Consider the following 54,131-nt stretch of genomic DNA (forward strand, 5'->3'; position numbering starts at 1 on the left):
ACAGCGCGGTGAGCTGCGCTTCGCGGCGGCGGTGCTGACTGAGCGTCCGGCGGATGCGCAGGGCCACCTCGGTGGCCTCGGCGAGCGCGGCCAGCTCGCTCGCGGGCGCACCCGCCTCCTTGGCCTCGGCGGCGGTACGGGCGAACTCCTCCGCGGGCGCCCCCTGGGCCAGCAGGTCCAGGAGGCGCCGCGGACCGGGCCGGGTGTTCGGATTGCCGGTGGCTGTCACGGTGGGGAGCATACGGCGGTCCGCTCAGCCGCCGAGCGGAACGGAGTCCTGCCGTCCGCGGGCCTGCCGCGGTACGCCGGCTACCGGACCGTCCTGGGCCAGGTCGCGCCCGCGGGTCTCCCTGGCCACCAGGACGGTCAGGGCGGTGACGACCGCGGCGAGGCAGAGGTAGACCGACACCGGGACGGAGGAGCCGTAGTCCTTGAGGAGTTCGACGGCGATGATCGGCGCGAGCGCACCGCCGATGATGGAGGCCAGCTGGGAACCCATCGAGGCGCCCGAGTAGCGGACCTTGGTGTCGAACATCTCGGAGATGAAGGCCGCCTGGGGGCCGTACATCGCGCCGTGCAGCAGCAGCCCGACCGTGACCGAGAGGGCGATGACGGGGAAGGACTTCGTGTCGAGCAGGGCGAAGAAGGCGAAGGCCCAGCCGGCCATCCCGACCGCGCCGATCAGGGTGACCGGGCGGCGGCCGATGCGGTCCGAGAGGGCGCCCCACAGCGGGATGGCGATGAAGTGGACGGCCGAGCCGATCAGTACGGCGTTCAGGGCGTCGCTCTTGGGGAGCCCCAGGTGGGAGGTGACGTAGACGAGGAGGAAGGCGGTGAGGATGTAGTACGAGATGTTCTCGCCGAGCCGGGTGCCGATCGCGGTCAGGACCTGGCGCCAGCCGTCGCGGAAGACCTGGACGACGGGCGGCTTCTCCGTGACACCCGCCTCGGCCTCCGCTTCCGCCTTGCGCCGGGCTTCGAGGAAGACCGGGGACTCGGAGACGGAGAGGCGGATCCACAGGCCGATCACGACGAGCACGCCGGAGAGCAGGAAGGGGATCCGCCAGCCCCAGGCGAGGAACGTCGCGTCGGACTGCACGGCGGCGAGCAGCGCCAGCACACCGGTGGCGAGCAGGTTCCCGCCGGGCGCGCCGGCCTGCGGCCAGGCGGCCCAGAACCCGCGGTGCTTGTCGCCGCCGTGCTCCGAGACGAGCAGGACGGCCCCGCCCCACTCGCCGCCGAGCGCGAAGCCCTGGACCAGGCGCAGGACGGTCAGCAGGATCGGAGCGCCGGCGCCGATGGCGGCGTGCGTGGGCAGCAGGCCCATGGCGAAGGTCGCGCCGCCCATCATCAGCAGGCTCAGGACCAGCAGCTTCTTGCGGCCGATCTTGTCGCCGTAGTGGCCGAAGACGATCCCGCCCAGCGGCCGGGCGGCGAAGCCGACGGCGTAGGTCAGGAAGGCGAGCAGGGTGCCGACGAGGGGGTCGCTGGACGGGAAGAACAGCTTGTTGAACACCAGGGCGGCGGCGGAGCCGTAGAGGAAGAAGTCGTACCACTCGATGGTGGTCCCGACGAGGCTCGCGGCGACGATCCGTCTGATGCCTGACGGGGCCTTCGGGGCGGTTGCGGGGGAGACCATGTGCACCACTTCCAGGGTGTCTGCGGGGACGTCAGGTGTGGCCACAACGTAGAAGTCCGCAGGGTAACGGCATATGTGGGCTGTCATCACAATCAACCCCACCGAGATGTGCCCAACCACCACACGACCCGAACCGATCCCCGATCAGCACGACGTCCAGGAGAGTTCCGAGTTACTGGACGTTCGGTAAGAAGCCGGTACGTGCGCGTAGTTGGCCAATCGATCGTGATCTTCACTCTTGACTCGCCCGGCATGACGGGTGAAGATGGGATCATGAATCAGTCGGTGCGACTTGTGACGCGGGATTACGTTGACTTCGGTCACGTAAACACCGCGATCTGTTGCGCTTCCTGACAAGGGTGACATCTCCCCTTCGTGGTAAATCTCAGGGCTGATCGGCCTGATCGGTGGCTCTGCAAAAGTTCTGCTCGGCACATTTCCGGGGCCCTGCCGTCTGCGCATGCTCTGTGGCTGCCCGAGCCAATCAGCTTTCTCGACGGTTCCTTCACGGGGGTTGGACGTTGATCGAGAACCATCGGAATGATGCCCTGACGTCAGTTCTCGCCGCTTGGAGTGAAGTACTCGAAATCTCGCAATCCGACGGACGTGTGAACTTCTTCGAAGCCGGCGGAGACTCCCTGTCGGCAGCCCAGGCGGTGGGCTTGTTGGCCAAGCTCGGCTATGCGACCTCGCTGGCAGATCTTTTCGAACACCCGATCGCGGAGGAGTTTGCGGCAGAATTGTCAAGGGTAGCCGAACCTGGCGTTGGCGCGGGTGGGCCTGAGGGTGGCGAACTCTCGCAACCCGTGGCGGAGCTTACCGGGTCGCCGCCGTCCTTCTCTCAGCTCGAACGGCTCGAACTGGAGGAGGAATCCGCCCGTTCCGGGCTTCCCGTTCCACGTGATGTGATGATCCGCGTCTACAGGGTGGGACAGCCTCTCGACTTCGGCCTGCTTCGGCGCAGTGTAAAGACGGTGTTGCAGCGCCATCCGGTATTGCGCACGTTCTTTCGCAAGGTCGACGGAGATTGGAAACGATTGCTCCATGGGTCCGAGATCATTCCGGTCCAGAGATCGTTTGCCGCGGCACATCGTCTGGACGCGGCGATCGCGGCAACGCTGCGACACGAGTTCGATCTGTGCGCGGCCCCGCTCTTTCGAGTCACCTATATCGAAACAGATGACGGACACGGCGCGATCGTCTTTCTGCTCCACCACATCCTGGCCGATGCCTGGTCGCTGGGCCTGGTGATGCGCGATGTATCGGCCGGCTATCGGACGCACACCCCCGAGTCCCATGCTCGGGCCACGAAGGGACCCGTCTTCGACGATGTGGTCGCAGCCGAAGAGAGCTCTCTGACCCCCGGGGTCCTGGCCGAAAGGCTCTCCTACTGGCGCACCGTGCTCGGCGAGGCAGGGCCGAGGCCGGGCGTCTCCTTGCGGGGCCTGCCGCCCCGTCCACCTCGGCAGACCTACCTCGCGCGCTCAGAGGTGGTGGAGATCTCCGCCGCGCGGTCCGCTCGCCTCGGCCACGCCGCCCGGGACCTGCAGACGACACCGACGATGCTCATGGCAGCAGCTCTGCAACTCGTACTGCTCCACCGAGGATTGCCCGGGTCGCTTCCGCCCCGCCTTTTCATCACCTACCTCAATCGGGAGAAGGAGGAATGGTCCGACGTCGTCGGTCCGCTTTTCGACGCCCTGCCTTTCGCGCCGGATCTGAGCAGTGCGACCAGCCGTGCGAAGGTCGCCCGCGCGGTCACCAGGTCGTGGTCCGCGACACTTGCCCACAAGGTTCCCTACGCATTACTGGCCAGGGAACTCCAGCCGGACTCCCATGCCGCTGTGCCCATGCGCCCCTTCGTGATACTGAACATGCTGGAAGGCGTTCCCCCGGAACCCGATCTCGAACTTCCGGGCGTCGACACCGCCCGAGTTCCGTTGTCGCACGACATCGCCTTCCCGGGGCTCACTTTCACGACGGAGAGAGCGGAAGGGGGTGGCAGGACACTCGGGCTTCGGTACGAGGCGGACTGGCTCGAGCCCTCCCACGCCCGGGAGTTGCTCCAGGAATGGCTGGACTGGACAGGATGGCTCAGCGGCGAATCCTCGAAGCCGGTTCAGGCGGGTGACGGCTGAATGCCAGCGCCACAAAGAGCCTTCATCCGTTACAGCGTTGCGCAATCCGTCTCGGTCACCGGTACGTGGATACAGGCAGTCGGGTCTTCCTGGGTCATCTTCCAATTGTCGGAATCCGGAACCGTCCTGGGCGTCGCCGTGGCCATGCAGTTCCTTCCGCTGCTCCTCGCCGGGCCCTACGGCGGTGTTCTCGTCGACCGTTACGATCTGCGCCGGCTGCTGCTCGTCACGCAATTGGCTCTGGGACTGCTGTCGCTGGTCATGGGCGTCCTCGTTCTGGCGGACGAGCTCACGCTGTGGATGATGCTGATGATCGTGCCGTGCCTGGGCCTCATCGATATCGTCGACCTGCCCGGTCGCGACGCGTTCGTCGCCCGGATAGTGCCGGGTGATCGTCTGGTGAGAGCGGCGGCAGTCGGACCGGTACTGGCGGATATTGCGCGGGCGGTGGGACCGTTGCTCGCGGGTCTTCTCATCACCACGGTCGGACCGGGATGGTGCTTTTTCGGGAACGCGCTGTCCTACGTTCCCCTGATCATTCTCCTCGTTCGTCTCAAGGGCGTCGCATCAAAGAGACGGCCGAATACCGGAGGGGAACCATCGGGCGTGCGTGACGCACTCCGACTGGTCCTGGGGGACCGCACCTTGCTGCTCCCACTCGTCATGGTCTTTCTGGTCGGCATGCTGGCGTACAAGTTCATGGTCTCGTTGCCGCTGCTCGCGGCTCGGACGTTCGACGGCTCCGCGATGACGCTCAGCCTCTTCCTCGGGGCCCTGGCCGTGGGATCGGTGACCGCGGGTCTGTGCAGCAGATGGCTGCCGGGCAGGTCGGTGTCCGTGATGGCACTCTCGGCCGTCGCACTGGGACTCACGCTCGGCATCGTGGCATCGGCCGGCTCCGCGACGGTGGCCGTCATGGGGCTGATCGGCGTAGGTGCTTCCAGCGCGGTGTTTCTGGCACTCGGCAACGCCACCCTGCAGAGCGGCGTCGAACCCGCCTTCCGCGGCCGGATCATGGCGTTCTGGTCGATGGGGCTGCTGGGCACGACGCCGGTCGGCGGACCGATCGTCGGATGGGTCGGCGAACACCTGGGTCCGCGGCACGCCGTGCTGCTCGGGGCGGCCGCCGCGACGGTCGCCGGGCTGATGGGTTGGCTGGCCGTGCGCCGGGGAGCGCCCCGTGAACGGGCGCCCGGCGTGGACGCACGGGCCGCGGACGCGGCCTTGTCAGGAATGGGGGAGTCATGAGTGGAACCGCGGGGACACGCCCCGATCAACTGCTGTCGGCGTTGTACGCCGGCACCGCGGACCTGCGCGTCGGTGATCGACGGCTGGCCGGTGACGACTTGGCCGGCGCCGTCGGCGCGGTCGCCGCCGCAGTGGCGGGGGCACGGACCGTGCTCGTGACCACCAGGCATCCCTTGGAGACCCTGGTCGCGGTTGCGGGCGTGGTGACCGCCGGAGGCACCGCGGTGCCGCTCAGCCCTTCGGCCGCGCCGGCCGAGCGGGAACACGTGATCAGGGACAGTGACCCGGACCTCGTACTGGACAGGGTCGAGCTCTCCGCGCGCGGCTCGTTGCCCGAGGACCGCACCGGTGGGACGGACTCGAGTCCGGCGCTGCTGCTGTACACGTCCGGTTCCACAGGGCGGCCGAAGGGTGTGCCCATCTCCAGACGGTCGATACGAGCGAATCTCGACGCCCTGGCCCAGGTGTGGGATTGGGACGCCGACGACGTTCTGGTGCACGGTCTGCCGCTGTCCCACGTGCACGGATTGGTGTTCGGAGGGCTGGGACCACTGCGGATCGGTTCGCGGCTGGAGTACACGGCGCCCACGCTCCGGCCGGTGGACGGGGGGACGATGTATTTCGGCGTGCCGACGATGTGGGCTTCACTCGGCGACGGCGCGATGCGCGCGCTCTCCGGTGCCCGGCTACTGGCATCCGGAGCCGCACCGCTGCCGCAGGAGGTGTTCGCCCGCCTCGAGGCCCTGTCGGGCCACCGGGTCGTGGATCGTTACGCGATGACGGAGACTCTGGTGAACACCGCCCCGAGGGTGGCCGGACCACGTGTCCACGGATCATTGGGGCAGCCGCTCCCCGGTGTCGACATCCAATTGCGGGACGTCGGCATCGATGAAGGCACCGGTGAGGTGCATGTGCGCGGGCCCAACGTCTTCTCCGGATACCTCGGCCACGGCTCCGCCTTGGACGCGGACGGGTGGTTCGCCACCGGAGACCTGGGGCGCTGGGACGAGGACGGTTCCTTGCGACTCGTCGGCCGGCGGGCGACGGACCTCATCAAGACGGCCGGATATCGGGTCGGCGCCGGTGAAGTGGAAGAGGCATTGCTCAGTTATCCGGATGTCACCGATGCTGCCGTAATCGGGGTTCCGGATGATATTCTCGGTGAGCGAGTCGTGGCCTGGGTCGTAGTTTCCGGGCTGTTTTCCAAGGCATCGCTCCTGGAACACGCGACGCAGTTTCTCGCCCCCTACAAAAGGCCGCGGGACATTCACATCGTCGATTCTCTTCCGCGTAATCACCTGGGGAAGATCCAGAAGGCGCTCCTGCGACCTTAGGAATTTTCGAAGGCAGCTGCATCTGCGCCGAGCCGTACGTGCTCGGGCGGATCCATTCATTTCCCATGCTCTCCCACGGTGGCACAGCCACGACCAGACAGGAGAAGACGGCTCCATGAGCGTTTTTCTGTACCACTTTCACGGCCTCGGAGATTTCGACCTCTCCGACCTGGAGCCGAAGGATCTGATACCGCTGCAGGAACTGGCGGAGAGCCAGGACCTCGAGATCCTCCCCACCGTCTACCTCCGCCGCGAGAAGCTGGGCGACCTGGTACGCCTGGTGTCGGCGTACGGCGAGCTCCGCGACGCCGGGGCGGTCCCCAACATCGCCGGATTCGCCGTGGAAGGACCCCTGCTCGGGCCGCAGGGAGGCATCCCCCGAGCCGGCCGCTGGGTTCCGAGCTTCGCCGAGTGGACCGAGCTCGCCGGGCTCGGCCCCGCCGGGCTGCGTTACATCGTCATGGCTCCCGACGAGATGGATCTGCAGGACGAGATAGAGCCGGGAGCCACCTTCGCGGACCTCATCACCACGCTGTACGGAAATGGTGTCCGACTGGCGCTGGGACACTTCCACCGTGATGACCCGGAGCGCAGTGCGCGGCGTACGGAAGAGGTCATCGCATTCCTGCACGAGCGCTACGAGTCGTCGCGCTACCTCATCCTCACCGATCACCTCTACAACGACATGCCGCGTAATTTCACCCATGCCTGGCGAACGCCGGAGCAGCGTGCCCGCCACGACGAGGAACTCTCGGAACTGCTTTCCGCGGACTGGAGCCGGGAGAACCTCTCCGATCTCCTGGGACCCGTACCGGCGGTCGTCCTGCGAGCGGCCCTCGACGATCTCCTCATTCCGTGCATCAATTTCGACGGCCAACACGTCGACCTCGAGATATCGGGACGCACGGCCGAGCTGCTCGGCGACGAAAGGCTCATCGCGCTGACCGACCACACCGAGGTGGCCGTCATGGCGGGCGAGCCGCTGACGCGGAGCGAGCACACCGGACTGTGGCTCCGTGACGACGGTGCGGTGGCCGCCGGCGCGTCCGACCACGAAACGCAGCGGGCGAACATGAGCAAACTGGGCCTGTCCGAGGCGCACATCGAGAGGCTCTTCCACACGAACCCCAGGGCCGCGATCGACTACAGGCCCGTACCCCGCGCGGCGAGCGCCGAGTGACGGACACCGGCTCGAGGGTCGGCGGAGTGGTGCTGGCGGCCGGGCGAGGAGAACGGCTCCGCCCCGTGACGGACCATCTGCCCAAGCCACTCGTCCCGATCCTCAACCGACCCCTTCTGCACCGTTCGGTGAGCTGGCTGGGCGATGCCGGAGTCCGCGAGGTCCTGGTGAACGTCTCGCATCAAGCCGAGCGGTTCCGGCAGGCGGCGCCGCGCATAGCGCAGGAGACGGGCGTACGGATCCGGCTGGTGCAGGAGCGGCGGCCGAGCGGCCCGGCGGGCGGATTGGCAGCGTGCGTCCCGGAGTTGCGGAACGTGGAGCGCTGTCTGGTGAGGCACGGCGACGTGGTGAGTGACGTGCCGGCGCGGGACGTACTGCGTACCCATGCCCGACTCGGTGCGGATCTCACCGTGGTGGCGACGAGGGTCGGCGACCCCTGGCGTTTCGGGGTGCTCGACGTCGACGGGGAGCACGTGGTCGGTCTTCGGGAGAAGCCCTCCGACGCCGCCCCCGGCTCGCTGGTGAGCTGCGGCATCTACGTGGTCGAAGCCCATGTCCTCGAGGAGCTGCAGTCCGAGGGCCGCGAGGACTACGACTTCAAGGACGTGGTCGCCGAGTTGCTCGGGCGGGGCGCGCGGGTGGCGGTGCATGTGACGACCGGTTCCTGGCGGGACATCGGCGACGTCGACTCGCTGCTGCGGGCCAACCTCGAGGCCTTGGTGGACGACTCCAGGTTGGCCGAAGTGGTGACCGGCGGGCCCGGCGGGCCCGGCCCCGGTACATGGGTTCAGGGTGAGGCCGACATCGATCCCCGGAGCCTGCTCTCCGGCCGGGTGCTGCTGGGCGCCGGTGCGCGGGTGGACGCCGGGGCCAAAGTCTCGGACTCGGTGCTCGGGCCGGGCTGTGTCGTCGGAGCCGGGGCCACCGTGATACGCAGCGTGCTGCTCGCGGGCGCTGCGGTACCGGCCGGCAGCCGTTGTCTGGGCGCGGTGGTGCTGTGAGCGGCCGTACACATCCCCCGGGGCGCTTGCGGATCCTTCTCCTGACATCGGGATTCCCCCCGGTGGTGGGAGGCGCCGAAACGTACGCCTGGACCGTCGCATCGGCGCTGGCGGACCGCGGACACGAGGTGGTGGTCCTGACCGACGGGGCCGACAGGGCCGAGAGGGCCGACAGGGCCGACGGCACGTCGTCGGCTCCCCGGTTCCGCGTACACCGGCTCACCGGCTATCTCGAACTGCTCGCCGATCCGAGCAAACTGCGCTGGGAGCAGCTGTACTTCGGTCTGCTGCCGGAGACGGCCGCCGCTCTGGGCGCGTGGGGCCCGGACATCGTCCTCGCGAACAGTCTGGAGACCACCGTTCTCGGACGCGTCGTGGCCGAGGAGTTCACCGTCCCACTGGTCGGCGCGTACCACGAACACGCGCCGCAACAAGAGCCGTTCGGCACGGGCCGACTCGACATGGTGTACCGGTTCCTGCGACCGGACCTGGTACTGGCAGGCTCCCGCTTCTATCAGGAGCGCGCGGTGACCAGGCTGGGCGGTGACCGGGTCCGGCTGATCCACCACGGGGTCGACACCGGGCTGTTCCACCCGGCGGTCGACGGAGCCGGGGTCCGGGCCCGCTACGGAGTCGGGCCCGGAGACCTGTTCGTCGTCAGTGCCGGCCGCCTCAAGCCGCGCAAGGGGCACCTGGAACTGGTCCGCGCGGTGGCGCGGTTGGACAGGACCGACGTGCGGCTCCTCATCGCGGGCAGCGTGAGCTCGGCCTCGGTGGCGTACGCGGAAGAGCTCCGCCGCGCGGTCGAGGAGTCCGGGCTGGGCGGTCGGGTCACGATCGACCGGTCTCTCGGCCACCGGGACATGCCGGCCGTGCTCGCCGCGGCCGATGTGGTGGCGCAGCCGAGCCATGAGGAGGGTCTGGGACTGTCGGTCCTGGAGGCGATGAGCAGCGGGCGCCCCGTCGTCACCTGTTCCGTCCCAGGAATCAGGGAGATCCTGAGCTCCCCGGACCTGGCCGTGCTCGCTCCGCCGGGAGAGCCCGCCGCACTGGCGAAGGCGCTGTCGAGGTGCCTGGACGACGAGGACCTCAGGGCATCGCTCGCCCGGCGCGGCAGAGAACACGTGCTGCGGCACTTCTCGCAGCAGCGCATGATCGACGCCACCGAGGCGGAGCTCCTGCGGCTGGCGGTCGGGCGATGAGCCGTTCGCAGGCGGCGGTGCCGCAGACCGTTGTGATCGCCGGTGGACTGGGCACCCGGCTGGGGGCCTTGACGGCCGGCAGGCCCAAGATCCTCGTACCCGTTCAGGGTCACCCGTTGCTGGACTGGGTCATGGCATTCCTGCGTGATCAGCACGTGACGTCGGTGCACCTGTGCCTCGGGCATCTCGCGGACCAGGTGCTGGCCCACCTCGCCCGGCGCGACTACGGACCGATGCGGATCACCACGAGCGTGGAGCGGACGCCCGTGGGCACCGCCGGGTGCCTGAGACTGGCCGAGAGGTACCTGGAGGAGGAATTCCTCCTGCTCCTCGGTGACACGTACACACCGCTGGACCTGGCACGCCTGACCCGCGAGTGGCGCGGCAGCGAATCGGCGGCGGCGATGGTGGTGCTGCGGAACCGGGACCGGCTCGTCCCGAGCAACGTCCATGCCGACGCGGGAAGGGTGCTGCGCTACGACAAGTCCGCCGGTCCCGGCGAGCTCGAGTACGTGGACTTCGGAATCGCCCTGCTTCGCAAGCACGTTCTCCGGAGGTTGCCGGCGGAAGGCTTCCTCGACCTGGGGGTGCTCTTCGACTCGCTCATCCAGGGCGGCGAACTGGCCGCCCTGGAGACCACGTCACGGTTCTACGAGATCGGATCGCCCGCCGGCCACGCCGAGTTGAGCCGCCTCGCCGAACGGGGTGAGATCCGCTTCCCCGGTCCTCCCGCCCTCGCGCGACCGTCCCTTCCCGTCGGCGAGCGCAGCCCCGTCGGCGATCGAGGAGAGGAAGAGCATGACCGCACACGCTGAGCGCGAGCCGACCAAGGTCCGGCTGCGCTCGCGGACGATCCACACGACTCCGTGGGCGCAGGTCAGGGAGGACGACATCCGGCTCGGCAGCGGACACACCGATCGTTTCCTCGTCGTCAGCCGGTCGAACTTCGTGGTGATCGTCGGCGAGACGCCCGAGGGCCGCGTGGTCATGGTGGACCAATTCCGGTACGCGGCCGGCCGATGGAGCCTGGAGCTGCCGCAGGGAGGCGTGGAGCCGGGGGAGGACGTGTGCGAGGCCGCGCTGCGCGAGCTCCGCGAGGAGACCGGATGGGAGGCGGACTCGCCCGTCGTCCTGGCGGAGCGCGTCTACGAGGCCGCTGACTGGGCGACCCAGTACGGCAGCTTCGTCTCGGTGCGGTTGACCCGCCCCGGCCCCCCGGAGCGGGAACGCGGGGAGCAGGGCATGACCACGAGACTGGTCGGCCCGCACGAGGTGCCCGCCCTCGTCGGCTCCGGAGCCGTCACCGACGCGGTCACCCTGGCCGGGCTCTGCCTCAGGGACTTCGCCGGATCACTGCACACCGTCAAGGAGGAGCGATGACCGTACTAGTCACCGGCGCGGCCGGATTCGCGGGCGCCCATGTGACCCGCGCGCTCATCGCGCAAGGCCGCCGAGTGATCGCCGTGGACCGGGTGCCGGCGGCCTCCGCCCATCGACTGCGCGACCTCGTCGGACGGCCGGGGCTGGAGTACGCCGAGGGGGAGCTGCACTCGCTCGTCGGTGAGGTGATCAGCGGTGTCGGCGGTGTCGGCGGTGTCAGCGGCACCGGCGGTGCCGGCACTGTCAGCGAGGTGTGGCACTTCGCCGCGAACACCGACATCCCGCTGAGCGCCCAGGACACCGGGATCGACATCGAGGAGTCCGTGCTGCTGACCCGGCAGGTCCTGGAGTCGATGCGGCGCGGTGGCGTCGGAAAGATCGTCTTTCCCTCCACCAGCGCCGTGTACGGCAACGCCGCCCGCACCGCGCTCCGCGAGGACTTCGGACCGCTGGCGCCGGGCTCGCTGTACGGGGCCGGAAAGGTTTCGGCGGAGGCGGTCATCTCCGCCTACTGCCACCTCTTCGGGATCAGGGGCTGGATCTTCCGGCTCGGGAACCTCGTCGGCGGGCAGATGGCCCGCGGCATCGTCCTGGACTTCCTGCGAAAACTGCGCCAGGACGCGAAGGCGCTCCCCGTGCTCGGAGACGGCCGCCAGCGAAAGAGCTACGTCCTGGTCGACGACGCGGTCGAGGCGATGATCAAGATCAGCCGGTCGCCCGGCGACTCGGACACGCCGTGCGAGATCTACAACGTCGCCTCCTCGGGAAGCCTCACCGTACGCGAGGTCGCGGCCGCCGTCGCCGAGGCCCTGGGCGAGCCCGAGCCCCGCCTGGAGATCACGACCTCCGCGCCGTCCTGGCCGGGTGACCAGCCGGTCGTCGAGCTGGACATCAGCAAGGCCCGGGCCTCGGGCTGGTCCCCGCGGTTCACCCCTCACGAGGCGGTCGTCGCCGCCGCTCGGCGGCTGCTCACCGAGCTCGAGGACGAGCGGAACCCGCTATGACCCTCACCATCGACGATCCGTTCGTCGTCGCACGCACACCCCTTCGGCTGCCGCTCGCCGGCGGCGGGACGGACCTGCCGTTCTACGCGGAGACCCACGGTGGCGACCTGCTCTCCGCGGCGATCACCCCGCAGGTCACGGTGGTCGCCAGAGGAGGCCGGGTGGACGGTCGCAGCCGGTTCTCCCACGACAGCACGATCTTCACCGAGCCCGGGGCCGAGGCGGCCGATCCGTACGTACGCGAGGCGCTCCGCATGGTCGGCGGCTCCGGAGAGCTGGAGATCGCCTCGTTCGGGCCCGTCCCGGCGGGCAGCGGTCTGGGCAGCTCGGGGGCGTTCGCCGTATCGCTGCTCGGGGCGCTGCACGCCCTGCGCGGTGCGAGGAGGGATCCGCGCACCCTGGCCGAGGAGGCCTGCCTGCTGGAGATGGAGCGTCTCGGCAGACCGGTGGGCAAACACGACCAGTACGTGTGCGGGCTGGGCGGTGTGAGACGTCTGCTCATCCAGCACTCGGGAGAGGTCCTGGTGCCCGAAGCGGCCGTCAGCGAGGACACGCTCCGCAGGCTCGAGCAGCGGTTGTTGCTGGTCTTCACCGGAACGACCCGGGACAGCACCGCACACCTGGCCGTCGGGCGTGCGGAGCGGGACCTGCACCGGCGGATCGACCGGCTGCACCGCATCAAGGAGATCGGTGGCCGCATCCTCGCCTCCCTCCAGGCCGGAGATCTCGACGGCTTCGCCACCCTGCTCCACGAGCACTGGACGGCCAAGCGCGAGGGCGGGAGCCAGGGGGCGTGGGACGGGTTCTACGCCGACGCGCGCGGCAGGGGCGTGCGGGCGGGCAAGTTGGTGGGCGCCGGCGGAGGCGGCTTCCTGCTGCTGTTCCTGGAACCGGGGCAACGGGCCCCGGTCCTGGAACTGGTGGCGCGGCGAGGACTGCGGACCTTGCCGTTCGCCTTCACGGCGACCGGCACACGCGTGACGGCATTCGACGACCATGGAGAGAGGAGCCGAGGGTGACCACCGAGCGCACACGGCAGAGCGAGTACACGCTGCGTTTCACCGAGGAGCTGGTGCGCGTCGCGCAGCGGCTCGACCTCGCGGCCGTGGACGACGTGGCCCGCGCACTGCGCGCGGTACGCGACGGCGGCGGGAGGGTCTTCTGCGTGGGAGTGGGCGGCGGAGCCGCCAACGCATCCCACGCGGTGTGCGACTTCAGGGGACTGGCGGGTTTGGAGTCCTACGCCCCGACGGACAACTCCGCGGCGCTGACCGCCGCCATCAACGACTACGGCTGGCGGGACTCGATCTCCCGCTGGCTGACCGGCAGCCGCATCGGGCCGTCCGACGCCCTTCTCGTCTTCTCCGTAGGGGGCGGAAGCGAGGAACCCCCGGTCAGCGTGAACCTGGTGGAGGCCGTCCGCACGGCCAAGCGGGCGTCGGCGTTCGTCTGCGGGGTCGTGGGTCCGAACGGCGGTGAGACGCGGCGGCTGGCCGACGTCTGCATCACGGTCCCGGTGTCCGACCCGGACCACGTCACGACGCACACCGAGATCTTCCAGTCGGTGGTGTGGCACCTGCTGGTCACGCACCCGGAACTGAACCGGACCCGCCCCCACTGGGAAGGCCTCCGGTGACCGGGCCGCCGATGACCGGACCACCGCGCCACGGGTGGCCGGAGCCCGGGACGGACCGGCGGGCGGTGTTCCTCGACCGTGACGGCGTACTGAACGACCTGTGGTGGGAACCGGATCTGGGGACGGTCGACTCGCCGCTGCGCCCCGATCAGGTCCGGCTCAAGCCCGGGGCGGCGGAGGCCGTCAAGCTGCTCAACGAGCGCGACGTCGCCTGCGTCGTCGTCTCCAACCAACCGGTGGTGGCCAAGGGCAAGACCTCATGGCCGCTTCTGGACCAGGTGACCCATCAGATCGTGATGGGCCTCGCGCACCAAGGGGCCGTGCTGAACGGCGTCTACTACTGCGTGCACCATCCCGACGCGGTCATCGACGGGCTTCGCGTGGAGTGCCCGAACAGGAAGCCGTCGCCGGGCCTGCTCCGGGAGGCCGCTGGGACATTGGGCCTGGATCTCGGCAGCAGTTGGATGATCGGCGACACATCGACCGATGTCACCGCCGGCCGAAGCGCCGGCTGCCGCACCGCATGGGTCGGTACGCGGCGCTGCGACGCCTGCGCCACCTGGTGCGGCGACGGCGAACCCGACCTCGTGGCCCGGGACCTGTACGAGGCAGTCGAGACCATCCTGAACTGGAGTGATGATGTTCGTCCTGCTCGACAGCGCTGACCGCGCCCAAGTCGACTACTGGCTCGATTGCGGTGTGATCGACGGTGTCACCACCAACCCACTGATCATGGCCCGAGAGGGTGTGACCTACGACCGCAAGACACTGGTGGGACTCGCGGAGGCGATAGCCCCGCGCCCACTGCACCTGGAGGTCACCGCGCCCGGCGGGGACGAACTCCTCGCCCAGGCGCATCTGCTGTCGGGCCTGGCGGCCAATGTCGTCGTGAAGGTACCCGTCATCACTCCTGGGGGAGAGCCCTGCCTGCCGGCCATCAACGCGCTGCGCAGCGCCGGGGTCAGGGTCAACGCCACGGCCTGTCTCTCCATGGGACAGGCGGTACTCGCGGCCAAGGCCGGGGCCGAGTTCGTCAGCATCTTCACCGGACGCGTCGACGACGAGGGCGGTGACGGCGCCGGCGTCGTCGCCTCGACCAGGCGTTGGCTGGACCGCTGGGGCCTGGACACCAAGATCATCTCCGCGAGCCTGCGCGGAACCGCCGATGTGCGGCGCAGCTGGGAGGCGGGAGCCGACTGCGTCACTGTCCCGCCGGCCGTGCTCAGCCGGCTCTGCGACCACAAGTACGGCCGCCACACGGTGGGCGAATTCGTGGACGCGGCGGCCGCCATCGGCGGCGTCCGGAACTGACCGCTCACCCACTCACCAACGAGAAGGAGGCTGCCCGGCATGGCAGAGCTTTCCCAACCCGAGTACATCTGGATGGACGGCGGGGTACGCCCCTGGGCCGAGGCGACCGTCCACGTCTGGAGCGAGGTGGTGCTCCGCGCCGCCAGCGTCTTCGAGGGCCTGCGCGGCTACTGGAACGCCGAGGAGAAACGCCACTACTTCGTGCACCTGGAGCGGCATCTGAGCCGGCTCGGGCAGTCGGCGAAGCTCACCAGCATCCCGTTCCGGATGACGACGGAGGAGTTCACCGCGGCGCTGGGGGAGCTCGTCACCAGGCTCGGATACGCCGAGGACATCTACGTCAGGCCGACGGCGTACCTCCAGAAGGGCCGCTACGTGGCCTCCGGCGACCAACTGGCGGCCGGGTTCTTCATGCCGGTCTTCCCCTCTCCCCGTGAGCCCAGCATCGAGCTCGGGCTGCGGTGCCAGGTGTCGTCCTGGAGGCGCTCCGACGACGAGACCTCCCCGCCCCGGGTCAAGGCCGCCGCCAACTACTACAACCTGCGCCTCGCCCGCATGGAGGCGGACGCGAACGGATTCGACGAGGCGATCCTGCTGAACAAGGCGGGCAAACTCGCCGAGACGGGCGGGGCGTCGATCTTCGTGGTGCGCGAGGGGGAGGTGTCGACGCCCCGGCTGACCGACTCGATCCTCGAGAGCCTCACCAGGAGCAGCGTCATCGAGCTGCTGGCCGAGAAGGGGATCACCGTGCGGCAGCGCGAGGTCGAACGCACCGAACTGTACGTGGCGGACGAGGTGTTCCTGGCGGGAACGCTCAGTGAGATCACTCCCGTGCTGACGGTCGACCGCCACCGGGTGGGTACCGGAGTACCGGGACCGGTCACCAAGGACGTGCAGAGCGCGTACTTCGCCGCCGTCGGCGGTGGCGCGGCCGGAGACAGCCGCGGATGGCTGACACCCGGGCCGGTGATCAGTTGACCGCCCGGGCGGTCCTGCGGGGCGCGCGGCGCGGCACCGGCTTCGGATACCTGCGGCGCGACGAGGACGGGGCGTCGATGACCCGCACGCAGCTGGTGCTCCGCCAGGTGGGGGAGCTGGCCGCGGACCTCGGAACCGGGGCGGGACTGAGTCCACTGAGCCGCCTCCACCTGGCCCGGTGGCTGTTCGCCTATCACCTGGGAATGGCGGTCCGGTTTCCGCTGGGCGAGCGCGTACGTTCCTTCCCGCTCCGAGCGCGCGGGGGAGCGAGGCTGCGCTGCCACCTCCGGTGGCACGCCAGCGATCTGCACGTGCTGCGTGAGGTGTTCGCGCAGCAGGCGTACGCGCTGCCGGCGCGGGCCGTGCCGGCCGAGGTGAGGACGGTCGTGGACCTCGGCAGCAACATCGGACTCTCTTCGCTGTACTTCAGCATGCAGTTTCCGGAGGCCCGGGTGGTGTGTGTGGAGCCGGTGGCCGACAGCGTGGAGATCCTGCGGCTCAATGCCGAACGCAACGGCCTCGACTGGCGGATCGAGGAGGCCGCGATAGCGGCGCGGGAAGGCACGGCCACCCTCTACCCGAACGGCTGGTGGGCGTCGAGTTCGACGACACCGGCGGTGGCGAAGGCCAGGGAGGCACTCGCCCACCGTCCGGAGCACGCCCTGCGGTTGGAACACCGGCAGGTACGGACGCTTCCCGTGTCCGTGCTCCTGGACCGGCACGGCTTGCGGAGCGTCGACGTGATGAAGATCGACGTGGAAGGCGCCGAAGAGGAGATCTTCCTGAACGGCGACGTCGCGTGGCTGGACCGGGTAGGTGTGCTGCTGCTCGATCTGCACGCGAAGTACGTCCCCGCGGACGCGGTGGTCGGGGTCCTGCGCGAGCACGGCTTCCACCGGTTCGCCGAGCGGGGGGCGCACTCGTCGGTGTTCGTGCGGGCACAGCACCGGGAGAGCCCGTGATCGCCTCCTCGACGGCCCCGCCGAGGGCGCTGCTGTTCGACGTGGGGATGACGCTCATTCACGTGGACGGCCACGTCCTCGCCGAGGAGCTCGCCATCCAGGGCGTGACGGGTGTCGGTGGCCCGGATGCGGTGGCCGCGCTCGCACTGGCCGCCGAAGCCCGGCACTTCCCCCTGCCCCGCGCGAGGGACGGGGACGAAAGGGTCGCGCTGCGGTGGGCGCAGTTGCTGGACGCCGGCCCGGAACCGGTGGTCGCCGCGTTCCGAAGCGCGGTGCGCAGACCCGATCTGTACGGTGTCCTCGATCCCGGGGCGCACGAGGCGCTCACCGCGTTGCGGGCCATGGACATCGAACTGGCCGCGGTCGCCAACGCGGAGGGGCGGCTCACCGAGGAGCTCGCCGAGTTCGGACTCGACCAACACTTCTCCGTGATGATCGATTCGGCGGTGATCGGCGTGGAGAAGCCGAGCCCGGAGATCTACCACACGGCCTGCCGCGCACTCCAAGTCGATCCGCAGCAGTGCTGGTTCGTCGGTGACAGCCTGATCAACGACGTGCTCGGTGCGCGCGCCGCCGGGGTGGCGCACGCGATTCTGTACGACCCACTGGAGCTGTTCACCCGTCTTCCGGGGATCAGCCGAACCAGTGCCCTGCGAGACATCCCCCCGGCCGTACGTGCCGCTCGGATCGCGGCAGGAGCACGCGGCACGGAGCGAGGAGCGACGTGACAACCCGAATCATCTTCGTACGACACGGTGAGACCGCCCACAACAAAGGGCTGGTGATCACGGCCGCCGCGCCCGGGGCGCCGCTGAACGCGCGGGGGCGGGAGCAGGCGGCCGAACTGGCCTCGCGGCTGCGGTCCGTGGACGTGGCCGCGATCTACACCAGTCCGTTGCTGCGCGCCCGCCAGACGGCGGAGGAACTGGGCCGCGCCCGAGGGCTGGATCCGGTCGTGCGCATCGAATTCCGGGAGTGTTCGGTGGGGGAGCTGGAAGGGCAGGGAGGTCCCGCCGCGTTCGAACGTTTGGACAGTACCTGGGAGTTCTGGTACCACGCGGACGACCTCGACTACGCCCTCGGGCCGGGTGGCGAAACGGGCCGCGAGGCGCTGGCGCGCTTCACCGAGGGCGTGGAGTCCCTGGCCGACGCGCACCGGGGGCGGACCGTCGTCGTGGTCGCGCACGGCACCGTACTGCAACTGGCGCTGACCCGGCTGTCGGACAACCTGCCCCCGTCGTTCGGCTATCGACGGTGGATCGACAACTGCGGAACGGTCGTCCTGGACATCGAGGACGACCGGACCACCTGTCTCGAGTGGTCCGGTCACCCACCGCAGGTCCCCGCGGGGGACTCGGCGCCGCCGCATCAGAAGGAGAGGTCTTCGTGGGAAATCTCAGAATAGGGCTGGTGACATCAGGGCGCGGCACCATGCTGCGCTACCTGCTCCAAGGATGCGCCGACGGATCGATACCGGGATCCGTCGTGGCGGTGGCCAGCAATATCGACTGCCCGGCTCTGGCGGTCGCCCGCGAGGCGGCCGTTCCCCACATCGTGTACCGAGCCCGCGAGCACTACGCGTCCCGGGCCGAGCGGGATACGGAGACGGGCACCGAACTGCTCAAGGCCGGCGTGGACTTCATCGTCGTCGCCGGATACACCGAACCGTTGGACAAGGGCCTGCTCGACCTCTTCCCGGATCGCGCCATCAGCATGTACCCGGCGCTCCTTCCGGCGTTCGGAGAGCTGGACGAGGCCATCGGTCCGGCCCTCGACCACGGGGTCAAGACCATCGGAATGACGTTCCACTTCCGCGCCCCGGACTCGGTCAGCGCCGGACCCATCATCGCGCAGGAACCCCTGCCGGTCGATGTGGACGACACGGTGGAGACGGTCATGCCGAAGCTCGTGGACATCGAGATCAGGATGCTCTTCGACATCCTCACGGCCTTTGTCGAGGGGCGTATCTCCCGCGTCGGGAACAAGGTTCATTTCCATGACTGAAACGACACACGGCAGTGCCGGTGGAATCGCCGACGGCACCGCCGCGAGAGAGGGACATGCCGAAGTGAGCGAACCGGAGTACGCGGCGGCGGGGGTCCATGACATCGAGCAGCTCGCCGCCGCCGTGCGGCGGGCGTCGTCCAGCGATGCGCCGAGAGTCCTGATCGGCATCGACGGGCCCGGCGCGTCGGGCAAGAGCACCCTGGCAACGCTGCTGGCCACCGCACTGGGCGGCGCCGAGGTGGTCCACGGTGACGACTTCTACCGTCCGTCCGCCACCCGCCCCGACGGCGACGCCGAGGTCGGCGGTCAGTTCGATCTGGAGAGGCTGCTGCACCAGGTGGTGGCACCCGCGGCCGCCGGCAAGGAGGTCACGTACCAGATCTACGACTGGGACCGCGACGAACTGGGTCCGTGGGTATCGGTCCCGGAGGGTTCACCGCTGATCGTGGAGGGCGTCTACACCACGGAACTGCGCCTGCGCGACCACTACACCTACCGGATCTTCTGTCTCGCCGACCGGGACGTGCGGCTGAACCGCGGGCTGGCCCGGGACGGCGAGTCGGCCCGCTCCCAATGGGTGGACGAGTGGATGCCGGCCGAGGACCGCTACGTGGCCCGGCAGCGCCCGGACCTGGTGGCCGACATCGTCCTCATCGGCAACGGGGCGGACGTCGACCACCCCGTCTTCCATCGCCGACGAGGCCGAGATTGATCACGACCGGTGATGTGGAAACGGAGGAGGAGCGGTGGCCGACCATTCCCTAGTCCTCCCGGACCGGCAGGCCAAGCCGAGGACCCGTGGCCTCACGATGGTGATCGACAACGGCATGCCGGCCGGACTTTTCGAGGACGTGCTCGACAGCTATCACGAGTACGTGGACCTGGTGAAATTCGGCTGGGGCACCTCAGTGGTCACCAGGAGCATCAAGCGGAAGACAGCCGCCCTGAACGAGCGCGAAGTCCCCTTCCTACTGGGAGGCACCCTCTTCGAGAAGCACGTCCAGCAGGGGCGATTCAACGAGTTCCGCGCGCTCTGTCACAACCTTGGCTGCCGATACGTAGAGGTGTCCAACGGCACGATCGATCTCGAACCGGCTGCGAAAGCCGAGCTGATCGGGGTGCTGGCCGGAGAGTTCGAGGTCCTCGCGGAAGTCGGCTTCAAGGATCAGCCCAGGTCGGAGCTGCTTTCTCCGAGCCAATGGATAGAGAACATCAACTCCGATCTCCTGGCAGGCGCGAAGTACGTCGTGCTGGAGTCGAGGGAGAGCGGGTCGAGCGGAATCTGTCGGCCGGACGGTGAGCTTCGGTACGGCCTCGTCGAAGACATCCTCCGGTCCGGCGTCGACGTCAACCGGCTGCTGTTCGAGGCCCCAACGAAGAGCATACAAACGTACTTTGTCAAACGTGTGGGCCCCGAAGTGAATCTCGGAAACATCGCGGCCCTGGACGTATTGGCGTTGGAGACACTCAGACTCGGCCTGCGGGCCGACACGCTATTGGACCCCATGGAGACGGGCGATGAGAACATCCCGTGACGCATTCCACCTCGCCATTCCGGCCAGGGACCTTCAGGAGACGGAGCACTTCTACTCGAAGCTCCTCGGTTGCCATGTAGCGCGACGTTATGACGATCGGCTGACGTTCAACTTCTTCGGGGATCAGCTGGTCTGCCACCACTCACCGAACGAGCTCAGGGCTGAAGTCCGCCTCTACCCCCGCCACTTCGGACTGACGTTCAGGGAGAAGGCGGATTACGACGCCCTCCTGCAGCTGGTCGAACTGAGAAATGTGCCCGTGTATCAGAAATCGCAGCTGCGCTTCGAGGGACTGGTCGAGGAGCACTACACCGTCGTCCTGCGGGATCCGACCGACAATCTGCTGGAGTTCAAGCACTATCGCGACCCGCGCATGATCTATTGACCGTGCGTCACCGGTCGCCGGCCCGCCCTCCCAGGGCGGGCCGCAGCGGTCTATGGGCTCAAACCCCGTACCCTGCTTCCAGTTTGACGGGCTGCAACGCGGCAAGGACGGTATCGTTCCGGCCGCACCTTTCAAGTACGCCAAGCACCGGGGTGCCCCTCAGCGGAAGCATGCCCGTGGAGTACCGCCAGTACCGCAACGCCATCGACGAACTCCTCGAAGTGCTGCCCGAACCCATCGAAGACCTCGCCCTGCGCGAACCAGGACTCGCCTTCGCCCGCGAGGCCCTCCTGGAGGGCGACCTCATCGAGGCGGAGCGCCACGTATGCCTCGTCGAGCCGGTGGTGGGCAGCGAACGCTCCCTCGTGCAGCCTCCGGCAACGATGGACAACGCCGTCTCGGTGCTGCGCCTCATGCGCCATGTCCGGGCGGCCAAGGCCGCGCCCTTCGTTCGAGTTGAGAGTTCCTCACCCCTCATGCAGTGCATGCCCCAGTGAGAGCAGACCGTGCGGGGTTGCCTGTCCACTCGTTCCGCCCCCTCGGCGTCGAGCGGTCGCCATCGCTCGGGAGCGGGCAGGCGCCGGTGCGGCGGAGGGGCTTCCCAGGCGCGGCGCGACGGATACGTTCCGTCCGCGGGGTGGGTCATCTGCGCGCTTCCCGAGGTATCTATGTCCCCGATGGGATCATTAGAACCCAATGAGCGGTTTCAGGCGCTCCGGAATCTCGGGTGAAGGGGATTTGATGCCGACAGGGCTGGTGTACAGCGCGCATGCCGCTGGAGAGGCGGGGATGCACAAGACGTCGGTCCTGGTGGCAGGGGAGCGGGAGGCTCTTCTGATCGACGGGCAGTTCACGCTGCCCGAGCAGCACCGGGTCCTGGCCGATGTCATCGCTTCAGGGAAGCGGCTGACGACGGTGTTCGTCAGTGCCGCGGACCCGGACTACTACTTCGGTCTGCAAGTGATCCGGGAGGCATTCCCGGACGTCAAGGTGGTGTGCACGCGCGCGACGCTGGAGAAGATCGAGGCGACCTGGGAGTCGAAGCTGAAGACGTGGGCTCATCTCGGGCCGGATCTGGCGTCCGAGGTGGTCATCCCGGAGCTGCTGGGCTCTGACCGGTTCGAGCTGGAGGGACAGGTCTTCGAGGTCCGCGGCGGCCACCCGGACCTGGCGTGGCGCACCGAGTACGTGTGGCAGGCCGAGGACCGGGCCGTGCTGGGCGGGGCCATGCTGTGGTCGGGGCTGCACGCGTGGACCGCCGACACGCCGACTACGGCCGATCGGGCGGTGTGGGACCAGGTCCTGGACGAGATCGAAGAACTCCATCCGCGCCTGGTGATTGCCGGCCACGCTGCCGAGGGCGCGCCCACGGACGCCTCCGTGGTCTCCTCCACCCGCGCCTACCTGGCTGTGTTCGAGAAGGAACTGGCGGGCGCCGCCGACGCGGAGGCCTTGCAGGCCGCGATGCTCCGCCGCTACCCGGACCTGGGGCTCGGTGTCGCGCTGGAGCTGGGCAGCAAGGTCGCCACCGGCGAGATGACCTGGGGCTGAACGCGCCGATGGCCGCCGAGGAGCAGATCCGCAACCCGGCGCCAGGCCCTACGGGTACGCCGGACTCGAGTTCGCGCTGACGGCGGCGTTGATGTTCGTCGTGGTGACGGCGGTGCGCTGGCTCCTTGACCCGGCCTCCCCGGCCCACATCGGCAGCCTGCATCTGGCGCTGGCCGTCATCGGGACGCTGGTCGCGCTGGTCCTCCTCTGGCTCATCCTGAGCCCGCCGGGCCGCAGATCCGGCGCCCACCTGAACCCGGCGGTCAGCCTTGCCCTGTGGTTGATGCGTGCCTTCCCCGGCCGCGCCGTCGTCCCGTACGCGGTGGCGCAACTGTGCGGCGCGCTGGCCGGCACGGCGTTCACCATCGCCCTGTGGGCCTACCTCATCGCGCCGCTGCTCGGCGCGGCGGTGGGCGCGCTCGCCCACCACTACCTGATCCCCAAATGCGCACCCCCGCAGACGTACTGCCTCAGCGGCCGGCTCGGACCCCGCTGATCTCAGCGAGCCCCGCAGGGATCGAGCCGCACATGCCCGGGGTGTGGCCGGCGGCGTGTCCGGCTGCGGCGCATGCACGGCAGCTGCGGTGTGCTGTCCGTAGCCCGCGCTTACGGGGCGGGCCCGGAACTCCCGATCGGGATCGGATGGCTAGGGCGTGGGGAAGCTGCCGATGGGGTTGGTGATCTCGCCGTGGCCTTCGAAGGTGAAGAGGGGAGCGCCGGCTGCCGCCGGGCAGGCACCGAACGCGTTGGTGAAGGCTTCCGCGGCGGGGGCGGCGATGTTCACCGGGATGGGGGTGGTGTCCACCGTGCGGAGCCCGACCGAGCCGGTCTTGAGGGAGAGTTCGAAGCGGTAGAGGTCGATGTTCGAGGCGAGGGCGCCGTCCTTGGCGACGTCGGCGCCGGCGTAGCGAGCACCCGGGTGGAGGTGCACATGGGTCACGTCGAGCCGGTGTCCGGCATCGGAGAAGCGCAGACCTCCCTCGAGCGGGATCTCGCCGCCCGTCAGATCCGGCTGCAGCGTGCCGGCGCCGGGGATGGAGGAAGGGCCGACCACCCCCAGTCTCCTGCGACCACATGTGCGACCACCACGGCGTCACACCGGCCCGGACCGGAGTGTTTCCCTTGTTCGGGCGCCAAGAGCAGCGCGTTGAATCAGCTCCGCGCGACGTCCAGCAGATTCTTCGTCTGCTGGCGGTGCAGGATCGGCACCCAGGCTGACCAGGAAAGCGGCAGTTGGCGCGGCTCTCTGGCGGGGGCTGGTCCGGAAATGGTCCAGATCTTGGTGTGGCGGCGCCCACTCGGGTCATGTCTCGGCTGCAGTGGGAGTGATTGGGGGCGATCGGGACTGGACGGGTCAGGGGGCGGGCTGCCCGGACGCCGGCCACACAGGATCGACGTGTGGTTGCGGGCCCGTGGGCTGGTCCAAGACCAGGGGGAGTCGGAAGTCCCGTGCCTCGGCGTCGACCGAGGCGAAGCACCTCGATCTGATGGCCGGCGCGGTGCAGCGCAGGTTCGTTCGGCCACGGCATCAGAGGCCCGGGCCCTGCGCTAACGGCTTCGCGGTCCCCTGCTGGCGGGCCTGGTGGTCTGCCCCTCACGCAGATTGGCCAGGCGTGACCATCCAGCCCAGAATGGAATGGGTGACCAGGTACGACGCGGCGCTGCCTCCGAACGCCTGCGTCGAACCGTCGAATGGCACGACACCGAAGGAGGAGGACCTCATGTACGTCGTGGTCCATCACAAGATCTTGAACCCGGAGACGGCGTTTCCCCGTGGCCAGGCCCTTATCGACGGCACCGGAGCGCCCGACGGTACCCGGGTGCTGCAGTTCTACCCGCACGTCGACGGATCTGTTGTGACATGCCTCTGGGAGACGAAATCCGTAGCAGACGTCCAGGGCTTCGCTGATACGACTCTCGGTGACTCGAGCGTCAACATGTGCTACGAGGTCGACGCGGAGAAAGCATTCGCCGACCACCCTTCGGGCCTGAGGCCGAAGTCGGCTCCTGTCGCCTAGGTCGCGGTGTCCTGGCTCAGACACTAGCCGCAAGGTAGGTCGCGGATAGCCGGAAGGAGCCCCGTTTGCCTGTCCTGGTGCCCTCGTTGGTTTGATCAAGCGTCCTGGTGCTCTATGGACTTGACACCCACGAGCTGTTCAGGCCCCGTCTTCGTGCCTTCACCACGGCAGATCACCTCATCGGGAACCGGTGTTCGACCGCCACCGTTCAAGATTGAACAGACGACAGCCTCGAATTGTCGTCTTGTGCGCCGGGGACTAGCGTGGCAAGGGTAAGCCTCGTCGGTTTCACGGAGGCCCCCATGGCGCAACTTGCCGATCAGGCCGTCAGCGCGCTCAGTGACCGCATCAGGGGAGACGTCCTCGGGACGAAGCATCCGGAGTACGACGCCGCCCGCTCCGTCGCGAACGGGGCCATCGACCACCGTCCCGCCCTGCTCGTCCGCTGCGTGGGACCCGAGGACGTCGCCGCCGCGCTGGCCTTCGCCCGTGACGAGCACCTGGAGGTCTCGGTGCGCGGCGGTGGTCACAACCCGGCCGGAGCCGCCGTCTGTCCCGACGGCCTGGTCGTCGACCTGACCGCGATGCACGCCGTCACGGTCGACCCCGAAGCCCGCACCGCCCGCTGCGGCGGCGGAGCCACCCTCGCTCGGCTCGACGCCGCCACCCAGGCCCACGGCCTCGCTGTGCCGACCGGCACCATCAGCCATACGGGTGTCGGCGGCCTGACCCTGGGCGGTGGCATGGGCTGGCTCACCCGCCACCACGGACTGACCGTCGACAACCTGCTGGGCGCCGAGGTGGTGCTGGCCAATGGCACCCTGGTGCACACGTCGGCGGACGAGAACCCTGATCTGTTCTGGGCGCTGCGCGGAGGCGGCGGCAACTTCGGGGTGGTCACGGCCTTCGACTTCGGGCTGCACCCGGTGGGGCCCGAGGTGCACGTCGGTGTCTTCTTCTGGGACATGTCGGTGGGCCGCGAGGCGTTGGAACTGATCCGCGAGGTGGTTCCGGCGCTGCCGCCGAGGCACAGTGTGCTGGTCGGCATCGGGCTGAACGCCCCGCCGGAGCCCTTCGTACCGGTCGAGCACCACGGCAAGCTCGGCCACGCACTGATCATCGGAGGCTTCGGCAGCGCAGAGGAGCATGCCGCCGCGGCCGCCCTGCTGGACGGCGGGCCGCCGAGGCTCTTCGAGATGCGGACCCCGCTGCCCTACACCCACCTGCAGAGCATGCTCGACGACTCCTCGCCGTACGGGATTTTCGACTACGAGAAGGGGCTGCCGCTCGCGGAGCTCACCGATGACGTGATCGCGCTGCTGAACGACTACCTGCGGCGCAAGACCTCGCCGCTGACTTTCTGCCCGACCTTCCGACTGGACGGTGCCTTCAGCGAGGTCGACGAGTATGCCACGGCCTACGGGGGCACGCGCGAACCCGGTTACATGTTGGCCCTCACCGCCCTCACCTTCGACCCGGAGGAGCTCGTGGCGGACACCGCCTGGGTCAGGGGGCTGTGGACCGAGCTGCTGCCGCACGCGGTCGGCCCTGGTGGCTACGTCAACTTCATGGCCGAGATCGAGGAGGACCGCGTCCGGGCGGCCTACGGACCGGAAAAGTACCGGCGGCTGGCGCAGACCAAGGCGAAGTACGACCCGGAGAATGTCTTCCACCGCAACGCCAACATCGTGCCGTCACTCGCCTGACGCGCCGGCAGATGCGAGGCCCCCGACGGTTTGCCGTCGGGGGCCTCGATACTCCAGGAGGAGGCGAAGGGCATGGTCGCGGTGAACACCCTGGAGCTGGACGCCCCGTACCACCTCCACACGCTGGGACACCTCGGCCTGATCTACCGGGCCACGGCCGTCTTCGTCATCGGAGCGCTGCTCAGCCTGAAGGATGCAGTTGGGGTGGGGCGGGAAGCGCCGGGAAGGTCTGCTCAGACGCGTGGGGGGCCGCGGCTCCCCGTTCTGCCGGGCCGTGTCCGGAAGGGCTGAGCGGGTGATCCCAGGCTGACCGTGGACGGCCGTGCGGCGACGACGACCGGAGGAGCAGAGCGGTGACGGAGACGGGCCCGATCGTCGTGTTCGCTGACTTCCTCTCGGACTTGGCGGTGGATCTCGGCGAGGGGCAGATCCTGAGACGTGGGCCCAGCAGGCGCCGCGATAGGTCTGGCTGCTTCGGCCGGGGGACGTGTTCGTCACTCCCGTGCCGCTGAGCCGGGAGTTCCTGCGGTACGCGTACGGCCTGACCGGGGTGCCCCCGGAATCGGTGGCGGTCATCGAGGTGCCCCCCGCCGGAGCCGTCCCGCTGGCGCGGGCGGTGCGCGAGGCCGGCCTCGTCGAGCAGGTCCGGGCTCTTGCCGGGGACCGGGGTGCGACGCTGCTGCCGACGGCGCTGGACGCGTTGGCGATCGCGTTCGCCCGGGACATCGGCATCGAGGTCCACCCGTACCCTCACGGTCGAGGCCGCCGAGGCCGCCCTGAAGATGACCATGCTGCTCAACACGAAGACCGCCTTCCGCGAGACGGCCGGGAAACTGGGCATGCGGCTGCCGACGGGGCGTGGTGAAGCCCGACCGTTCGGCGGGAGGGCACGGGATGCGCTTCGCGTCCCGCGACGACCTGAGGGGCGAGGCGAGCCTGCCGCTCGCTGCGGTCGGTGGGCCCAAGGGCCTGTGGGTGGTGGAGGAGTGCCTCGACGTGGCCGAGTCGGTCAGTATCCAGATGGAGGTGACCCCCTCCGGGACACGCGCGCTCTTCAGCGGAGCGATGCGCACGGTTCAGGGTTCCTTCACGGGATGCGGCTCTCCGTTGCCGCCGTCCTGCGCGCACGTGGCCGGCGAGTTGGAGGAGTGGGGGACGGCCCTGGGCCGCCACCTGGCCGACCACGGCTACGCCGGCCCCTTCGGGCTCGACGCGCTGGTGGACACGGACGGTGTCGTGTACGCGAGTGAGAGCAACATCCGCCGTACGGCCACCACCACACCGCACGCCTTGGTCACCCGGCTGACCGCGGGATCGGCCAACGCGCACCCGGCGTGGTCGGTGTCGACGGGCTGGACGCGGACTCCCATGGACTTCGACGAGGTGCTTGCCCGGCTGCGCGCTTCCCGCCTCGCGTTCGACCCGGATCGCGGCGAGGGTGTGATTCTCTACGCGGACGCGCCGCCCGACGGCCGTTCCTGGCGGTACGCGGTGATTGCCAGGAGTGCTGGGGACGTTGAGGAGCAGGAAACCGCGTTGGCCGCAGCCCTCGGATTCGAGGGTGGCTGACCCGCACGACGCCGGTCCCGGCACCCAGGAAGGGTGCCGGGACCGGCGTCATCAGGCGGGAACCGGATCAGGCGGGGCGGCCGCCGAAGGGGGCGCCGGTGCCGTAGTACGTGCCCAGCTCCTCCCGGTACCCGGCGTCGCCGAGGTGCTTGTCCCGGTGGAACTCGGGTGCGTTCTTGATCTGTTCCTTGGTGCGGTCGACGAAGACCTTCTTGTCCTCCGGGTCGATCCTGACGACGGTGCTCGCCGGCAGCAGGACCTCCTTGCCGAAGATCCAGACACCGGTGTCGACCACCAGGTAGGCGTCACCGACCTCGTCGGAGTGCTTGTCGACCTTGCCGATGCTCCCGTCGGTCGCCTCGACCTTGTAGCCGGTCAGATCGGTACCGGCCAGGTGGCCCGACGTCGACTTGTAACTCCACACATGCTCAGTCACACGAAAACAACTCCTCGGTCAATGGAGGACGGCGGCGAAATGCCTCTCCGTCGATCCTCCTTGTTCCGTACGGCGTGCCCGGCGGTTTGTGCTGCGTACCGCCTGGACTTCATCTGCCCCGCCCTTACGACTTCACGCAGCTGGATCGAAATGAGGCGCCGGGGCGGCCGTCGATCAGTGTCAGAACTGCCCTGTTATCGTACGGCTACCAGCGATACCAGCGGCCGCTACCGCTCTTGGGTCGGGCGACGAAACCGATCAGCCACAGGATCAGGACTGCGATCGCGACCCACCAGAGAATCTTCAGCGCGAAACCCGCGCCGAAAAGGATCAAGACCAGCAGAAGAACGAGAAGCAGGGGAACCATAGTTATCAACCTCCGAAGCATCATCTGCCCGACTGCAGCCGGGACATGCATTCGATTCTTATCTGTTTCTTATCCTTGAAGCCGGGCAGGAGACCTTGCCTGAATTTCGCGATAGCGATTCGACGGAGCCCTGTCTGGGCCGATAAATCTGGGGAGGCCGCCGCCATACGCTGCTTGGCCCAATCGGCCACTCAGCGAAGCGCACGTCAGCCCAGGGCATCTGGAGGCCCGCCTCAAACGATTCGCCGCACGCCCCACCATCCTGACCACACCGCAATGCCCCCCTCCTCCTGAAGGAAGGCCTTGCTCGGCGAGGGCGCGGGAGAGGCCCACCGGAACCCAGCTGACCGACCGGGGCTTCCTCATGCAGCGGCGTGCGCTCCGACAGCCTGTCGGTAGGCCACGTGCCCGCCCAGCGCACCGCTGACGGCTACAGCAGCCATCCCGCCCACGGCCCACAGTCGGCCCTTCGCCGAGCGGCCGCGGAGCCGCGCCGTCAGGGACGCGGAGTAGCAGGCCACCGCAGCGACGTTGGCGACCGCGTGGGCCAGGCCGACCCGGGCCTGCTCGAGCGGCAGGTCCGCCCAGTCCACCCAACCTGCCACCGCTGCCGGGGCGACGCCGGCGAGTCCGACGGCGGTGAGGGTGGTAGACGCGTGTTGCGCCCCGGGCACGAAGTCGAGTACCGAGGCCGACAGCCAGCATCCAACAGGCACCTGCACGAGCACGGGGTGCACGGGGTGGCCCAGCGGCCTGCCGCGCAGCAGATCGCGCGCGCCGCCCAGGGGGAGCGAACGGATTCCCCGCTGCAGCACCCTGATGGCCGGATCGGCCACCGTTGTCCGCTCGAGCCGGTCCAGGGTCTTCAGCCAGCATGCCGAGGCAGTGTTGAGGGCCGCGGTCTGCCCAGCCGTGGGCGAGGTGTCGAGGGTGCGTGAGTTCATACACGACGCCTACCCATCGCCACGCGGTCGTCCCGCCCTGGCCTCGACTGCACCCGAACGACCGGCCCACCAATGGAGGAGCCTCGTGCAGCAGGGATGGCCGCCTCATTGCCCGGACACGCGTACCGCGTGCAGCAAGGCGCTCGATGCGGTCTGGGACGGACGTCTGTTGACGTCCGACCAGCCAGGACGAGGCGGGTGCGCTTCTCACACACCATGGGCTGAACGTGCTGCTCCGTACGCCGACTGCGGCCGACTGCCGCCCCTCTGTTTCGCCGGCGCCCGCTCGGGCAGGCGACCCCGACTGGCACGCCGTGCGGGTAGCTGCCGCTGACCGAACGGCTCAAGCACCGCGTGTCGCGACGGGATGCGGGGGACCGGCGGTCTCGGCGGCGCCATGCTCGGGCTCATGCGTCTGAGCACTGGCTGGCTGTTGGCAGGCACCTTGTGCCTGGCGGTGTCGGGGTGCGCGACGGTCGGGGAACGGGCCGAGGCGGCAGAGGCTGCGGCCCGGGCTTTCGAGCGGGCGCTGAGGTCCTCCGACGGCGTCGGGACATGTGACGCGCTCGCCCCCGCGACGCGGGAGGAGCTGGAGGCCGAGGCGCCGTGTGCTCCGGCCCTGGCCGCGTTGGGGCTGCCGGCCGCGACCGGCCCGGCGGAGCGGGTGGACGTCTACGGTTCCCAGGCCAGAGTGGCCTTCGCGCAGGACAGCGTCTTCCTGGCCTCCTTCCCCGACGGGTGGCGCGTCACGGCCGCCGGCTGCACGCCACAGCCAGGAGGACGCCCGTACCACTGCGAGCTGAAGGGGGACTGAGTGACCCAGGTACGCGTGCTGTTCGTGATGTTCCTGGTCGGGGTCTTCGGCGGGCTCGCCTACGCCTTCACGGTGGGACTGATGCATCGATGAGTGCGACCGGTCGGTTCCTTCGCGACAACGGGCTGACGCTGGCGTTCGGCATCGGCTTTCTGCTCTGCCTGCTCGGCCAGGCGATCGCCGGCCACGCGGAGCTCAACAGCATTCTGGAGGCGCAGAGCCTGCACCCGCTCTCGTTTCCCGACTACCTGTTCACCTCGGACTTCATGGTGGACGTCACCGAGAACTGGCAGTCGGAGTTCCTGCAGTTCTCCCTCTACATCATCGGCACCGTCTGGCTGGTACAGCGCGGATCACCGGAGTCCAAGCCGCTGGACAAGGCGGGAACGGAAACGGACGAGGAGCAGAGGGTCGGCGCCCACGCGCGCGCCGACTCCCCTCGATGGGCGGCGACCGGCGGCTGGCGGCGTGGCCTCTATTCGCGCTCGCTCGGCCTGGTGATGAGCCTGATCTTTCTGCTGTCCTGGCTGGCCCAATCGGTCACCGGGGCCGTCGCGTTCAACGAGGAACAGCTGCGGCAGCTGCAGGAACCCGTCGGGTGGACAACGTACGTGACGTCCGCCGAGTTCTGGAACCGCACGCTGCAGAACTGGCAGTCCGAACTCCTGGCCGTGACGGCCATGGTCATCCTCTCCGTCTACCTCCGTCAGCGCGGGTCACCAGAGTCGAAGCCGGTGGGCGCCGCCCACGCTGCCACCGGGGTCGAAGGCTGATCGGTCGGCCGTCCGGGAGTCGATCCACAGAGCGAGCGGGTCTGCTTCGGCTTGTTCTCGGATCCGGAGCAAGGGCGGGGCGATGGGCACGAGCTGACTCGCAGGAGCCCAAAGCGGTCCTGCACGGCGGGAGGTTCGGGTGGTCTGACCGGCGGCTGCGCCGGCCACCGCAAACCTCCTGTCAGTGGGGCGGGTGTTGAGGCGATGACGGGGTAAGCGCGCCACGACCACGGCACGCACATCTCGACGAAGGGATCCGCGATGGCCGCTCGCTACGCAATCCGGCACAAGCCCCACCAGGACTCTCGGGCATGAGCACGATAGAGCGGCAGAGTCAGGTGGCAGTGGACTCGGCCGGCGCCTTGGTCTCGCGTGCTTCTCAGCAGATCGCGGAGCTGGTCCGCGAGGAGATGGAGCCGGCCCGCGCGGAGATGACGGAGGAGGGGAAGCGCTACAGGACGGGCGGCGGTTTCTTCGCTGCGGCGGGCGTCCGCGGGCTCTTGGGCGCCCAGGCCTTGCTGGCCACGTGCATTGCTGCCCTCGCCTTGGTCCTGCCGGTGTGGGCGGCAGGACCCGCCATCACCGCTGTGCTGGTGGCAGCAGCCGCGGTGAAGGCGCTTGCCGGGAAGCGCCACATCGCACAAGTCGGCCTCCTGGATCCCGAGCAGATCCTGGACAGCGACAAGGCCGACCTGGCCGAGGGCAAGGAGAAGGCACACCGATGAACGACCCATCCCGACCCGCCCCCGGCGCTCCTTCTTCCGAGACGCCCACCCCCGCCGAGTCGCGCGAGAGAACCGAGCGCACTCGCGACGAACTCGGACAGACGGTCGAGGCTCTGGCCGCCGCCAAGGCCGACAGAAACACGGCCCGAACCAAGGAGAAGACCGCAGCCATGAAGCAGCCGACCGCCGAGAAGGCCTCCCTGATCGCCGACCAGATCCGCGAGAAGGCGGGACAGGCTGCCCAGTTGGTGAGGGGCAAGACCCCCGACCCCGTCCTGGACAAGACGGCCCAGGCGGCCGCGCAGGTGTGGGACAGCGCGACCCGCGCCGGACGGTACGCGGCGGACAAGACCCCCGACCCGCTGCTGGAGAAGGCCGGTCGAGCCGCGACGGTCGCACGCGGTATCCGCACTCCGCTCCTGATCGCCGGCGCTGTGGTCACCGCGCTCGTGCTTGCCCGTCGCAGCCGCGGACGTCGCCGATGAAGGCATCCAAGGTCGCCTACAAGCCCGTCGGGCTGGTCCTGGGGGCGGCGAGCGGCATGGTCGCGGGCGCCGTGTTCAAGCAGGCGTGGAGGATCATCGAAGGTGAGGGCGACGCCCCGGATGCCACCGACGAAAACCGCACCTGGAAGCAGATCCTGCTCGCCGCGGCGATCCAGGGAGCGATCTTCGCAGTGGTCAAGGCCTCGGTCGACCGATCCGGCGCCATGGCCATACGCCGTCTGACCGGCACCTGGCCGGGCTGACCCACCGGCGGTGCCGGCCCGCTCTAGCCTGGTCGGGCTGACCTGGCGAGTGCTCAGGGCCACCGGAACTTGCGTCTCATGGCGGGCTGCCTCGCCATGCAGCCCGATGACGCTCATCGCGATTGAACGAGGTTCTGGGGGCCTACTTCCTTCGGTCCGTCCGAGTCGTCGGACCCGGACGGGCCGGCCCGTCAGGGTCACGGGCGGGGATACTCCTGGTCCTTTTGATCGCGCGCGTGCTCATCCGGGGTCTGCCAGGAGTCCTCGCGGCGCTGTGCGACCGGGTTCTGCTCGGGCGGCGGGGCGGCCTCCCGGCGCCTGCGTCGGCTCCCGTACCAGAATGCACCGATCAACAGGACGACCAGGACCACTCCGGCAAGCATGAGGAAGAGCGAGGCCTGGCCTTCGGCCGCGAGTGTTTCGATAGCAGTCATGCGCGGCACCTACCCGCGATCCACGGACATACCAGACGTCGAACGGGTTTATGTCGGACGGTGTGTATACGCGGCTCGGTCCCCCCAGCGGACGGCGTATGCGTGTCGCCCATCCTGGCCAATCCCTTGTTTCGGATGAGCATCGTGGGCGTGGGCCGGGTACACGGGCGTGGGGTGGCCGGCCGCGCCGCCCGGTACTGCGAAGTCTGGAGGCGTCGGTGGACGGGATCGTGCTGCTCAAGGAAGACCACAAGACGGTCGAGAAGCTGTTCAAGCAGTTCGAGAAGGCGGGCGACGACGCGCACGCGGAGAAGCGGAAGATCGCCGACAAGGTGATCGACGAGCTGACCACGCACACCTGGATCGAGGAGAAGATCTTTTATCCGGCTGCCCGGGAGGCGGCGCCCGACACCAAGGACCACGTCCTGGAGAGCATCGAGGAGCACCACGTCGTGCTGTGGATGCTTTCCGAGCTCAAAGACCTGGACGCGGCTGACGAGCGGTTCGACGCCAAGATGAGCGTGCTGATGGAGAACGTCCGCCACCACGTCGAGGAAGAGGAGAAGGAGTGGTTCCCCGACGTCCGCAAGGCCATGGGCCGCAACCGCCTGACCGAACTCGGCGAGCAGATGGAGGCGGCGAAGAAGAAGGCTCCGGGCGAGCCCCTTGCCGTCCCGAGTGCCAAGCACTGACTGCGGGCCCCGCTCACCTCGACCTGCTTCCGCTGCTCGCGCTCGGCGCTCGCGTGCCGTGAACTGGACCGGTCAGGCCCAGCGGTGGCTATGGCGCGGCCGGCCGGCCATCCGGCTCGTTCGTGTGGGCGGGCAGGACGACTGCGAACCGGCGAGGCCCAGGCAGACGCCGTCATTTCGTCAGAGGTTGGCGGGGAAGCGCTCCCATGCGCGGTGCTCGCCGAGCGCCTGCGTCAGCTCCTCCACGATCGCCGTGCTGGTTTTGCCGGTGGCGATGCCAGGCTCGTCCGCAGTGATGCCGGCGGATCCGAGGAGCCGCTCCGCGCCGTTCCAGCCGCCGATGGCCTTGCCGTGGCGGTACGCCTCGGTGAGGAGCAGCAGGACGCGCGGGTCAGCGGCTTGCGGGGGCTGAGCGGTTCCGGCCTTGGCGTCACGGGCGCCATAGGCATCCGCTCCCGCCTGGGGTTCACCTGCCAGGAGGAGAGCATCGAATTCGACGGAGCGGGCGGTGGCGTAGGTCCGCTGGATGGCGATCGGGTCGCCGTCGGGGTCGAGAGTGCCGCCGGTCGGGGCGACGATGAGCGGGACCATGCCGGTGTCGAGGAGGGCTTGCCGTGCGGTGCGCACGCCGTCGAGGTCGGCCTCCGCGTCGGCGATGATGCCGATGACGCGGCCGTCGGTCGGCCAGGTACCGCCCATCTGGGAGAGAGCCGGGCTGGGGTCGGGCTCGGCGAGCGGCTCGGTGGCCGCGGGGGCCGGTAGGCCGAGGCCCGTGGCGACCTGTTCGCACAGCTCCGTGTCGATGTTCGCCAGGACCTGGAGGGTGCGTTCCTTGATGGCCTGCTCGTAGCACTTGTTCAGTTCGAAGGTGTAGGCGGCGATGATGTGCTCGCGCTCGGGCGGCGTCATGCTGAGCCAGAAGAGGCGTGGCTGGGAGAAGTGGTCCGAGAACGAGGCGGGCGCTTCACGGACCTTGCTCGCCGCCGGAACCTTGACCGGCGTTTCGATGAAGGCACTCATGTCGGCGCCGGCGAGGAAGGGGCAGCCGCCGTCGAGGCTGTTGGGGTGGTAGGGGGCGACGCCCGTGTGGACGGCGGTCTGGTGCATGCCGTCGCGGAGCATGTCGTTGACGGGCGCGTGCGGCCGATTGATCGGAATCTGGCCGAAGTTGGGGCCGCCGAGCCTGCTGATCTGGGTGTCGAGGTAGGAGAAGAGCCGGCCGGCGAGGAGCGGGTCGTCGGTGACGTCGATTCCTGGGACCAAGTGTCCGGGGTGGAACGCGACTTGCTCGGTCTCGGCGAAGTAGTTCTTGGTGTTGGCGTTGAGGGTCATCAGTCCGATGGGCTGGACCGGTGCGAGCTCCTCGGGAACGATCTTCGTCGGGTCGAGGAGGTCGATGCCCTCGAAGGTCTGGTCGTCGGTGTCGGGGAAGACCTGGATGCCGAGCTCCCACTGCGGGAACGCACCGGATTCGATGGCGTCGAAGAGGTCGCGGCGGTGGAAGTCGGGGTCCATGCCGTTGATCAGTTGTGCTTCCTCCCAGACCAGGGAGTGCACGCCCAGTTTCGGCTTCCAGTGGAACTTCACCAGCACGCTCTCGTCGGCCGTGTTTACCAGCCGGAAGGTGTGGACTCCGAAGCCTTCCATCATCCGGTAGGACCGGGGGATCCCGCGGTCGGACATGTTCCAGATGGTGTGGTGGGTGGCCTCGGTGTGCAGGGACACGAAGTCCCAGAAGGTGTCGTGTGCGCTCTGGGCCTGTGGGATCTCCCGGTCCGGATGCGGCTTCGCGGCGTGAATCACGTCGGGGAACTTGACCGCGTCCTGGATGAAGAACACCGGGATATTGTTCCCGACCAGGTCGAAGGTGCCTTCCTCGGTGTAGAACTTCGTGGCGAACCCGCGGGTGTCGCGCACCGTGTCGGCCGAGCCGCGCGAGCCGAGGACCGTGGAGAACCGCACGAACACCGGCGTCTCCACGTCCTTGGCCAGGAACGCCGCCTTCGACACCTCACCGGCCGTGCCGTACCCCTGGAAGACACCGTGAGCGGCGGCGCCACGCGCGTGGACGACCCGCTCCGGGATCCGCTCGTGGTCGAAGTGCGTGATCTTCTCGCGGAGATGGTGGTCCTGGAGGAGAACCGGTCCGCGGGCTCCGGCCTTCAGCGAGTGATCGGTGTCCGCCAGCCGCGCGCCCTGGGCGGTGGTGAGGTATGCGCCGCTCTGCGCCACGCGGGCCTGGTCCGCTCCGGTGGGCTGCCCGGTGGGGCTCACCGTCTCGGGACCGTCCTGATCCGGCTTCGGGGGCAGCGGTTCCCCCGGCTGCATGGGTTCGGCCAGGGGCGGGGGGACCGGGCCCGGTTGGCCCGGCAGTTCGTTTCTGGCGGCGTCCTCTGCCGGCTGCTGCTTCTTCGTCATGGTCGTTCTCCTTATGGTCGTTCTCCTCATGGGCGGCGGCGTTGCGGTGGAGGCAGCAGCGATGCCTCGATGAGGCCCGCGGTACCTGCGCGTTCGAGCGCGGCAGGTTACGGGAGGGGTGTGCCGCCGGTGGCGTTGACGATCTCCCCGGTGATGTAGCCGGCTTGGGGTGAGGCCAGGAAGACGTAGGCAGGAGCCATCTCTGCCGGCTGGGCCGCTCGGCCCAGGGGCGACTGCTTGCCGAACTCCGTCACGTCGGGCATGGTCGCCGGGATCAGCGGCGTCCAGACCGGCCCCGGGGCGACGGCGTTGACGCGGATGCCGCGCTCGGCGACCATCTGCGCCAGCCCGTGGGTGAAGGAGATGATCGCCGACTTCGTCATCGCATAGTCGAGCAGGTGGGGGCTGGGCTGGTAGCCCTGCACCGAAGCGGTGTTGATGATCGATCCGCCACGTGGAATGTGGGCGAGGGCCGCGCGGGAGAGCCAGAACATCCCGTACAGGTTCGTCTTCATCACCCGGTCGAACTGCTCTGTGGTGATCGCCTCGATCCCGTCGGGCTGGGACATCTGGTAGGCGGCGTTGTTGACGAGGATGTCGATGCGTCCCAGCTCGTCCATGGCGCGGTTGATCAGGGCCTCGCACTGTTCCTCGTCACGGATGTCGCACTGGACGGGCACGGCTTTGCGGCCCGCCTCGCGGACCAGTCGTGCGGTCTCGGCCGCCTCGTCCGCTTCCTCGGGCAGGTGGGTGAAGACGACGTCCGCGCCCTCCCGGGCGTAGGCCAGGCACACGGCCCGGCCGATCCCGGAATCGCCTCCGGTGATGACGGACACCCGGTCCAGGAGCACGTCGTGGCCCTGGTAAGAGTCCTCGCCGTGGTCCGGGCGGGGATCCATCTCCTCCGTCGAGCCGGGGGGTTCCTGATCCTGCTCGGGGAACGGAGGGCGCGGGTATCGGGTGACAGGGTCGGAAACGCTGGGTGCTTTCTGAGACGACATTCGCTTCTCCGGTCTCCGGGGCACGCGAGGGCGAGCTGTGAGTCAACTAGCCGGGTAAGGGGCTGCCTTGAGGCGGCGGGCGAGGTGGGCCGTATTCGCGGCGAGAGTGGCCGTGGTGTCGGCGGTCTTGGCGGGGGTCTTTTCGAGGTCCTGGTAATCAGTGCCCTGCATGGCTTCGCCGACCCAGTAGGTGACGGCGTTCGGGGCGAGGGAGAAGCCGACGTCGTTCAGGCCCTGGAACAGGTCGGCGCTGACCTTGTGCGCACCGTCCTCGTTGCCGACCACGCACACGCCGGCGGCCTTGCCGTAGGTGAGCATGCGGCCTTCGTCGTCAGTCTCTGAGATCTCGGCGTCGAGGCGCTCCAGGACCCGCTGCGCGATGCTGGAGGCGTGGCCGAGCCAGATCGGCGTCGACAGGATGAGGATGTCGCAGCCCAGGATCGTGGCCCGGATCTCCGGCCACGCGTCCCCGTCGCCCATGTCCGTCTCCACGCCGGGCTTCACATCGTGGTCGGCGATCCGGATCGTCTTGCCCGTCACGCCGTGCTCGGCGAGGGCGGCCATCGTCTGCTCGGCCAGCAGCTGGGAGCTCGACGGAGCGGGGGAGGGAGAGAGGGTGCAGACGAGCGCGACAGCACGGAGCGGAGTGTGATGGTTGGGGTCCATGATGTCCGGCTACCCGCACACCCCGCATTGATGTCGCAAGCGGCCCCATTCATCCCCTTTGGCTCAGTCGGCAGTCGATCTGCCCTTGCCCGGAGAAGAAGGCGAAGAAGCCGACGATGGCGACCTGGGTGCCCTGCCGCCCGAAGCGTCGGATCCTGCCGATGCAGAGCGCGATCAGGGTGAGGAGGGCGAACGTCCATCCGTGGCGGCCGGCGACGGCCGCCAGGGTGGCGGCGAGGGTGGCTCCCGCCGCCATGGCCTGGCTCCCGGCTCCGCGCATGGCGCGGCGTGGATAGTCGGCCCGCTCCGTGGCCGCCGACCAGATCCTTCGCGCCGCATCCACCCGTCTGGGCAAGATCGACCACCTCCGACGCGCGCCTGCCCCGCCGACTGCGCTCAACGCTCGGATCACGCGACAAGGAGCCTTTCAGGGAGCCGCGAAGCGAGGCTCGGGCTCTTTGCGATCCTGTTCGATCTCGGCTCGCTCCGCCGCGATGTCCCGGGTGAGGAAGAAGTTCAGGAGGGTCCGGATCGCGGCGATGGTTGCCAACTGCCCGATCTCCGTAAAGGTGGGCGCGACCGCCGTGCGCAGCACATCTCCCGCGAGCTGGAACTCCAGTCCCAGAACGAGGAAACGCCCCAGGCTCAACCGGATCTTGTTGAACTCACCGATGAGCGATCGGCCGCGGAGACCGGTCGAGGCGAACCGGGCGAACGCCCACGCCGCACCTGCGAAGATGATCAGTGCCCCGGCGGCCTCGATCACATGGACCAGCCACCCGATCGCCTCCTGAACCTCGGACTCGGACAGTAGTTCCTTTGACGGCGTCATTCGGCTCGTCTACCCGGCTACAGCCGTCGCACGGGCGATCGAGGCCCCGAGGCTCGGCTCTGACCGTGACCTTCTGAGCTTGGCCCCTGTGCAGCCTTCTCGCGCCCGCAGGGTGGTGTCACCCCTGTGGTGCCAGCACTGTGAACAGGGCGCCCTCCGGGTCGCGGAGGGTGACCCATCGGCTGGCGCTGGAGGTCTCCACGGGGGAGACGACCTTTCCTCCCGCTGTGGTGGCCGCTTCGACGGCGGCCTCCAAGTCGGGGACCCGGAAGTGGACGTGCCACCGTGGACGGACATGTGGGTCGGGATCCCCGTCCACCGCACCGCCGCCGATCCGTGCCACTGTGTCGTTGCCGTGGCGCAGGACGACGTGGTCGTGCTCATAGGCCACCACGCAGGATTCGGGCGATTCGCCGACCCAGTCCAGGACCTCCCCGTAGAAGATGGCGGCGGCGAAGGCGTCGCGCGTACGGAGTTCCAGCAAGGCGGGAGCGGTGCCGCGGCCCACCCCCCAATCCCTGAGAATTTCGCCCTGCCAGAGACCGAAGACCGCCCCGTCGGGGTCGGCGGCCAGGACGGCACGGCCCGTACCGAAGGACAGCGGGCCGACCGCGACGGTGGCGCCGCGCTCGCGGATACGCGCGGCTGTTACGTCGGCGTCGGCGACCGCGAAATACGGTGTCCAGGCGGCGGGCAGCGAAAGGCTCTGGGCGAGTGCCCCCAAACCAGCGACCGGAGCGCCATCGCGGAAAGCGAAAGAGAGCCGCTCGCCGAGCCGGGTCCGTCGGAACGTCCAGCCCAGCACAGCACCGTAGAACCGCTGAGCGGAATCGAGATCCGCGGTCATCAGGCTGACCCAACAGGGGGCGCCGATGGCTTCATGGCTTGACGTGGGCACAGTTACGGGCCGCCTCATCTGCTGCTCACCTCGTATGAGACTTTCCCACCCTAGCCCGGCCGGTGGGTGAAGGCGGTGACGTGGACGCGTGGACGCTCCCTGGGGGGAGCGCTTTGCTTTGCGCCGGCTTGGGAGCGTTTTGGTCTGATCCTCCGAAGATCGACGGTCCTTCGGATGGGGGCGCCCGGTGCAGGGCAGGCGCAGGTCCTCGGCAGTCGCTGTGACTGGCTCGGCGACTGAGGTGACATCGGAGGTACGGGTTCCCAGTATTGCTCTGTCCTTGGCCACGCGGCCCGGGGGCCTTGTTGCCCTGCCCAGCGTCTACCAGCCGCAGGCGGACACCAGGCTCCTCGCGGCTGAGCTCGCCCACGAGGACCTCGGCCCCCGTACGGAGGTCCTGGAGATCGGTACCGGCACCGGCACCCTGGCCCTGCATGCCGCGACCAGGGGGCCCAGGTCACGGCGGTCGACGTCTCCTGGCCCGCGGTGGCCATGGCACGGCTGAACGCCTGGATCCGTCACCTTCCCCTGCGCGTCCTGCACGGCGATTTCGAGGCACGCACCACGGGAGACGCTTCGACGTCGTCTTCTCGAACCCTCCATACGTCCCCGCCCCGGACAGCCGACCACCCTCGCATGGGCCGGAACGGGCCTGGGACGCCGGACTCGACGGGCGCGCGGTCATCGACCGGATCTGCTCGGACGCCCCGGCCCTACTGCGGCCCGCCGGAATCCTGCTCATGGTGCACTCGGGGATGTGCGGTGCTGACGAAACCCTCGACCGGCTGGCGAGGGCAGGGCCGGCCGCCGAGATCACGGCGACGGCCTCCGTGCCGTGGGGTCCCGTCCTGCGGTCGCGACGATCCTGGCTGGAACAGCAGGGCCTGGCAGCACAAGCCGAAGAATGGGAGCCGTCGCCCGCGCCGAGGGCGCCGGGCTCGGGCGGAGCGGAAGTGGAACGGAAACCGCATGGTGCACCGTTGTCGTTGACGCTGCTGAGATCGGACGGGGAACGGGGCCCGCGCCCAGGCAGGCGTTGGGTACGGCTGGCGCCTACCCCCATGGTGAACCGGCAAGCGAAGCCGGGCGCCGTACCCGCGGTCTCTATGGCTGCGCGATTGCGGGGGTGCGCACGGAGAGCAGGACGACATCGTCCTCGGGCGCGGGGTCTGCCAGCCGGTTGATGATCCGGCGGAGCAGTTCGTCCAGCGGTCGGTGCCCGTGGCGGGCGAGCAGGCCGATGAGCTGCGCGACGGCGGCGTCCATGTCATGGCCGCGGCGTTTGACGAGCCCGTCGGTGTACAGCAGGAGCGTCGAGCCTGGAGGCAGGGGGCGTCGGTGCTCCGTGCGGTCGAACGGACCGAGCGAGCGGTGCAGCAGTACGTCGTGCTCGACCAGCTGGGTCACATGCCCATCTGGAGTGCGGAGCAGGGGTCGCGGGTGGTCGGCGTTGGACCAGGTCAGGGTCCAGTCGGGGCTGCCGTCGACGGGGTCGAGGCGGGCGTGCACCAGGGTGCCGCTGGTCTCCATGGGCAGGGCCGAGCAGGCCGCGTCGAGGGCGGTCAGCGCGGTGAAGGGACTGTAGGGAGGCGCGGTGACGGGACTGTAGGGAGGATGGTCGAGGGTGGCCTGCCGCAGCATGCTGCGGACCTGGCCCATGATCGTCGAGGCGTGCATGTCGTGGCCGGTGATGTCGCCCGCCCCCGGACCTCCCCGACCGCCGATTCCACGCTGCCCACGCCCTCGCAGCCCATCGCGGGCTGACCGGCGAGGCCTCGATCCCGCTCGGGGAGGGCACATACCGGCTCTGCTGCTGGCGCAGCGGCTGCTGGAACGCGCGGCGCCCGGGCCGGCTGCGACCGGGGACCTGGACCTCGCTGCGGAGCTGTTCGACCGGCTTCGGCGCTCCGGCGGCGGAGCCATGCGGCAGCGCGCCGCCCATCTCCGCAGAGGGCGCCTGACCGCGTGGTGAGCGAGCTGGCACGCACCACAGCTGCGGCCTCACCGGGCGCCTCGTCCGGAGTCGACGCGACCGGTTCGGTGGACGGTGGGACCATGAGAAGACCAACGGCAGACGCGCCGGTACCTAGGCGCGCCCCTCCCGAATCAGACAGCAGGCCAGGCCATGACGAAGCAGCAGCCGAAGCCGTCCCAGCCGAGGCACGGCAAGGGGCCGAGTCCCCACGAGGGAACCAAGCAGCACGGCTGGTCCCCGGATGTGGACGAGACCCGTCAGCAGGAGAACCCGAGCGCCCACCGTTCCTTCCACCCGGACAAATACGCCCCGCCCAAGGGCCCCGAACGCACGGTCTCCAAGGAAGAAGCCGGAAACCCCCACGGCAACCCGGTCAAGAGCCGCGGCAAACGAGGCGAGGACCAGAGCAAGGGCTCCGGGGAGAAGGGCATGCAGGACCTGGGCCCCCGAGGCCGATCCCAGCGGCCCAGCGGAACGAAGGACGCCTCCGCCACGACGGGCGTGGACCCACAGGAGCCGCCCGGCAAGCGCAGCGCCGGATAGCGCCGTTCTGGCACGAGCCAGTGAGAGGTGGAACAAGCCGTCCCCTCCGGTCCATGGTGACTCGAAACTGGCCAGTGTCCTTGCCTATTCCGGAGCCCGCTCTACGTTCGCCACCGTGATGGCCACCTACGACGAACACGCCGCAGTCACCGCCGTGTTCGGCGCACGCATGCTTCTGGACGAAGCCGCACCGTTCACCTGGCTGACCCGGGAACGCGACGAGGAAGCGTTCGTGCAGCATTCCAAGTGCTACTTCGAGGAGTTCCGCGCCCGCAAGAAGAAGGCGATCGAGCTGTTCTTCGGGAATGGGGTGGTTCGGCGCGCCGCTCAACAACTCCTCAAGCTTCCGGACACCGTCGGTCAGATGCGGCCGTTATGCGTTACTTTCTGTCGTCTCCTTGCGCTCGGTCGCAGCCGGATCGACGGTGGGCTGAACGCTTACCGCAGCGCTTGGAGGCTCCATGAGGAAGACCCGACGCACGGCGGCAGTATCCGCGGTGGTGCTCTGCGCACTGCTCACCCTCGGCGGCTGTGGTGGGGGTGGGGGCGGGGGCGGTACGGATGGCACCGCGGGTGGCGACGGCGGGCCCGGTGTCTCGGCCGGCGGCACCTCCGGCGACCAGGGCCGGGTTCCCGGCATCCCGGCCGCCCTGATCGGCAGTTGGAGCGGCGGCAGCTCCGACGGCTTCCAGTCCTCGGTGTACAGCTTCTACCCGGACGGCTCGTACAGGATGGACATCCGCAATGTGCGCATCGTCGGTCGTTTCACGGTCGACGGGAACCACCTCACGACCTACACCCAGGGGGGATCACCACAGACGTACCTGTGGGGGATCGGACCCCAGGGGTACCTGTTCCTCAACGGCGAGAGCTACGTTCCGTTCAGCTGACCCGGTCGACCTCCGCCGCCGAGGTGGTGGCCAGCCACTTCAGGCCGCCCTTGTATGACCAGTCCAGGAACGGCCCGAGCCGCCGTGGGGGCCGGCGGCCCAGACACAGTACGAACACAGGTACCTGCGGCCGCTCCCGTCGATCGACAGCCACTCCATGGACACCGCGAGCAGCCCCGTGATCACCGCGTCGGGGCTGGGCGTGGAGCTGAGCACGCGCACGTCCGAGAACGACATCACCCACCATGCGCCCATGACGGATATCCCTGCGGCGATGCCAAGGCCCGTACCGTTCCGGGAGATCACGCCACGGCGTCCCGGTCCGCACCCGCCACAGCACACCGTTGACCACCTGGCGATGGTCACCCCACGGACGACCACGCCGGTCCACCCGCGGCAACAAGGGTTCCATCCGCTCCCACGCCGCGTCCGTCAACTCACCTCGACCTGCCACGGGATCAATGATCAGAGACCTCGCGGTCCGACTCGCGAGCGGTGTTTTCCACGAACCGGTTCAGCCGATAGGTGCTCTGCTCCACTGGACGTCGACACAGCGTGTCAATCCGGATGAGCGATTCGTCGATCCCCGCCTCCCGAAGACGCCGCAAGTGCGCACGCAACTCTGCCTGGTCCCTTGTCTCAAGGACTACTTCCCACTGTCCGACGTCCGGCGTAGTGCGAGCAGCCAGTCGCTGCCTCCCCGCCTCTCGCCGCCGCTTCCTCTTCCCCTGTCCTGGCATCGACCCAGAATCGCCGGCCGACGTCAGCACAGCAAGAACATTGCGCCGAGCACCACGTCTACGCTCGGCGATCATTTGTCAGACACGGCCTAGTTGTATTGACCCGCGGCGTTGTTTACGCGGCTGATGGGTGGGTGTCCGCCGAGTGCTGTGTGGCAGCGGTGGTGGTTGTAGGTGTGGAGGAAGTCTGCCAGGGCTGCTGTCCGCTCGGTGTTTGAGGTGTAGGGCCGTTGGTAGGCCCATTCGTCGAGGAGGTGCGGTTGAAGCGTTCGACCTTGCCGTTGGTCTGTGGCCGGTAGGGCCGGATGCGTTTGTGGGTGATGCCCGCCGAGGTCAGGGCCTGGGTGAACAGCTTGGATTTGTAGCAGGCGCCGTTGTCGGTCAGGACGCGTTCGACTGTGATGCCGTGGGCCTGGAAGAACGTGTTGGCCCGCTGCCAGAAGCCGGCTGCGGTCTCCTGCCGTTCGTTGGCCAGGACCTCGCTGTAGGCGAGGCGGGAGTGGTCGTCGACGGCGGAGTGGACGTAGCTGTAGCCGATCACTGGTGTGGAGCTCTTGCGCTCGGTGGTGGTGGCCTGCCGGTTGCGGTCCCCGTCGGTTCGCCCCACGGCCCGCCATCCGCCGCCGTCGGGGATGTTGCCGAGCTTCTTGATGTCGAGGTGGACGAGCTCACCCGGCCGGGCGCGCTCGTAGCGGCGGATGGCCTGGCCGGTGGGCCGGTCCAGGAAGGCCAGGCGGTTCAGGCCGTGCCGAGCCAGGATCCGGTGCACGGTCGAGGCGGGCAGCCCCAGGACCGGCCCGATGCGGGCGGGCCGAGCTTGCGGGTTCTGCGCAGGTCACAGACCCGGGACTCGACCGCGGGGCAGGTCCGGTGGGGTGTCGTATGGGGGCGGCTGGACCGATCGTGAAGCCCGGCGTCGCCTTCCGTGCGCCAGCGGCGGACCCATTTGTGGGCGGTGGCCCGCGATATGCCCATCTCGGCCGCGACATGCGCGACAGGGCGGCCCGAGCGGACACGTTCGACCAGCAAGCGCCTACCGAAGACGGTCAGCCGGGCATTACGGTGGGACACGAAGACCTCCGTCGTGCAATGGGTTCCTAGACAGCTCCCACCACACCGGAGGTCTTCGCCATGTTCAAGACCTCACCAGTGTCAACAACGCTCGTGATCAATACACCTAGCGCCAGCGACCACTGGCTGCTGTTCCACGGTCAGTCCCACAGGGGGCTGACCGTGCACCACGTACTGCCATCGCACGCGACATCACCCGGGCCGACCACCCCGGAACACACACCGCCTCGAAGCTCACGGCATGTAGTAGTACGACGGATAGCAGTCGTTGTCCCATGCCTGGCCGGAGCAGATGCCGTCGTTGGCGGGGTCCACCGGCCGGAAGCGGGCCGTGACCCAGTACTTGTACTCCGCTTCCCACGGCGCCACGCAATAGCAGCCGTGTTCCACCACTTGTTCGGTTCCCCCGATAAGGGACCACAGGCCGAGAATCGCTGCCACGGTTTCGATGAATTTCACGAACTTACTCACGGCGGGAACGCCCCCCACTCCGACGATGAAGGCTCCACAGCCTTCCGCGGTTTCAGTGTGCGGACCCGGCCGGGCAACCGGTATGGGGCTTAGCCCGACACTCGGACAGGGATAACCCTGGATCGCCGCCGGGGTATCCCGTGAACCGCTGCCGGTTCCTCTGATGTCATGGTCAACAGTGCCGCGAGGCTGCACAGTTGACACATGGATCTCGACGATCGCGGCGGCCTGCACGCAGCGGGCGGTGCCCGGCCCTCCGGACGGTGGCACAACGCGGCCACCGGCGCGGACTTCACGGAACCGGTCCTTGCCGGGGCGCTCGGCTCCGCGTTCTGCGTCGCGGCGATCCTGATCTCCTGGCAGACGACCCCCTATCCGTGGTGGGTCGCCGTCCCTGCGCAAGTCGCCGGAGTGCTCTTCCTCGCGGCCGGCCTGTTCGTATGGACCCGCCAGCCCGGCGGGTCGCGCATGGCGAAGCTCTTGGTGGCCATGGGATTCACCTGGTACCTGGGTGACCTGCAGTTCAGCGGGCACGCCCTACTGGCGGGGCTCGGGTTCTGGCTCTTCTACCTGAACGCGGTCGTGCTCGCCCATCTCCTGCTCGCCTACCCCGACGGCCGGCTGCGACGTCGGGCCGAACGGCGTACGGTCGTCGCCCTGTACGCGGTCGTCCTCGTCACCCAGGGGCTGCGCACCCTCACCGAAGACCCCTTGCAACCGCAGATGGCCGGCGACCCCGACGCCGAGTACTCCGTGTGGGCGCCTGTGGGGAGCGTATCGGCGATCGTTCTCGCCTGCGTCGTCGTGGTACTGGTCATCCAGAGATGGCGGTGCGAGCCTCCGCCCGCGCGGCGGGAACGCGGACTGTTCTGGGCAGCCGTCGCCTTCATCGGCGCGGTATTCGCTGCGGGCTGCCTGGCAGCCGTGGCGAGAGCACCGGCCGCCTTCCACAGCGCGATGCTGCTGGCCTACACCTGCTCCCTGCTCGTGCTGGGGGGCGCGGTACTGCTCGGATCCCTCCGCGTGCAGATCGCACACCGGAGCGTGAGCCGGATGCTCACCGAGCTGTCCTCGGACAAGGAAAGACCACTGCGGGACGTACTGGCTGAGGCATTGGAGGATCCCACGCTCACACTCCACTACCGGCGCGCGGACTCCAACGATTACGTGAACGAAAGCGGCCTCCCCTCTCCGCCACCGCTGTGGTCGGAAGGGCGCGCGAGAACTCCCGTGGGGCCGCCGGGCGAGCCCCTCGCCTATCTGGTCCACGACGCGTTCCTCGTAGAGCGACCGATCCGTCGCGAGCTCCTCGATGCCGTCGTGGCCGCCGCGGTGCTCCACCTCGACAACGCCCGCCTGCAGGCCGACAATCGGGCGAGACTACGCGGTATCACGCAAGCCGAAGCGGCCGCCCGCAGCGCCCTCAGTCTCGCGCTGCACGACGGATCACAACACCGGCTCAGCACACTTCAGCACTTGGTCGGCCGGGCCCTCAAACACCAGGACCACGCCGAGGTGGTCCAGGAATTGAACGCCATCGCGGAGTCGTTGCACCTGGCCGTCAACGAGCTGCGGGAAGTATCCGAAGGCATCTACCCCTCCGCGCTGGCCCGCGGCCTGCGCGACGCCCTCGACCCCCTGGTCCAGCACTCCCCGATCCCGCTGACCCTCGACGTGGCTCCCACGCGCTGGCCGGCCGAGGTGGAATTGACGGCCTACTTCATCATCAGCGAAGCCGTGGGCAACGTCCACAAGCACGCCGCGGCCAGTCAGATCACCGTGGTCATCGCCGACGCGGAGGGCCGGCTCGCTCTGGAGGTCCACGATGACGGACGGGGCGGAGCCACCCACCGTCCCCATGGCAGGGGTCTGCGCGGCATGCGGGAACGCGCGACGGTCCACGGCGGTACCTTCACCATCGACAGCCCACCTCAGGGTGGCACGACACTCAAGGTGGTACTGCCATGCGCATAGTCCTCGCAGAAGACAGTGGCCTGTATCGCGATCTGCTGGTCCGCGCCCTCCTCGACTACGGCGACGTCGAGGTGGCAGGGCAGGCCGCGACGACCTCAGAGCTTCTGGAACTCGTCGAGCAGTGCACTCCCGACATCGTGATCATAGACATCGCCATGCCTCCCACCCCTTCCCAGCCTCCTGAGGGCGACGCGGGGCTGACAGCCGCGCGTGAATTGCGGCACCGTCACCCCGACTTGCCGATTCTCGCTCTCTCCCAGTACCAGGAGGTGTCCTGGGCCCAGGAGATCGCCGCCCTCGACGGTCCGGTGGGATATCAGCTCAAGGGACGGGTCGAAGACATGGACAGCTTGGTGCAGGCGATCCGGGACGTGGCCCACGGTGGTACCAGGATCGACCAGACACTGGTCAAGGCTCTCCTTGGGCGTAAACGTCACAACGACCCCATCGACCGGCTGAGCCCCACAGAGCGGCGGGTTCTCGAACTCATGGCATGGGGACTCAGCAACACCGCCATCGCCGCGACGCTCTCCTACGTTCCCAAAACAGTCGAGGGGATCATCACCTCCATCTACCGCAAACTGGAGCTCACCGAACTCCCCAGGGACGAGAAGGGAAAGCCCGTGGTCAACGGTCGCGTCATGGCCATCCTCGCCTTTCTGCGGTGGGGGCGCTCCCTGCCCTGATCGCCGGACACCCCTGGATCGTGGGGCCTGTTCAGCCCTGACGACGACGCTGCGGGGACGCCGGCGGGAGAGCCCGGCCTCGCGAGGTCGAGCTGCACGGGCCAGGCGGGCCCAGGCCGGTCAGCTCCGGCCCGGGTGGGCCGGGCTGACCGACCGCGCCCCCGTGCCGGCTCGCCGAAGGCGGGGCGTCCAAGGCCCGTCGGGCTGTCAGGGGGTCGTCGCGCCCGCGTTGCGGATCAGCTGACCGAGCACCTTCAGCGCGACGACGTAGTCCGCGTCATCGATGCCCTCGTGGAGGGCGGCACGGATCGCGGGCGCATTGCGTGCAAGATCCACCCGGGCCCGCTCCCCCTCCTCCGTGAGCCACAGCCGGTCCTCGGCGTCCCGCCTCAGCCAGCCGCGCTCCTCGAGCATCGCGGAGTCTGCCGCCAAGTCGTCCTCGGGCCGGATGTACGACTTCATCGCCTCCCGCAGCTCGGCCACGGTCATTCCCTCGCCATCGGGCGAGATGTCGTTCGCCGACAGGTTGCGCAGCAGCCAGAACTGGGGCTGGGTGTAGCCCTTTTCGAGCTGCCGGGCCCGGGTGAACGCGATCAGCGCCTCGTAGGCGACACCGGTCCAGTACGCGGCGGGCTGTCCGGCGAGTTCCGCATCGGACATCTGCTGGGTCGTCATGAAATGTTCCCTCCCTGCTCTTTCGAGCGAGAATTCTGCACCGCGAGCCGTGCAGGGCGGTCAGTCGGCCACGATGGTGTTCTGGGCGGCGCCGACGCGCCAGGTGCCGTCCTCCTTGACCAGGACGTAGAAGGGGCGGCCTTCGGGCCGGTCGGTGATCCGGGTGCCGTCGTGGTGGACGGGCTGCTGGCGGACGTTCACCGCGGCGACGTCGGGCCGCAGGAACAGCACGCGCTCTACGTCGTAGACGGCGGTGGACTCGGCCGTCGCACCGGGCAGCACCTTCTGGGTGAAGGCCGCGATCTCTTCGAAGCCCGACAGCCGCTCGCCGTGGCCGGTGGTCCACACCGGGTCCTCCTGGCGGAAGACACTCAGGAAGTGGTCGACCAGCTCGTTCTGCTGGGCGTGTTCGACCTCGGCGACCAGGCGGCGGATCTCGGCGACCTCGGCGTCGGTCCCGGGGCCGTCCGCGGCGCCGAACACCTCGACCGGCCGGTACGAGCCGGACACCAGCTCGGCCACGGCGCCCGGCCGGGCCGGCCGCCAGCCGAGCGCGGTACGGGCGGCGGCGCCGCTGACGCTCTGGTCGAGGGCGAGCGCGTCCGCGAAGAGCGGGCCGAAGTCCTCGGCGGCCTGCTCCACCGGCACCGCGTGCGGGGCGGCGAGCACTCCGGCCGCGCGTCCGGCGGCCCGGGCGAGGTCACGGACCGCGACGGCCGGCTCGCCGACGCCGTGCCAGACGGTGCCGGCCTCGGCCCGCTCGACGGCGGCCACGAACAGCTCGGCCAGGTCGTCCACATGAACGGTCGGCCAGCGCACGCCCTCCTCGCCGAAGTACTCGGGCACCCCCTGCCGGCGCGCCCGGTCGACCAGGATGGCGGGGATGCCGCCGCCGCGGCCGTACACGATGCCGGGTCGTACGACGACCGCGCGCACGCCCTCGGCGGCCTCGGCCAGCACCCGCTGCTCGATCCGCGGGCGGTGGCCGACGAGGTCGATCGGGTTGGTCGGGGCGTCCTCGCCGACCTCCTGTGCCTCCCCGGTGGCGCCGAGCACCCAGACGCCGCTGGTGTAGACGAAGGGGCGGCCGGTGCCGCGCAGGGGAGTGGCGAGCGCCTCGATGACAGCGGTGTCGACCTCGGCATCGCCGCTCGGGGGCGCCAGGTGGATCACGGCCTCGATCTCCCCGGTCACCGCACCGGCCAGGGAGGCCGGGTCGGCGGTGTCGCCGACCAGCTGGGCGTGCCAGCCCCGGCCAGGCTGCGGCTCGGCGCCCCGGGTGAGCGCGACAACCTGGTGGCCGGCCGCGGCGAGGTGGTCGGTGACGGCGGAGCCGATGTAGCCGGTGGCACCGGTGAGCAGAACCTTCATGACACTCCTGTCTTGAGGGTGAGACGTTACGTTACGTCTCGTTGGGCGGTAGGGTGACTTGATTCCTCGCTGGTCAGCCTGACGAAGTCGACCGGGTCCGGGTGGCGTTCAGAGGGCCCTGGGTACCCCACCGGTCGAGCACCGCGTAGGCGGGCTGCCATCGGTCCGCGTACGTGTGGTGCGCGGACTCGGGCAGGAGCTGCGTCAGAATGGCGGCCACGGTCCGCTCGGCGACGCCGTCCAGGAGCCACGGCAGGAGCCGTGCCGCGTCGGCCTCGATCCGCCGGGCGTGGGCGCGCCCGAAATGGTCCCACTGCTCCTTGCTCAGTATGGTCTGGACCAGTGGGAAGATGACTTCCTCCTCGTGGCGGAGGTGTCCGCGGAGGCCGGTGACCAGCGAGCCGGTGAGCTCACCGAACAGGTCGAGCCCGACATCGGGGCCGGCCAGCGTCCGGTCGATCGCATCGAGCAGCAGAGCGAGCGCGGCGTGCTCGGCCTCGATCGCCTCCAGTCGCGCCAGGGAGAAGGGGCGGCCGTTCAGGGCCTGGCGCAGGGAGGGCCACAGCGCGTCGTCCTCGGCGGCGTGGTGGGCATGCAAAGCCCTCCGGAAGAGCTTCCAGCCCGCGGCGGTGCGCAGGACGTTCCGGGGATCGGGATGGGCGCGGGCGGTGGCTCGGGCAAGGTGGTGCAACTCCCTTCGTAGTGCGTTGTGCATCGCGTACGTCACGGTCATGTCGAACCTGTCTCGCACGTCTGTCTGGCTCCTGGTGCCGGTGCCCGGGTGAGCCCGTGTCAGGCGGTGGTGTCATGACCGGATCCTCCGGGAACGGGGCAGCGGAAAGCCACGCCTGACGGAGCGGGGCATCATGGGAAGGGTGGCCGGGCGGGAGGACGGCTGGGGGAGCCAGGCCCTCGACGACCAGCCTGCCCGGTACCCAAAGCCTCCCGTGAGAGCCGTGTCCGGATCAACACAGGCTTCGTGCGTTGATCGATAACTCGACGGTTATCGCCGTACGGGAGCGGCGTCAGAACCGTAGTGCGCCGAGTTCGCGGACCGTGTCGGCGAGGGCGCCGATCAGCTCGTTCTCCGCCTCGGTCCGCCAGACCAGGGCGTAGGACAGGGCCGCCATGTCCGTGACGGGTATCCAGCGGATGTTCGGCATGCCCCAGTGCCGAGTGACGTGACTGGGAAAGCTGTGGATGATCTCACCCATGCCGACCCGGTTGATCAGCTCCCCCGCGTTGGTCACGGGGCGCCCACGCTCGATCGGCCGGCCCTGGGGAGTGTGGAACGGCAGGTAGCTGTCCTCCCAGTAGTCCGGCATGGCGGGTGCGACGACGTGTTGGAAGTCGGCGAACATCTCCAGCCGCGCCGACGTTCGCCGGGCGAGCTCGTGGTCGGCGGCCACGGCGAGGATCCGGGGATCCGTGAACAGGACCGGACCGACGGTGAGGTCCGGTTCCTCCACGGGCAGCCAGGTGACGAGGACGTCCATGTCGTCGTCACGGAGCCGGCCGAACGGATCCACGTACTCCAGCTGGCGAATCTCCAGCTCCCACTGGGGATACCGCGAGCGGAAGGCTTTCCAGTAGGGGTGTATGTCGACGAGGTTGAACGGCATCATGCCGACGCGAAGCCGGCCGGTGACACCGCGGGCCGTCAGCCGGGCGCGTTCCAGGGACGCGTGCAGGCCCGCATAGACCGGCTGCAGGTCGTCGCGCAGCTGGCGTCCGACGCTGGTCAGGCGCACACTGCGGCTGGTGCGCTCGAACAGCGCGGCGCCGATGCGCCGTTCCTGTTTTCTGATGGCCTGGCTGACCCGTGCCTGGGAGACCAAGAGCCGCTCGGCGGTCCGGCCGAAGTGCAACTCGTCAGCCAGGACCAGGAATATCTCGATGTCCCGCAGCTCCATCACGCCCCCGTGCCCTTCTCCGCCGACAAGCCAGCCCCCAGAGGCTGTCGAACCGCAGAAGTATATGTTGATCACGGTTCCGCGCGCAGGAGCAGAGACCGGAGCCGGTGTGCCGGACGGCGAACTCCTGCCGGCTCCGGGGCAGCGCGGCCCGTGGGGGGCCGCACAAGGAACGGGGCGGCGTACTCCTGTGCGCCCCATGTGTCCCCTCGGTGCCGGCGCCCGCCCCGCGTACGGTTCCGGGCCATGAGTGGATACGCGATGGAACCGGCCATGCCGACGGAAATCGGCACCCAGGCCTTGCCTCCCTCCGACCGGTGGTCCACGACCCCCGTGGCGCCGGCGCCGGTCTGCCGCTTCGAGAACTTCCTCGGCGCGGAACGTGCCGGCTCGCTGCTGGAGTACGCGATCTCCCGGCAGGACGACTTCAACGCGGGGACAGTCCTGGACCCCCTGTCGGGCCAGGTCTCCCACAAAGGCCGCAGCTCGCTCGTCCTGCCCGTGACCAGCTCCGTGTTCAGCGCGCACCTCGCCGACTGCCTGCCGCTGGTCCAAGAGCTCCTCGGTCACCAGGCCGCCCTCACGCAGACCTTGACGGTCCTGACGGCGCACGGCGAAGGGGGCCACTACGGCGTGCACACCGACGCCTCACGGGTCCGCGACGTCGGCACGGCCCTGTCGGCGGTGTACTACCTCCACCGCAAGCCCCGCGGCTTCGAGGGCGGCCAACTCCGGCTGTACGACACCCTGCTCGGCGGTGGCGGGGCGCAGCCGGCGGAGTCCTACCGCACCATCGAGCCCGAGCACGACACCATCGTGTTCTTCCCGGCCGCCGCCTTCCACGAGGTCGTCCCGTCCACCTGCCCGAGCGGGCGGTTCGCCGATCACCGGTTCACCCTCACGACGTGGATCAGCGACAGCGGGTCCGCGGCTCCGGTGCCGGACACCTCGCCCCGGATCTGGCAGTGGCTGGCCCGGGCGGCCGAACGCACCCGCCCGCTCACGGACATCACGCGGGACCACGACGGTGCCCGCCCCGTAGCCCTGCCGGCCGCCGACCCCGCGACCCGGCTCACCCTTCCCGGCCCCCGCACGACGCCCTGATCGCGGTCTCGGAAGCGGGGTCGCGGGTCCGGCGCGTCAGGGCCGCCCCGTCAGATACCCGCCCATGGAGGTGAAGTACTCGGTCGCGGGCAGCTCCCGGCCGTCCTCGGTCCGTACGCGGGTGATGGCCAGCCCGTGGTTGCGGCCGGTGCGGGCGTCGGCGCCCGCGACGATCACCACGCCGTCGCCCTCGCGGTAGAAGACGCGGCCGGGCGTGCCGCCGTACCGGCCCCGGGACACACAGGCGGACAGGACCTCCAGCCGGTTGCCCTTGTGGAAGGTGAAGGCGCTGGGGTAGGGCTCGGACTGGGCGCGGACCAGGCGGTCCAGGTCCTCCGCGGGCCAGGTCCAGTCGATGCGGCTGTCCTCGATGGACCGCTTGTGGAAGAAGCTGGCCTGAGAGCGGTCCTGCCGGGTGAACTGCGTCCGTCCGGAGGCGATGAGGTCGAGCGCGCCGACGGTGACCGGGGCGATCAGGTCGACGGTGCGGTGGAAGAGGTCGGTGGCGGTGTCCGTCGGCCCTACCGGTACCGCCTCCTGCCGCACGATGTCGCCGGCGTCGAGTTCGTCGTTCATCATGTGCGCGGTGACGCCCACTTCGGTCTCGCCGTTGATCAGGGCCCAGATCAGCGGGGAGAAGCCGGCGTACTTCGGCAGCAGGGCGTCGTGGATGTTGAGCGTGCCGTGGCGCGGGAGGTTGAAGACGCGCGGGGGGAGCCAGGTCCGCCAGTTGTTGGCCACGATGATGTCGGGGTCGGCCTCCTTGAGGCGCGCCAACAGCTCGTCGTCGTCGGGGCGGTTGCGGATCAGCACCGGGACGCCGTGCTCTTCGGCGAGGTCGGCGACGGAGTCGCTCCAGATCTTCTCGTAGGCGTGCTCGCTCTTGGGATGCGTCACGACCAGTACCACGTCGTGCTCGGAGTCCAGGAGGGCTTGCAGGGTGCGGTGCCCCCAGGTCTGGTAGCCGAACATGACGACCCGCATGGGGTTCCTCCTCGGAGCAGGGGGGTTGGCCGAAGTCGAGTAAAGCAAGGCTTGCCTAAGTGTGCAACGGTGCCTATGCGTAAGGGAGTTGACGATCACTTCCATTTTCGACTGCCCGGGTTGCCTATCGACAGGGCCGTCTGAATCAGGTTAGCCTTGCCTAAGTTTTGGGTCGCGGCTCCGTCGGCGTGCCCGACTTCCC

Annotated in this window: 61 protein-coding genes and 3 pseudogenes (1 of these 64 cut by a window edge); 41 read left to right on the forward strand and 23 right to left on the reverse strand. The window is 69.0% G+C overall.

Features of this window, described 5'->3' with window-relative positions; translation table 11 throughout:
* Positions 1-241 carry the beginning of a helix-turn-helix domain-containing protein gene (locus ACFWBN_RS05520; RefSeq protein WP_385170957.1) on the reverse strand. 1,664 nt of this gene lie to the left of the window's left edge, so the window shows 241 of its 1,905 coding nt (coding positions 1-241); it begins with the start codon at positions 239-241; its stop codon lies beyond the left edge, outside the window.
* 12 nt (positions 242-253) lie between these two features.
* On the reverse strand, positions 254-1,639 hold the full coding sequence (locus ACFWBN_RS05525) for an MFS transporter (protein WP_385171243.1): 1,386 nt from the start codon (positions 1,637-1,639) through the stop codon (positions 254-256).
* 521 nt (positions 1,640-2,160) lie between these two features.
* Between ACFWBN_RS05525 and ACFWBN_RS05530 the strand changes: the two genes are divergently transcribed.
* From ACFWBN_RS05530 to ACFWBN_RS05645, 24 genes are all read left to right on the forward strand, one after another.
* The gene (locus ACFWBN_RS05530) at positions 2,161-3,777 is read left to right on the forward strand and encodes a condensation domain-containing protein (protein WP_385170960.1); all 1,617 of its coding nucleotides are present in this window, start codon (positions 2,161-2,163) and stop codon (positions 3,775-3,777) included.
* Positions 3,778-5,025, forward strand: coding sequence for an MFS transporter (locus ACFWBN_RS05535; protein WP_385170963.1), 1,248 nt, complete (start codon positions 3,778-3,780; stop codon positions 5,023-5,025).
* Positions 5,022-6,359 carry an AMP-binding protein gene (locus ACFWBN_RS05540; RefSeq protein WP_385170966.1) on the forward strand — a complete coding sequence of 446 codons (1,338 nt, stop codon included), beginning with the start codon at positions 5,022-5,024 and terminating at the stop codon, positions 6,357-6,359. The genes ACFWBN_RS05535 and ACFWBN_RS05540 overlap by 4 nt, the downstream gene beginning before the upstream one ends.
* Before the next feature lie 115 nt (positions 6,360-6,474).
* Positions 6,475-7,539, forward strand: coding sequence for a hypothetical protein (locus tag ACFWBN_RS05545; RefSeq protein WP_385170969.1), 1,065 nt, complete (start codon positions 6,475-6,477; stop codon positions 7,537-7,539).
* A gap of 29 nt (positions 7,540-7,568) precedes the next feature.
* Positions 7,569-8,540 (forward strand): sugar phosphate nucleotidyltransferase, encoded by a 972-nt coding sequence (locus ACFWBN_RS05550; protein ID WP_385171246.1) that lies wholly within the window; start codon positions 7,569-7,571, stop codon positions 8,538-8,540.
* A 65-nt stretch (positions 8,541-8,605) separates the two neighbouring features.
* Positions 8,606-9,742 carry a glycosyltransferase family 4 protein gene (locus tag ACFWBN_RS05555; RefSeq protein ID WP_385170972.1) on the forward strand — a complete coding sequence of 379 codons (1,137 nt, stop codon included), beginning with the start codon at positions 8,606-8,608 and terminating at the stop codon, positions 9,740-9,742.
* Positions 9,739-10,557 carry a sugar phosphate nucleotidyltransferase gene (locus ACFWBN_RS05560; RefSeq protein WP_385170976.1) on the forward strand — a complete coding sequence of 273 codons (819 nt, stop codon included), beginning with the start codon at positions 9,739-9,741 and terminating at the stop codon, positions 10,555-10,557. Before ACFWBN_RS05555 ends, ACFWBN_RS05560 begins: the two co-directional genes overlap by 4 nt.
* A complete protein-coding gene (locus ACFWBN_RS05565; RefSeq protein ID WP_385170978.1) occupies positions 10,541-11,122 on the forward strand; it encodes an NUDIX hydrolase in 582 nt (193 codons plus the stop codon). The genes ACFWBN_RS05560 and ACFWBN_RS05565 overlap by 17 nt, the downstream gene beginning before the upstream one ends.
* The gene (locus tag ACFWBN_RS05570; protein ID WP_385170981.1) at positions 11,119-12,126 is read left to right on the forward strand and encodes an NAD-dependent epimerase/dehydratase family protein; all 1,008 of its coding nucleotides are present in this window, start codon (positions 11,119-11,121) and stop codon (positions 12,124-12,126) included. The genes ACFWBN_RS05565 and ACFWBN_RS05570 overlap by 4 nt, the downstream gene beginning before the upstream one ends.
* A complete protein-coding gene (locus ACFWBN_RS05575; protein WP_385170984.1) occupies positions 12,123-13,145 on the forward strand; it encodes a hypothetical protein in 1,023 nt (340 codons plus the stop codon). The genes ACFWBN_RS05570 and ACFWBN_RS05575 overlap by 4 nt, the downstream gene beginning before the upstream one ends.
* The gene (locus tag ACFWBN_RS05580) at positions 13,142-13,762 is read left to right on the forward strand and encodes an SIS domain-containing protein (RefSeq protein ID WP_385170987.1); all 621 of its coding nucleotides are present in this window, start codon (positions 13,142-13,144) and stop codon (positions 13,760-13,762) included. Before ACFWBN_RS05575 ends, ACFWBN_RS05580 begins: the two co-directional genes overlap by 4 nt.
* 65 nt (positions 13,763-13,827) lie before the next feature.
* Positions 13,828-14,427 (forward strand): D-glycero-alpha-D-manno-heptose-1,7-bisphosphate 7-phosphatase, encoded by a 600-nt coding sequence (locus tag ACFWBN_RS05585; protein ID WP_385170990.1) that lies wholly within the window; start codon positions 13,828-13,830, stop codon positions 14,425-14,427.
* A complete protein-coding gene (locus ACFWBN_RS05590; protein WP_385171248.1) occupies positions 14,399-15,073 on the forward strand; it encodes a transaldolase family protein in 675 nt (224 codons plus the stop codon). Before ACFWBN_RS05585 ends, ACFWBN_RS05590 begins: the two co-directional genes overlap by 29 nt.
* Positions 15,074-15,112: 39 nt before the next feature.
* Entirely contained in the window at positions 15,113-16,051 is a 939-nt protein-coding gene (locus tag ACFWBN_RS05595) for a branched-chain amino acid transaminase (RefSeq protein WP_385170993.1), read from the forward strand.
* On the forward strand, positions 16,021-17,013 hold the full coding sequence (locus ACFWBN_RS05600; protein WP_385170995.1) for an FkbM family methyltransferase: 993 nt from the start codon (positions 16,021-16,023) through the stop codon (positions 17,011-17,013). The genes ACFWBN_RS05595 and ACFWBN_RS05600 overlap by 31 nt, the downstream gene beginning before the upstream one ends.
* Positions 17,010-17,741: an HAD family hydrolase gene (locus ACFWBN_RS05605; RefSeq protein WP_385170998.1), complete on the forward strand. Its 732-nt coding sequence runs from the start codon at positions 17,010-17,012 to the stop codon at positions 17,739-17,741. The genes ACFWBN_RS05600 and ACFWBN_RS05605 overlap by 4 nt, the downstream gene beginning before the upstream one ends.
* Positions 17,738-18,418: a histidine phosphatase family protein gene (locus tag ACFWBN_RS05610; RefSeq protein ID WP_385171001.1), complete on the forward strand. Its 681-nt coding sequence runs from the start codon at positions 17,738-17,740 to the stop codon at positions 18,416-18,418. Before ACFWBN_RS05605 ends, ACFWBN_RS05610 begins: the two co-directional genes overlap by 4 nt.
* 5 nt (positions 18,419-18,423) lie before the next feature.
* Positions 18,424-19,017, forward strand: coding sequence for a phosphoribosylglycinamide formyltransferase (locus tag ACFWBN_RS05615; protein ID WP_385171003.1), 594 nt, complete (start codon positions 18,424-18,426; stop codon positions 19,015-19,017).
* The gene (locus tag ACFWBN_RS05620) at positions 19,010-19,732 is read left to right on the forward strand and encodes a uridine kinase (protein WP_385171006.1); all 723 of its coding nucleotides are present in this window, start codon (positions 19,010-19,012) and stop codon (positions 19,730-19,732) included. Before ACFWBN_RS05615 ends, ACFWBN_RS05620 begins: the two co-directional genes overlap by 8 nt.
* A gap of 34 nt (positions 19,733-19,766) precedes the next feature.
* Complete coding sequence (locus tag ACFWBN_RS05625) at positions 19,767-20,555, forward strand: phosphosulfolactate synthase (protein WP_385171009.1); 789 nt, start codon at positions 19,767-19,769, stop codon at positions 20,553-20,555.
* Positions 20,539-20,940, forward strand: a complete 402-nt coding sequence (locus ACFWBN_RS05630; protein WP_385171012.1) for a VOC family protein — start codon at positions 20,539-20,541, stop codon at positions 20,938-20,940. Before ACFWBN_RS05625 ends, ACFWBN_RS05630 begins: the two co-directional genes overlap by 17 nt.
* A gap of 170 nt (positions 20,941-21,110) precedes the next feature.
* On the forward strand, positions 21,111-21,437 hold the full coding sequence (locus ACFWBN_RS05635; protein ID WP_385171014.1) for a hypothetical protein: 327 nt from the start codon (positions 21,111-21,113) through the stop codon (positions 21,435-21,437).
* A 292-nt stretch (positions 21,438-21,729) separates the two neighbouring features.
* Positions 21,730-22,491, forward strand: coding sequence for an MBL fold metallo-hydrolase (locus tag ACFWBN_RS05640; RefSeq protein WP_385171017.1), 762 nt, complete (start codon positions 21,730-21,732; stop codon positions 22,489-22,491).
* Between the two features lie 91 nt (positions 22,492-22,582).
* A complete protein-coding gene (locus ACFWBN_RS05645; protein WP_385171020.1) occupies positions 22,583-22,987 on the forward strand; it encodes an aquaporin in 405 nt (134 codons plus the stop codon).
* 150 nt (positions 22,988-23,137) lie between these two features.
* On the opposite strand, the gene ACFWBN_RS05650 is transcribed toward ACFWBN_RS05645, so the two are convergent.
* The gene (locus ACFWBN_RS05650; protein WP_385171023.1) at positions 23,138-23,545 is read right to left on the reverse strand and encodes a hypothetical protein; all 408 of its coding nucleotides are present in this window, start codon (positions 23,543-23,545) and stop codon (positions 23,138-23,140) included.
* A 586-nt stretch (positions 23,546-24,131) separates the two neighbouring features.
* Here ACFWBN_RS05650 and ACFWBN_RS05655 point away from each other — a divergent pair.
* From ACFWBN_RS05655 to ACFWBN_RS05675, 5 genes are all read left to right on the forward strand, one after another.
* The gene (locus ACFWBN_RS05655) at positions 24,132-24,509 is read left to right on the forward strand and encodes a hypothetical protein (protein ID WP_385171025.1); all 378 of its coding nucleotides are present in this window, start codon (positions 24,132-24,134) and stop codon (positions 24,507-24,509) included.
* A gap of 302 nt (positions 24,510-24,811) precedes the next feature.
* A complete protein-coding gene (locus ACFWBN_RS05660) occupies positions 24,812-26,215 on the forward strand; it encodes an FAD-binding oxidoreductase (protein WP_385171028.1) in 1,404 nt (467 codons plus the stop codon).
* 72 nt (positions 26,216-26,287) lie between these two features.
* Entirely contained in the window at positions 26,288-26,506 is a 219-nt protein-coding gene (locus ACFWBN_RS05665) for a hypothetical protein (protein WP_385171031.1), read from the forward strand.
* A 178-nt stretch (positions 26,507-26,684) separates the two neighbouring features.
* Positions 26,685-27,080 (forward strand): hypothetical protein, encoded by a 396-nt coding sequence (locus tag ACFWBN_RS05670; protein ID WP_385171250.1) that lies wholly within the window; start codon positions 26,685-26,687, stop codon positions 27,078-27,080.
* A gap of 29 nt (positions 27,081-27,109) precedes the next feature.
* Positions 27,110-27,784, forward strand: coding sequence for a peptide ligase PGM1-related protein (locus ACFWBN_RS05675; RefSeq protein ID WP_385171034.1), 675 nt, complete (start codon positions 27,110-27,112; stop codon positions 27,782-27,784).
* Between the two features lie 67 nt (positions 27,785-27,851).
* On the opposite strand, the gene ACFWBN_RS05680 is transcribed toward ACFWBN_RS05675, so the two are convergent.
* The 3 genes from ACFWBN_RS05680 to ACFWBN_RS05690 all read right to left on the reverse strand — a co-directional run bounded on the left by ACFWBN_RS05680 (position 27,852) and on the right by ACFWBN_RS05690 (position 29,531).
* Entirely contained in the window at positions 27,852-28,220 is a 369-nt protein-coding gene (locus tag ACFWBN_RS05680) for a PRC-barrel domain-containing protein (RefSeq protein WP_385171037.1), read from the reverse strand.
* A 205-nt stretch (positions 28,221-28,425) separates the two neighbouring features.
* The gene (locus tag ACFWBN_RS05685; RefSeq protein ID WP_385171039.1) at positions 28,426-28,611 is read right to left on the reverse strand and encodes a hydrophobic protein; all 186 of its coding nucleotides are present in this window, start codon (positions 28,609-28,611) and stop codon (positions 28,426-28,428) included.
* Between the two features lie 338 nt (positions 28,612-28,949).
* Positions 28,950-29,531, reverse strand: a complete 582-nt coding sequence (locus ACFWBN_RS05690; protein WP_385171042.1) for a DUF2231 domain-containing protein — start codon at positions 29,529-29,531, stop codon at positions 28,950-28,952.
* A 409-nt stretch (positions 29,532-29,940) separates the two neighbouring features.
* Between ACFWBN_RS05690 and ACFWBN_RS05695 the strand changes: the two genes are divergently transcribed.
* The 5 genes from ACFWBN_RS05695 to ACFWBN_RS05715 all read left to right on the forward strand — a co-directional run bounded on the left by ACFWBN_RS05695 (position 29,941) and on the right by ACFWBN_RS05715 (position 32,591).
* Entirely contained in the window at positions 29,941-30,345 is a 405-nt protein-coding gene (locus tag ACFWBN_RS05695; RefSeq protein ID WP_385171044.1) for a hypothetical protein, read from the forward strand.
* Positions 30,346-30,434: 89 nt separating this feature from the next.
* Positions 30,435-31,118, forward strand: coding sequence for a DUF6766 family protein (locus ACFWBN_RS05700; protein ID WP_385171046.1), 684 nt, complete (start codon positions 30,435-30,437; stop codon positions 31,116-31,118).
* Between the two features lie 311 nt (positions 31,119-31,429).
* On the forward strand, positions 31,430-31,843 hold the full coding sequence (locus ACFWBN_RS05705; RefSeq protein ID WP_385171049.1) for a phage holin family protein: 414 nt from the start codon (positions 31,430-31,432) through the stop codon (positions 31,841-31,843).
* A complete protein-coding gene (locus ACFWBN_RS05710) occupies positions 31,840-32,328 on the forward strand; it encodes a hypothetical protein (RefSeq protein ID WP_385171052.1) in 489 nt (162 codons plus the stop codon). The genes ACFWBN_RS05705 and ACFWBN_RS05710 overlap by 4 nt, the downstream gene beginning before the upstream one ends.
* Complete coding sequence (locus ACFWBN_RS05715; RefSeq protein WP_385171055.1) at positions 32,325-32,591, forward strand: DUF4235 domain-containing protein; 267 nt, start codon at positions 32,325-32,327, stop codon at positions 32,589-32,591. The genes ACFWBN_RS05710 and ACFWBN_RS05715 overlap by 4 nt, the downstream gene beginning before the upstream one ends.
* Before the next feature lie 197 nt (positions 32,592-32,788).
* On the opposite strand, the gene ACFWBN_RS05720 is transcribed toward ACFWBN_RS05715, so the two are convergent.
* Positions 32,789-33,025: a DUF6479 family protein gene (locus ACFWBN_RS05720; RefSeq protein WP_385171058.1), complete on the reverse strand. Its 237-nt coding sequence runs from the start codon at positions 33,023-33,025 to the stop codon at positions 32,789-32,791.
* A gap of 218 nt (positions 33,026-33,243) precedes the next feature.
* Between ACFWBN_RS05720 and ACFWBN_RS05725 the strand changes: the two genes are divergently transcribed.
* Positions 33,244-33,717, forward strand: coding sequence for a hemerythrin domain-containing protein (locus ACFWBN_RS05725; RefSeq protein WP_351370965.1), 474 nt, complete (start codon positions 33,244-33,246; stop codon positions 33,715-33,717).
* A 180-nt stretch (positions 33,718-33,897) separates the two neighbouring features.
* Here the strand turns inward: ACFWBN_RS05725 and ACFWBN_RS05730 are convergent, their stop codons facing one another.
* The 6 genes from ACFWBN_RS05730 to ACFWBN_RS05755 all read right to left on the reverse strand — a co-directional run bounded on the left by ACFWBN_RS05730 (position 33,898) and on the right by ACFWBN_RS05755 (position 39,481).
* Positions 33,898-36,135 (reverse strand): catalase, encoded by a 2,238-nt coding sequence (locus ACFWBN_RS05730; protein ID WP_385171061.1) that lies wholly within the window; start codon positions 36,133-36,135, stop codon positions 33,898-33,900.
* Between the two features lie 107 nt (positions 36,136-36,242).
* Positions 36,243-37,136 (reverse strand): SDR family oxidoreductase, encoded by an 894-nt coding sequence (locus ACFWBN_RS05735; RefSeq protein WP_385171063.1) that lies wholly within the window; start codon positions 37,134-37,136, stop codon positions 36,243-36,245.
* A 42-nt stretch (positions 37,137-37,178) separates the two neighbouring features.
* Entirely contained in the window at positions 37,179-37,802 is a 624-nt protein-coding gene (locus ACFWBN_RS05740; protein WP_385171065.1) for a flavodoxin family protein, read from the reverse strand.
* Between the two features lie 49 nt (positions 37,803-37,851).
* Positions 37,852-38,157 carry a hypothetical protein gene (locus tag ACFWBN_RS05745; RefSeq protein ID WP_385171067.1) on the reverse strand — a complete coding sequence of 102 codons (306 nt, stop codon included), beginning with the start codon at positions 38,155-38,157 and terminating at the stop codon, positions 37,852-37,854.
* Between the two features lie 72 nt (positions 38,158-38,229).
* A complete protein-coding gene (locus tag ACFWBN_RS05750) occupies positions 38,230-38,634 on the reverse strand; it encodes a DUF1622 domain-containing protein (RefSeq protein WP_385171069.1) in 405 nt (134 codons plus the stop codon).
* A gap of 118 nt (positions 38,635-38,752) precedes the next feature.
* Positions 38,753-39,481 carry a VOC family protein gene (locus tag ACFWBN_RS05755; protein ID WP_385171072.1) on the reverse strand — a complete coding sequence of 243 codons (729 nt, stop codon included), beginning with the start codon at positions 39,479-39,481 and terminating at the stop codon, positions 38,753-38,755.
* 325 nt (positions 39,482-39,806) lie between these two features.
* On the opposite strand from ACFWBN_RS05755, the pseudogene ACFWBN_RS05760 reads away from it, so the two are divergent.
* A pseudogene (locus ACFWBN_RS05760) lies at positions 39,807-40,464 on the forward strand (HemK2/MTQ2 family protein methyltransferase); the annotation flags it as partial.
* Positions 40,465-40,636: 172 nt separating this feature from the next.
* Here the strand turns inward: ACFWBN_RS05760 and ACFWBN_RS05765 are convergent.
* Complete coding sequence (locus tag ACFWBN_RS05765) at positions 40,637-41,455, reverse strand: PP2C family protein-serine/threonine phosphatase (RefSeq protein WP_385171075.1); 819 nt, start codon at positions 41,453-41,455, stop codon at positions 40,637-40,639.
* Positions 41,456-41,657: 202 nt separating this feature from the next.
* Here ACFWBN_RS05765 and ACFWBN_RS05770 point away from each other — a divergent pair, with 202 nt between their 5' ends.
* Together ACFWBN_RS05770 and ACFWBN_RS05775 are read left to right on the forward strand one after the other, a co-directional pair.
* Positions 41,658-42,050 carry a hypothetical protein gene (locus tag ACFWBN_RS05770; protein WP_385171077.1) on the forward strand — a complete coding sequence of 131 codons (393 nt, stop codon included), beginning with the start codon at positions 41,658-41,660 and terminating at the stop codon, positions 42,048-42,050.
* 461 nt (positions 42,051-42,511) lie between these two features.
* Positions 42,512-42,940, forward strand: a complete 429-nt coding sequence (locus tag ACFWBN_RS05775; protein WP_385171080.1) for a hypothetical protein — start codon at positions 42,512-42,514, stop codon at positions 42,938-42,940.
* A gap of 39 nt (positions 42,941-42,979) precedes the next feature.
* On the opposite strand, the gene ACFWBN_RS05780 is transcribed toward ACFWBN_RS05775, so the two are convergent.
* The 4 genes and pseudogenes from ACFWBN_RS05780 to ACFWBN_RS05795 all read right to left on the reverse strand — a co-directional run bounded on the left by ACFWBN_RS05780 (position 42,980) and on the right by ACFWBN_RS05795 (position 45,192).
* A complete protein-coding gene (locus tag ACFWBN_RS05780) occupies positions 42,980-43,195 on the reverse strand; it encodes a hypothetical protein (protein WP_385171256.1) in 216 nt (71 codons plus the stop codon).
* An 18-nt stretch (positions 43,196-43,213) separates the two neighbouring features.
* Positions 43,214-43,394, reverse strand: a pseudogene (locus ACFWBN_RS05785) (transposase); the annotation flags it as partial.
* 375 nt (positions 43,395-43,769) lie between these two features.
* Positions 43,770-44,751, reverse strand: a pseudogene (locus tag ACFWBN_RS05790) (IS481 family transposase).
* A 234-nt stretch (positions 44,752-44,985) separates the two neighbouring features.
* The gene (locus ACFWBN_RS05795) at positions 44,986-45,192 is read right to left on the reverse strand and encodes a hypothetical protein (protein WP_385171083.1); all 207 of its coding nucleotides are present in this window, start codon (positions 45,190-45,192) and stop codon (positions 44,986-44,988) included.
* A 234-nt stretch (positions 45,193-45,426) separates the two neighbouring features.
* On the opposite strand from ACFWBN_RS05795, the gene ACFWBN_RS05800 reads away from it, so the two are divergent.
* Entirely contained in the window at positions 45,427-47,196 is a 1,770-nt protein-coding gene (locus tag ACFWBN_RS05800) for a sensor histidine kinase (RefSeq protein ID WP_385171085.1), read from the forward strand.
* Complete coding sequence (locus ACFWBN_RS05805; protein WP_385171088.1) at positions 47,187-47,882, forward strand: response regulator; 696 nt, start codon at positions 47,187-47,189, stop codon at positions 47,880-47,882. Before ACFWBN_RS05800 ends, ACFWBN_RS05805 begins: the two co-directional genes overlap by 10 nt.
* A 207-nt stretch (positions 47,883-48,089) precedes the next feature.
* Here ACFWBN_RS05805 and ACFWBN_RS05810 read toward each other — a convergent pair whose 3' ends face one another.
* From ACFWBN_RS05810 to ACFWBN_RS05825, 4 genes are all read right to left on the reverse strand, one after another.
* Entirely contained in the window at positions 48,090-48,557 is a 468-nt protein-coding gene (locus ACFWBN_RS05810; RefSeq protein ID WP_385171091.1) for a MarR family transcriptional regulator, read from the reverse strand.
* A gap of 60 nt (positions 48,558-48,617) precedes the next feature.
* On the reverse strand, positions 48,618-49,928 hold the full coding sequence (locus tag ACFWBN_RS05815; RefSeq protein WP_385171093.1) for an SgcJ/EcaC family oxidoreductase: 1,311 nt from the start codon (positions 49,926-49,928) through the stop codon (positions 48,618-48,620).
* Between the two features lie 73 nt (positions 49,929-50,001).
* Entirely contained in the window at positions 50,002-50,679 is a 678-nt protein-coding gene (locus ACFWBN_RS05820) for a hemerythrin domain-containing protein (RefSeq protein ID WP_385171095.1), read from the reverse strand.
* 274 nt (positions 50,680-50,953) lie between these two features.
* Entirely contained in the window at positions 50,954-51,841 is an 888-nt protein-coding gene (locus tag ACFWBN_RS05825) for a LysR family transcriptional regulator (protein WP_385171253.1), read from the reverse strand.
* Positions 51,842-52,087: 246 nt separating this feature from the next.
* Here ACFWBN_RS05825 and ACFWBN_RS05830 point away from each other — a divergent pair, with 246 nt between their 5' ends.
* Positions 52,088-52,945 (forward strand): 2OG-Fe(II) oxygenase, encoded by an 858-nt coding sequence (locus ACFWBN_RS05830; RefSeq protein WP_385171098.1) that lies wholly within the window; start codon positions 52,088-52,090, stop codon positions 52,943-52,945.
* Between the two features lie 36 nt (positions 52,946-52,981).
* On the opposite strand, the gene ACFWBN_RS05835 is transcribed toward ACFWBN_RS05830, so the two are convergent.
* Positions 52,982-53,929: a methionyl-tRNA formyltransferase gene (locus ACFWBN_RS05835; protein WP_385171101.1), complete on the reverse strand. Its 948-nt coding sequence runs from the start codon at positions 53,927-53,929 to the stop codon at positions 52,982-52,984.
* Positions 53,930-54,131 lie beyond the last annotated feature (202 nt).

The sequence above is a fragment of the Streptomyces sp. NPDC059989 genome, from assembly GCF_042736975.1.
GTDB lineage: Bacteria > Actinomycetota > Actinomycetes > Streptomycetales > Streptomycetaceae > Streptomyces.

What these genes read in the sequence shown, in the direction of transcription:
- ACFWBN_RS05525 (WP_385171243.1), bottom strand. Translation starts at nt 1,639, where the DNA reads ATGGTCTCCCCCGCAACCGCCCCGAAGGCCCCGTCAGGCATCAGACGG.
- ACFWBN_RS05685 (WP_385171039.1), bottom strand. Translation starts at nt 28,611, where the DNA reads ATGATGCTTCGGAGGTTGATAACTATGGTTCCCCTGCTTCTCGTTCTT.
- ACFWBN_RS05705 (WP_385171049.1), top strand. Translation starts at nt 31,430, where the DNA reads ATGAGCACGATAGAGCGGCAGAGTCAGGTGGCAGTGGACTCGGCCGGC.
- ACFWBN_RS05805 (WP_385171088.1), top strand. Translation starts at nt 47,187, where the DNA reads ATGCGCATAGTCCTCGCAGAAGACAGTGGCCTGTATCGCGATCTGCTG.
- ACFWBN_RS05800 (WP_385171085.1), top strand. Translation starts at nt 45,427, where the DNA reads ATGGATCTCGACGATCGCGGCGGCCTGCACGCAGCGGGCGGTGCCCGG.
- ACFWBN_RS05835 (WP_385171101.1), bottom strand. Translation starts at nt 53,929, where the DNA reads ATGCGGGTCGTCATGTTCGGCTACCAGACCTGGGGGCACCGCACCCTG.
- ACFWBN_RS05715 (WP_385171055.1), top strand. Translation starts at nt 32,325, where the DNA reads ATGAAGGCATCCAAGGTCGCCTACAAGCCCGTCGGGCTGGTCCTGGGG.
- ACFWBN_RS05590 (WP_385171248.1), top strand. Translation starts at nt 14,399, where the DNA reads ATGATGTTCGTCCTGCTCGACAGCGCTGACCGCGCCCAAGTCGACTAC.
- ACFWBN_RS05815 (WP_385171093.1), bottom strand. Translation starts at nt 49,928, where the DNA reads ATGAAGGTTCTGCTCACCGGTGCCACCGGCTACATCGGCTCCGCCGTC.
- ACFWBN_RS05535 (WP_385170963.1), top strand. Translation starts at nt 3,778, where the DNA reads ATGCCAGCGCCACAAAGAGCCTTCATCCGTTACAGCGTTGCGCAATCC.
- ACFWBN_RS05690 (WP_385171042.1), bottom strand. Translation starts at nt 29,531, where the DNA reads ATGAACTCACGCACCCTCGACACCTCGCCCACGGCTGGGCAGACCGCG.
- ACFWBN_RS05720 (WP_385171058.1), bottom strand. Translation starts at nt 33,025, where the DNA reads ATGACTGCTATCGAAACACTCGCGGCCGAAGGCCAGGCCTCGCTCTTC.
- ACFWBN_RS05775 (WP_385171080.1), top strand. Translation starts at nt 42,512, where the DNA reads ATGAGGAAGACCCGACGCACGGCGGCAGTATCCGCGGTGGTGCTCTGC.
- ACFWBN_RS05660 (WP_385171028.1), top strand. Translation starts at nt 24,812, where the DNA reads ATGGCGCAACTTGCCGATCAGGCCGTCAGCGCGCTCAGTGACCGCATC.
- ACFWBN_RS05545 (WP_385170969.1), top strand. Translation starts at nt 6,475, where the DNA reads ATGAGCGTTTTTCTGTACCACTTTCACGGCCTCGGAGATTTCGACCTC.
- ACFWBN_RS05770 (WP_385171077.1), top strand. Translation starts at nt 41,658, where the DNA reads ATGACGAAGCAGCAGCCGAAGCCGTCCCAGCCGAGGCACGGCAAGGGG.
- ACFWBN_RS05595 (WP_385170993.1), top strand. Translation starts at nt 15,113, where the DNA reads ATGGCAGAGCTTTCCCAACCCGAGTACATCTGGATGGACGGCGGGGTA.
- ACFWBN_RS05560 (WP_385170976.1), top strand. Translation starts at nt 9,739, where the DNA reads ATGAGCCGTTCGCAGGCGGCGGTGCCGCAGACCGTTGTGATCGCCGGT.
- ACFWBN_RS05735 (WP_385171063.1), bottom strand. Translation starts at nt 37,136, where the DNA reads ATGTCGTCTCAGAAAGCACCCAGCGTTTCCGACCCTGTCACCCGATAC.
- ACFWBN_RS05830 (WP_385171098.1), top strand. Translation starts at nt 52,088, where the DNA reads ATGAGTGGATACGCGATGGAACCGGCCATGCCGACGGAAATCGGCACC.
- ACFWBN_RS05640 (WP_385171017.1), top strand. Translation starts at nt 21,730, where the DNA reads ATGCACAAGACGTCGGTCCTGGTGGCAGGGGAGCGGGAGGCTCTTCTG.
- ACFWBN_RS05810 (WP_385171091.1), bottom strand. Translation starts at nt 48,557, where the DNA reads ATGACGACCCAGCAGATGTCCGATGCGGAACTCGCCGGACAGCCCGCC.
- ACFWBN_RS05700 (WP_385171046.1), top strand. Translation starts at nt 30,435, where the DNA reads ATGAGTGCGACCGGTCGGTTCCTTCGCGACAACGGGCTGACGCTGGCG.
- ACFWBN_RS05600 (WP_385170995.1), top strand. Translation starts at nt 16,021, where the DNA reads ATGGCTGACACCCGGGCCGGTGATCAGTTGACCGCCCGGGCGGTCCTG.
- ACFWBN_RS05750 (WP_385171069.1), bottom strand. Translation starts at nt 38,634, where the DNA reads ATGACGCCGTCAAAGGAACTACTGTCCGAGTCCGAGGTTCAGGAGGCG.
- ACFWBN_RS05665 (WP_385171031.1), top strand. Translation starts at nt 26,288, where the DNA reads ATGGTCGCGGTGAACACCCTGGAGCTGGACGCCCCGTACCACCTCCAC.
- ACFWBN_RS05780 (WP_385171256.1), bottom strand. Translation starts at nt 43,195, where the DNA reads ATGGGCGCATGGTGGGTGATGTCGTTCTCGGACGTGCGCGTGCTCAGC.
- ACFWBN_RS05675 (WP_385171034.1), top strand. Translation starts at nt 27,110, where the DNA reads ATGCGCTTCGCGTCCCGCGACGACCTGAGGGGCGAGGCGAGCCTGCCG.
- ACFWBN_RS05730 (WP_385171061.1), bottom strand. Translation starts at nt 36,135, where the DNA reads ATGACGAAGAAGCAGCAGCCGGCAGAGGACGCCGCCAGAAACGAACTG.
- ACFWBN_RS05765 (WP_385171075.1), bottom strand. Translation starts at nt 41,455, where the DNA reads ATGGCTCCGCCGCCGGAGCGCCGAAGCCGGTCGAACAGCTCCGCAGCG.
- ACFWBN_RS05695 (WP_385171044.1), top strand. Translation starts at nt 29,941, where the DNA reads ATGCGTCTGAGCACTGGCTGGCTGTTGGCAGGCACCTTGTGCCTGGCG.
- ACFWBN_RS05645 (WP_385171020.1), top strand. Translation starts at nt 22,583, where the DNA reads ATGTTCGTCGTGGTGACGGCGGTGCGCTGGCTCCTTGACCCGGCCTCC.
- ACFWBN_RS05825 (WP_385171253.1), bottom strand. Translation starts at nt 51,841, where the DNA reads ATGGAGCTGCGGGACATCGAGATATTCCTGGTCCTGGCTGACGAGTTG.
- ACFWBN_RS05635 (WP_385171014.1), top strand. Translation starts at nt 21,111, where the DNA reads ATGCCCGTGGAGTACCGCCAGTACCGCAACGCCATCGACGAACTCCTC.
- ACFWBN_RS05710 (WP_385171052.1), top strand. Translation starts at nt 31,840, where the DNA reads ATGAACGACCCATCCCGACCCGCCCCCGGCGCTCCTTCTTCCGAGACG.
- ACFWBN_RS05630 (WP_385171012.1), top strand. Translation starts at nt 20,539, where the DNA reads ATGAGAACATCCCGTGACGCATTCCACCTCGCCATTCCGGCCAGGGAC.
- ACFWBN_RS05565 (WP_385170978.1), top strand. Translation starts at nt 10,541, where the DNA reads ATGACCGCACACGCTGAGCGCGAGCCGACCAAGGTCCGGCTGCGCTCG.
- ACFWBN_RS05575 (WP_385170984.1), top strand. Translation starts at nt 12,123, where the DNA reads ATGACCCTCACCATCGACGATCCGTTCGTCGTCGCACGCACACCCCTT.
- ACFWBN_RS05540 (WP_385170966.1), top strand. Translation starts at nt 5,022, where the DNA reads ATGAGTGGAACCGCGGGGACACGCCCCGATCAACTGCTGTCGGCGTTG.
- ACFWBN_RS05620 (WP_385171006.1), top strand. Translation starts at nt 19,010, where the DNA reads ATGACTGAAACGACACACGGCAGTGCCGGTGGAATCGCCGACGGCACC.
- ACFWBN_RS05570 (WP_385170981.1), top strand. Translation starts at nt 11,119, where the DNA reads ATGACCGTACTAGTCACCGGCGCGGCCGGATTCGCGGGCGCCCATGTG.
- ACFWBN_RS05755 (WP_385171072.1), bottom strand. Translation starts at nt 39,481, where the DNA reads ATGACCGCGGATCTCGATTCCGCTCAGCGGTTCTACGGTGCTGTGCTG.
- ACFWBN_RS05740 (WP_385171065.1), bottom strand. Translation starts at nt 37,802, where the DNA reads ATGGACCCCAACCATCACACTCCGCTCCGTGCTGTCGCGCTCGTCTGC.